At 70.8% G+C, this 43,482-nt stretch carries 38 protein-coding genes; 20 read left to right on the top strand and 18 right to left on the bottom strand.

The window, feature by feature from the left end; genetic code table 11:
- Nucleotides 1-64: 64 nt before the first annotated feature.
- Nucleotides 65-1,033 (bottom strand): threonine/serine dehydratase, encoded by a 969-nt coding sequence (locus tag G5B46_RS17925; RefSeq protein ID WP_165260963.1) that lies wholly within the window; start codon nucleotides 1,031-1,033, stop codon nucleotides 65-67.
- A 112-nt stretch (nucleotides 1,034-1,145) separates the two neighbouring features.
- On the opposite strand from G5B46_RS17925, the gene G5B46_RS17920 reads away from it, so the two are divergent.
- The 4 genes from G5B46_RS17920 (at nucleotide 1,146) to G5B46_RS17905 (ending at nucleotide 5,486) form a co-directional block, all read left to right on the top strand.
- Nucleotides 1,146-1,754: an acyloxyacyl hydrolase gene (locus G5B46_RS17920; RefSeq protein WP_165260961.1), complete on the top strand. Its 609-nt coding sequence runs from the start codon at nucleotides 1,146-1,148 to the stop codon at nucleotides 1,752-1,754.
- Between the two features lie 120 nt (nucleotides 1,755-1,874).
- On the top strand, nucleotides 1,875-3,161 hold the full coding sequence (locus tag G5B46_RS17915; protein WP_165260959.1) for an adenylosuccinate synthase: 1,287 nt from the start codon (nucleotides 1,875-1,877) through the stop codon (nucleotides 3,159-3,161).
- A 277-nt stretch (nucleotides 3,162-3,438) separates the two neighbouring features.
- Complete coding sequence (locus G5B46_RS17910) at nucleotides 3,439-4,584, top strand: hypothetical protein (protein WP_165260997.1); 1,146 nt, start codon at nucleotides 3,439-3,441, stop codon at nucleotides 4,582-4,584.
- 98 nt (nucleotides 4,585-4,682) lie between these two features.
- Complete coding sequence (locus tag G5B46_RS17905) at nucleotides 4,683-5,486, top strand: response regulator (protein WP_165260957.1); 804 nt, start codon at nucleotides 4,683-4,685, stop codon at nucleotides 5,484-5,486.
- A 185-nt stretch (nucleotides 5,487-5,671) separates the two neighbouring features.
- Here the strand turns inward: G5B46_RS17905 and G5B46_RS17900 are convergent, their stop codons facing one another.
- The 7 genes from G5B46_RS17900 to G5B46_RS17870 form a co-directional block, all read right to left on the bottom strand.
- Complete coding sequence (locus G5B46_RS17900) at nucleotides 5,672-7,963, bottom strand: TonB-dependent receptor (protein WP_165260955.1); 2,292 nt, start codon at nucleotides 7,961-7,963, stop codon at nucleotides 5,672-5,674.
- A gap of 163 nt (nucleotides 7,964-8,126) precedes the next feature.
- Nucleotides 8,127-8,303, bottom strand: a complete 177-nt coding sequence (locus G5B46_RS17895; RefSeq protein WP_165260953.1) for a hypothetical protein — start codon at nucleotides 8,301-8,303, stop codon at nucleotides 8,127-8,129.
- Between the two features lie 91 nt (nucleotides 8,304-8,394).
- Nucleotides 8,395-9,045 (bottom strand): ribosome biogenesis GTP-binding protein YihA/YsxC, encoded by a 651-nt coding sequence (yihA, locus tag G5B46_RS17890; RefSeq protein WP_165260951.1) that lies wholly within the window; start codon nucleotides 9,043-9,045, stop codon nucleotides 8,395-8,397.
- Nucleotides 9,045-10,892, bottom strand: coding sequence for a membrane protein insertase YidC (gene yidC, locus G5B46_RS17885; protein WP_165260949.1), 1,848 nt, complete (start codon nucleotides 10,890-10,892; stop codon nucleotides 9,045-9,047). The genes yihA and yidC overlap by 1 nt, the downstream gene beginning before the upstream one ends.
- Nucleotides 10,893-10,898: 6 nt before the next feature.
- Nucleotides 10,899-11,372, bottom strand: a complete 474-nt coding sequence (rnpA, locus tag G5B46_RS17880; protein WP_165260947.1) for a ribonuclease P protein component — start codon at nucleotides 11,370-11,372, stop codon at nucleotides 10,899-10,901.
- Nucleotides 11,373-11,485: 113 nt separating this feature from the next.
- A complete protein-coding gene (gene rpmH / locus G5B46_RS17875) occupies nucleotides 11,486-11,620 on the bottom strand; it encodes a 50S ribosomal protein L34 (RefSeq protein WP_012284717.1) in 135 nt (44 codons plus the stop codon).
- A gap of 140 nt (nucleotides 11,621-11,760) precedes the next feature.
- Nucleotides 11,761-12,492: a CPBP family intramembrane glutamic endopeptidase gene (locus G5B46_RS17870; protein WP_165260945.1), complete on the bottom strand. Its 732-nt coding sequence runs from the start codon at nucleotides 12,490-12,492 to the stop codon at nucleotides 11,761-11,763.
- Nucleotides 12,493-12,623: 131 nt separating this feature from the next.
- Between G5B46_RS17870 and G5B46_RS17865 the strand changes: the two genes are divergently transcribed.
- Nucleotides 12,624-13,292: a hypothetical protein gene (locus G5B46_RS17865; protein WP_165260943.1), complete on the top strand. Its 669-nt coding sequence runs from the start codon at nucleotides 12,624-12,626 to the stop codon at nucleotides 13,290-13,292.
- 4 nt (nucleotides 13,293-13,296) lie between these two features.
- Here G5B46_RS17865 and G5B46_RS17860 read toward each other — a convergent pair whose 3' ends face one another.
- On the bottom strand, nucleotides 13,297-14,043 hold the full coding sequence (locus G5B46_RS17860) for a hypothetical protein (protein WP_165260598.1): 747 nt from the start codon (nucleotides 14,041-14,043) through the stop codon (nucleotides 13,297-13,299).
- Between the two features lie 207 nt (nucleotides 14,044-14,250).
- Between G5B46_RS17860 and G5B46_RS17855 the strand changes: the two genes are divergently transcribed.
- Nucleotides 14,251-15,861, top strand: a complete 1,611-nt coding sequence (locus tag G5B46_RS17855; RefSeq protein WP_165260941.1) for an ATP-binding protein — start codon at nucleotides 14,251-14,253, stop codon at nucleotides 15,859-15,861.
- An 84-nt stretch (nucleotides 15,862-15,945) separates the two neighbouring features.
- Here the strand turns inward: G5B46_RS17855 and G5B46_RS17850 are convergent, their stop codons facing one another.
- Nucleotides 15,946-16,704, bottom strand: a complete 759-nt coding sequence (locus G5B46_RS17850; protein WP_165260939.1) for a DeoR/GlpR family DNA-binding transcription regulator — start codon at nucleotides 16,702-16,704, stop codon at nucleotides 15,946-15,948.
- 76 nt (nucleotides 16,705-16,780) lie between these two features.
- Here G5B46_RS17850 and G5B46_RS17845 point away from each other — a divergent pair, with 76 nt between their 5' ends.
- Nucleotides 16,781-17,368: an NUDIX domain-containing protein gene (locus G5B46_RS17845; protein ID WP_165260937.1), complete on the top strand. Its 588-nt coding sequence runs from the start codon at nucleotides 16,781-16,783 to the stop codon at nucleotides 17,366-17,368.
- A 222-nt stretch (nucleotides 17,369-17,590) separates the two neighbouring features.
- On the opposite strand, the gene G5B46_RS17840 is transcribed toward G5B46_RS17845, so the two are convergent.
- Together G5B46_RS17840 and G5B46_RS17835 are read right to left on the bottom strand one after the other, a co-directional pair.
- Nucleotides 17,591-19,687 carry a hypothetical protein gene (locus G5B46_RS17840; RefSeq protein WP_165260935.1) on the bottom strand — a complete coding sequence of 699 codons (2,097 nt, stop codon included), beginning with the start codon at nucleotides 19,685-19,687 and terminating at the stop codon, nucleotides 17,591-17,593.
- Nucleotides 19,688-19,823: 136 nt separating this feature from the next.
- Complete coding sequence (locus tag G5B46_RS17835) at nucleotides 19,824-20,657, bottom strand: tetratricopeptide repeat protein (RefSeq protein WP_165260933.1); 834 nt, start codon at nucleotides 20,655-20,657, stop codon at nucleotides 19,824-19,826.
- Between the two features lie 86 nt (nucleotides 20,658-20,743).
- Between G5B46_RS17835 and G5B46_RS17830 the strand changes: the two genes are divergently transcribed.
- The 7 genes from G5B46_RS17830 to G5B46_RS17800 all read left to right on the top strand — a co-directional run bounded on the left by G5B46_RS17830 (nucleotide 20,744) and on the right by G5B46_RS17800 (nucleotide 28,763).
- The gene (locus G5B46_RS17830; RefSeq protein ID WP_165260931.1) at nucleotides 20,744-22,162 is read left to right on the top strand and encodes a leucyl aminopeptidase family protein; all 1,419 of its coding nucleotides are present in this window, start codon (nucleotides 20,744-20,746) and stop codon (nucleotides 22,160-22,162) included.
- Nucleotides 22,162-22,998, top strand: coding sequence for an NlpC/P60 family protein (locus G5B46_RS17825; protein ID WP_165260929.1), 837 nt, complete (start codon nucleotides 22,162-22,164; stop codon nucleotides 22,996-22,998). Before G5B46_RS17830 ends, G5B46_RS17825 begins: the two co-directional genes overlap by 1 nt.
- A gap of 226 nt (nucleotides 22,999-23,224) precedes the next feature.
- The gene (locus G5B46_RS17820; RefSeq protein ID WP_165260927.1) at nucleotides 23,225-25,390 is read left to right on the top strand and encodes a TonB-dependent receptor; all 2,166 of its coding nucleotides are present in this window, start codon (nucleotides 23,225-23,227) and stop codon (nucleotides 25,388-25,390) included.
- A 7-nt stretch (nucleotides 25,391-25,397) separates the two neighbouring features.
- Nucleotides 25,398-26,480 carry a PepSY domain-containing protein gene (locus G5B46_RS17815; protein WP_165260925.1) on the top strand — a complete coding sequence of 361 codons (1,083 nt, stop codon included), beginning with the start codon at nucleotides 25,398-25,400 and terminating at the stop codon, nucleotides 26,478-26,480.
- Nucleotides 26,477-26,659, top strand: a complete 183-nt coding sequence (locus G5B46_RS17810; RefSeq protein ID WP_205691742.1) for a hypothetical protein — start codon at nucleotides 26,477-26,479, stop codon at nucleotides 26,657-26,659. The genes G5B46_RS17815 and G5B46_RS17810 overlap by 4 nt, the downstream gene beginning before the upstream one ends.
- A gap of 245 nt (nucleotides 26,660-26,904) precedes the next feature.
- Entirely contained in the window at nucleotides 26,905-27,849 is a 945-nt protein-coding gene (locus G5B46_RS17805; RefSeq protein ID WP_165260921.1) for a hypothetical protein, read from the top strand.
- 113 nt (nucleotides 27,850-27,962) lie between these two features.
- Nucleotides 27,963-28,763, top strand: a complete 801-nt coding sequence (locus G5B46_RS17800) for an energy transducer TonB (RefSeq protein WP_165260919.1) — start codon at nucleotides 27,963-27,965, stop codon at nucleotides 28,761-28,763.
- A gap of 4 nt (nucleotides 28,764-28,767) precedes the next feature.
- On the opposite strand, the gene G5B46_RS17795 is transcribed toward G5B46_RS17800, so the two are convergent.
- Nucleotides 28,768-29,394 carry a ribonuclease HII gene (locus tag G5B46_RS17795; RefSeq protein ID WP_165260917.1) on the bottom strand — a complete coding sequence of 209 codons (627 nt, stop codon included), beginning with the start codon at nucleotides 29,392-29,394 and terminating at the stop codon, nucleotides 28,768-28,770.
- 126 nt (nucleotides 29,395-29,520) lie between these two features.
- Here G5B46_RS17795 and G5B46_RS17790 point away from each other — a divergent pair, with 126 nt between their 5' ends.
- Nucleotides 29,521-30,951, top strand: a complete 1,431-nt coding sequence (locus tag G5B46_RS17790) for a serine hydrolase domain-containing protein (protein WP_165260915.1) — start codon at nucleotides 29,521-29,523, stop codon at nucleotides 30,949-30,951.
- An 11-nt stretch (nucleotides 30,952-30,962) separates the two neighbouring features.
- Here G5B46_RS17790 and G5B46_RS17785 read toward each other — a convergent pair whose 3' ends face one another.
- Both G5B46_RS17785 and G5B46_RS17780 read right to left on the bottom strand, forming a co-directional pair.
- On the bottom strand, nucleotides 30,963-33,989 hold the full coding sequence (locus G5B46_RS17785; protein ID WP_165260913.1) for a DUF2339 domain-containing protein: 3,027 nt from the start codon (nucleotides 33,987-33,989) through the stop codon (nucleotides 30,963-30,965).
- Between the two features lie 266 nt (nucleotides 33,990-34,255).
- Nucleotides 34,256-34,849, bottom strand: a complete 594-nt coding sequence (locus tag G5B46_RS17780) for a DNA-3-methyladenine glycosylase I (RefSeq protein WP_165260911.1) — start codon at nucleotides 34,847-34,849, stop codon at nucleotides 34,256-34,258.
- Between the two features lie 129 nt (nucleotides 34,850-34,978).
- Between G5B46_RS17780 and G5B46_RS17775 the strand changes: the two genes are divergently transcribed.
- Entirely contained in the window at nucleotides 34,979-35,401 is a 423-nt protein-coding gene (locus G5B46_RS17775; protein ID WP_165260909.1) for a hypothetical protein, read from the top strand.
- A gap of 93 nt (nucleotides 35,402-35,494) precedes the next feature.
- Nucleotides 35,495-37,216 carry a hypothetical protein gene (locus G5B46_RS17770; protein WP_165260907.1) on the top strand — a complete coding sequence of 574 codons (1,722 nt, stop codon included), beginning with the start codon at nucleotides 35,495-35,497 and terminating at the stop codon, nucleotides 37,214-37,216.
- On the opposite strand, the gene G5B46_RS17765 is transcribed toward G5B46_RS17770, so the two are convergent.
- Complete coding sequence (locus tag G5B46_RS17765; RefSeq protein ID WP_165260905.1) at nucleotides 37,208-38,035, bottom strand: folate-binding protein YgfZ; 828 nt, start codon at nucleotides 38,033-38,035, stop codon at nucleotides 37,208-37,210. The two genes, G5B46_RS17770 and G5B46_RS17765, sit on opposite strands and share 9 nt — an antisense overlap.
- A 109-nt stretch (nucleotides 38,036-38,144) precedes the next feature.
- On the opposite strand from G5B46_RS17765, the gene G5B46_RS17760 reads away from it, so the two are divergent.
- Together G5B46_RS17760 and G5B46_RS17755 are read left to right on the top strand one after the other, a co-directional pair.
- Nucleotides 38,145-39,326, top strand: a complete 1,182-nt coding sequence (locus tag G5B46_RS17760) for a glycosyltransferase family 9 protein (protein WP_165260903.1) — start codon at nucleotides 38,145-38,147, stop codon at nucleotides 39,324-39,326.
- A 3-nt stretch (nucleotides 39,327-39,329) separates the two neighbouring features.
- Nucleotides 39,330-39,890, top strand: coding sequence for a hypothetical protein (locus G5B46_RS17755; RefSeq protein ID WP_165260901.1), 561 nt, complete (start codon nucleotides 39,330-39,332; stop codon nucleotides 39,888-39,890).
- A gap of 15 nt (nucleotides 39,891-39,905) precedes the next feature.
- On the opposite strand, the gene G5B46_RS17750 is transcribed toward G5B46_RS17755, so the two are convergent.
- Nucleotides 39,906-40,400, bottom strand: a complete 495-nt coding sequence (locus G5B46_RS17750) for a hypothetical protein (RefSeq protein WP_165260899.1) — start codon at nucleotides 40,398-40,400, stop codon at nucleotides 39,906-39,908.
- 106 nt (nucleotides 40,401-40,506) lie between these two features.
- Here G5B46_RS17750 and G5B46_RS17745 point away from each other — a divergent pair, with 106 nt between their 5' ends.
- Nucleotides 40,507-41,841 carry a dihydroorotase gene (locus tag G5B46_RS17745; protein ID WP_165260897.1) on the top strand — a complete coding sequence of 445 codons (1,335 nt, stop codon included), beginning with the start codon at nucleotides 40,507-40,509 and terminating at the stop codon, nucleotides 41,839-41,841.
- On the opposite strand, the gene G5B46_RS17740 is transcribed toward G5B46_RS17745, so the two are convergent.
- Nucleotides 41,838-43,382: a DUF2235 domain-containing protein gene (locus G5B46_RS17740; protein ID WP_165260895.1), complete on the bottom strand. Its 1,545-nt coding sequence runs from the start codon at nucleotides 43,380-43,382 to the stop codon at nucleotides 41,838-41,840. The genes G5B46_RS17745 and G5B46_RS17740 overlap by 4 nt on opposite strands.
- Between the last annotated feature and the right edge of the window lie 100 nt (nucleotides 43,383-43,482).

The following is a 43,482-nucleotide window of genomic DNA, read 5'->3' as shown; positions in this document are numbered from 1 at the left end:
CACGGGGGGAGGTTCCTCATCCGACGGCCTACGGCCGCCACCTTCTCCCGCAAGGGGAGAAGGATCAGGAAAGCACCCCCGCGAACACCGCCGGATCCACATTCCCGCCCGACAGCACGATCACCGTCGCCTGGTCCCTGACGTCGATCTTGCCGGCCAGCGCGGCGGCGAGGGCCACGCAGCCGCCGGGTTCGACGACGAGCTTGAGGTGCATGAACGCCCAGCGCATGGCCGCGGCCACTTCCTCGTCGGTGACGGCGGCGACGCCGGTCAGGGTGCGGCTGTTGATCGGCCAGGTCAGGGCGCCCGGCGTCGGCGCCAGCAGGGCGTCGCAGAACGAGCGGGCTTCCGGATCGATCACCTCGCGATGGCCGCTGCCCAGCGAGCGGCGGGTGTCGTCGAAGCCGGCCGGCTCGGCGCCCCAGACCTGAGTGGCGGGCGAAAGCGCCTTCACCGCCGTCGAGGTCCCGGCGATCAGGCCGCCGCCGCCGATCGGGCACAGCACCTTGTCCAGCGCAGCGCCAGCGGCCTCGGCCTGGGCGATGATCTCCAGCCCGACCGTGCCCTGGCCGGCGATGATGTGCGGATCATCGTAGGACGGCACGACGATCATGCCGCGCTCGGCGGCGATCTCCGCGGCGATGGCCTCGCGGTCTTCCTTGAAGCGGTCGAAGAAGCGGATCTCGGCCCCGAAGCCGCGCGTGGCCTCGACCTTCACCGACGGCGCGTCGGCCGGCATGACGATCAGGGCCGGCATGCCCAGCTTGTCGGCCGCCAGGGCCACGCCCTGGGCATGATTGCCGGACGAGAAGGCCACGACGCCGCGCGCCCGCTCTTCCTCCGTGAACTGCGAGAGGCGGTTGTAGGCGCCGCGGAACTTGAAGGCGCCGGCCAGTTGCAGGGTCTCGGGCTTGACGAAAACCCTGCCGCCCAGGCGGTCCGACAAGGCCGCGCTCTCCAGCAGGGGCGTGACCACGGCCTGGCCCTTCAGGCGTTCGGCGGCGGCCTGGATGTCGGCGAGCGAAACGGTCATGAGCCCTCGGTTGCAAGGCGGCCACGGCCGCACCTTTCGTTCCGACCTGCTCTAGCTCGCACCGGCGGTTCGCGCCATAAGGGAGCCGGATACTGCTGAGGGGTCAGACATCATGAAAATCGCACTGTTGACCGCCGTGGCCGGCGCCGCGCTCGCCTGCGCGACCGCCGCTTCGGCCGGCGAACTGATCGTCGGCGCCTACAAGCACGACGTCACCTTCATCGGCGAGGCCGTCGGCCTGGGCGCCGCCGGCCGCGAGGACGGCGTCGACCTGCACCTGGGCTACCGCACCGACCGCCTGGAGAACCTGACCTGGCTGGGCAAGCCGCAGGTCCACGCCTTCGTGTCGCTGAACAGCGAGAACACCTCCAACTTCGTGGCCGCCGGCTTCTCCTGGCCGATCGACTTCGGCGACGAGGGCGGCTTCTATTTCCGTCCGGGCATGGGCCTGGCCTATACCGACGGCGAGACCGGCCTGCCGCCGGTCAACGAGCCGGGCATCAGCCAGGAAGAGATCCAGCGCCGCCTGAAGCTCTACAACACCCGCATCGATTTCGGCTCCAAGGTGCTGTTCCAGCCGGAGCTGGCCCTGGGCTACCGCTTCAACGACAAGTGGGCGGCCGAACTGTCCTACGTGCACCTGTCGAACGGCCAGATCTTCCACCAAGGCAAGAACCAGGGGCTTGACGATCTGGGCGTGCGCCTGCTTTACGCCTTCTGACTTCAACGGGGGTCGCCCGCCGACCCCCGCCCGTCACCGACAATCTGACGAACGTCCGCCGCCGAGTCCTGTCGAAGGGCCGCGGGCGCTACCGGGCAGGTGACAAGGCATATCTCTATCATGGCCAACGTGACCGTCGTGGGCGCCCAGTGGGGCGACGAGGGCAAGGGCAAGATCGTCGACTGGCTCTCCAACCGGGCCGACGTCGTCGTGCGCTTCCAGGGCGGCCACAACGCCGGCCACACGCTGGTGGTCGACGGCAAGGTCTACAAGCTGGCCCTGCTGCCCTCGGGCGTGGTGCAGGGCAAGACCTCGGTCATCGGCAACGGCGTGGTCGTCGATCCCTGGCACCTGCTGGGCGAGATCGAGAAGATCGCCGCCCAGGGCGTGGCCATCACCCCCGACCTGCTGGTGCTGGCCGACAACGCCACCCTGATCCTGCCGCTGCACCGCGACCTGGACCAGGCGCGTGAAGCCGCCTCCAGCCAGAAGATCGGCACCACCGGCCGCGGCATCGGCCCGGCCTACGAGGACAAGGTGGGCCGCCGCGCCATCCGCGTCGCCGACCTGGCCGACCCCGAAGCCCTGAAGCCGAAGATCGAGCGCCTGCTCAGCCACCACGGCGCCCTGCGCCGCGGCCTTGGCCTGCCGGACGCCGACGCCGGCCAGCTGTTCGACCAGCTGATGGAGATCGCACCGCAGATCCTGGCCTTCGCCCAGCCGGCCTGGCGCGTGCTCGACCAGGCCCACAAGGCCGGCAAGCGCATCCTGTTCGAAGGCGCGCAAGGCGCCCTGCTGGACGTCGACCACGGCACCTATCCGTTCGTCACCTCGTCCAACACCGTCGCCGGCCAGGCCGCCGCCGGTTCGGGCATGGGCCCCAAGGGCCCGGGCTACGTGCTCGGCATCGTCAAGGCCTACACCACCCGCGTCGGCGAGGGCCCGTTCGCCTGCGAACTCGATGACGAGGTCGGGACCCACCTGTCGACCGTCGGCCGCGAGGTCGGCGTCAACACCGGCCGTCCGCGCCGCTGCGGCTGGTTCGACGCGGTGCTGGTGCGCCAGTCGGTGGCCATCAACGGCATCGACGGCATCGCCCTGACCAAGCTGGACGTGCTGGACGGCCTGAAGACCCTGAAGATCTGCGTCGGCTACAAGATCGGCGACAAGATCGTCGACTACCTGCCGGCCGGCATGCGCGACCAGGCGGCCGCCGAGCCGGTCTACGAGGAGATCGAAGGCTGGAGCGAAAGCACCGCCGGCGCCCGCTCGTTCAAGGACCTCAACGCCAACGCCATCAAGTATGTGCGCCGCGTCGAGGAACTGATCGGCGCCCCGGTGGCCCTGCTGTCGACCAGCCCCGAGCGCGACGACACCATCCTGATGCGCGACCCGTTCGCGGGGTAAACACGCGTCCCTCTCCCCTTGCGGGAGAGGGTGGCCTCCCGAAGGGAGGTCGGGTGAGGGGTCGCAGGACCTTGGACGCCGCGACGGCCGATCCGCCGTCGCGGCGTTTTGCGTTTGAGAGACCCCTCATCCGTCGGCTTCGCCGACACCTTCTCCCGCAAGGGGAGAAGGAAACTCCCGCTCTCCGCTAATCCCCATTCCGGGGACTACCCAAGGTGACGGTTAGCGTTTGCTTAGGTCGCGGCCGGTAGGGTTCCCTTCGTAACCGAGGGGGTTCCTGACCTTGTCCGCGCGCCGAAAGCTCGCTCCCGTCCGCAAGCCGGACCGCCTGACGCGCAGCCTGCGCGCGCTGGAGCGCACGGCGTCGACCAGCCGCGTGCTGAACCTGCTGGCCATCGCCGCCGACAGCAGCCAGCGCCCCGAATATTCCCAGCATCCGTTGTTCCGGAACCGGATCCTGAACAACGCCCTGATCGTCAAGCATCGCCTGCGCAGCGACGACCTGTTCCTGTTCGACGAAGCGCGACCGACGGCGACCAAGATCATCATTCCGTTCGAGCGCAGCGACCTGTCCCTGGGCGGCCAGTCGTTCTTCGTCGGCCAGCGCGGCTGGATCGACCTGCTGCGCGAGGCCTGCAACGACCCGTCCGACATGACGCGAGACCTGGCGACGCTGCGCATGATCGACATGCTGCCCTCGCTGGACCCGTTCCTGCTGCGCGAGCACCTGCGCCGCCACGGCATGATCGTGGCCCCCTGCTACTTCGCCCTGTCGCCGGGCGACCTGGAGCAGATGCAGGGTTTCGTCGCCGTCGAGATCTCGCGACTGATCGACCTGGCCTACCGCGACAGCGGCCGGGTCAACGGCGCGGCGGCCGCCCGCCTGGTCGAGGCCCTCTTGTCCACCGACGTCGACGAGCGGCTGGAGCCGCTGCGCGAGACCCTGGTGCTGGAGGGCGAGAGCTTCAAGGAAGGCGTCTTCAGCTGGAAAGGCTTCCTCTACTACAAGTGGATGCTCACCCGCCTGTGGCCGCAGCTGACCGCCACGGCCGGCGAAATCGGCCAGATGATCATCACCGGCGCCCGCGAGGCCGAGACCGCCCGCTATGTCGACGACGCCCGCAAGCGCCTGCAGCAGGGCGTGGTGCTGGAGCGCGCCGCGGTGCTGCGCACGATCAAGGTCTATGACGACGCCTTCGAGGACCTGATCGACAACGGCAAGCCCCAGGCCTTCCGCGAGTTCCTGCTGCGCGCGCCCGACATGTTCCTGTCGCTCGGCGAAAAGGTGGGCGTGATCTCGCACATCGCCAGCTTCTGGCGCTACCGCTTCCCCGAGGGCCAGCCGGCCATCGTCGACGTGGAAGAAGCCGTCGACATCCTGCAGGATTTCGACTCCGGGCTGTCGGCCTCGCTGGCCATCTAGGCCGTCGATCCGTCGCACAGGTCGGCGCCTGTTCATCAAGCGGTTTTTTACCCTCCTGAGCGTAAGAGTCGGGTTCGATCCTCTGGAGACCCCGCCCCGTGTTCGACGGCAACCCCCGCACCCTGCAGCGCATCGCCGCCAAGATGCAGCGCGTGCTGGTCGTCGACCCGAGCACGGCCGCCGTCCGCCTGCTGGGCGACCAGCTGCGCCACGTGGGCAACGTGCAGGTCTTCGCCGCCCCGACCATCGAGCAGGGCTGGGGCATGGTGCGCACCGTCGACCCGCAGATGATCTTCGTCGAGCATTCCAGCGCTGGCGTCGACGGCCTGGCCCTGGCCAAGAAGATCCGCCGCAGCGACCTGGCCTGCCGCCAGGCCCCGATCATCATGTGCACCGCCGAGGCCACCGCCGAGGCGATCTTCGGCGCCCGCGACGCCGGCATCCACGAGTTCATGCGCAAGCCGTTCACGATCAAGGATCTGGAACGACGCCTAGAGGCGGTGACGATGAAGCCGCGCGACTGGGTGGAGGCCGTGCAGTACGTCGGCCCCGACCGCCGTCGCTTCAACTCGGCCGAATACAAGGGCCCGCGTAAGCGCAAGGCCGACCAGGCCGGCACGCCCGCCGCGCGCCTCTCGCAGGCCCTGCGCATCGTCAAGTCGGCCGCCCAGTCGCTGGACAGCGACCCGGCCCAGGCCCGCCGCGCCCTGGCCGCCCAGGCCGCCGAACTGCGCGCCGTCGGCGAGGCGGTGAAGGAGCCGCGCCTGATCGAGGCCGCCAACGCCCTGGGCGCCATGACCCAGGTCGAGGTCACCGGCGCCATGGCCCGCGCCGAACTGGTCAAGCGCATCGACGTGCTGATGGGCTTCATGACCGACGACAGCAACGGCCGCGCGGCCTGAGGATGTTCCTTCTCCCCTTGTGGGAGAAGGTGGCCCGCGCAGCGGGTCGGATGAGGGGTTGCACGTAAAGAAACGCCGCGAAAGCCGATCGGCTTTCGCGGCGTCTTGCGTCTGAGAGACCCCTCATCCGTCGGCTTTCGCCGACACCTTCTCCCGCAAGGGGAGAAGGGTCTCACATCGTCCGATCAGAACGCCATGCGGGCGATCAGCTGGAACACCGGGCCGGCCTGCTCGCGCTCGAGCTCGTACTCGTCGAAGTTCCGGTCGTTCTGGTCTTCGATGGTGGTGAACTTGTTGAAGCTCTCCTTCTTGGAGGCGTCCAGCAGGTTCGAGCCGGTCAGGCGGATGGTCAGGTCCTTGCCGATGCGCTTCTCGACGAAGATCTCCAGGTCGCCGCCGTAGGTGGTGGTGACCTCCTCGCCGACGACGCGGCTGTAGGCCTCGCCCTGCTTGCGGTAGGTGGCCCCGAACGAGGCGCCCCAGGTCGGCAGGTCCTGGATGAAGCCGACGTTCAGCACGTAGTCCGACTGGCTGTTGAACTTGCGCGAGCCGAACTCGTCGTCGATGTCGCTGTCCAGCCACGAGTAGTTCAGGAACACGCCGGTGTTGTCGAGGCCGACGAAGGTCAGCGGCGTCGACAGGTCGAACTCGATGCCCCAGACCTTGCCGTCGCCGGCGTTGCGGGCCGAGTAGACGAAGGTGCCGTCGCCCTCGCTGCCTTCCGCGCCGGTGTTGTACAGCTCCAGCAGGTCGTTGACCTTGCGGTAGAAGACGTTGACGCCAGCGACGCCCGAGCGGCCCAGGCGGCGCTCGTAGCCGACGTCCAGGCCCCAGGCCGTTTCAGGCTTCAGGGTCGGCACGCCGGTGAAGTCGTTGTCGCCCAGCTCGGCTTCCAGGGTCGCCGGCGACAGATACTCGAAGCTGGGGCGGCGCACGGTGCGGGCCGTGGCGGCGTACAGCTGGTCGCTGGCGGTCAGGTTGTAGCGCAGCGAGGCCGACGGCAGCAGGATCTTGTAGTCGTTGTCGTAGGTGTCGCCCGAGGTGCGGTCCTCGATCGAGACGTCGGTGGTCTCGTAGCGCAGGCCGGCTTCCCACTTCAGCGAACCCGACTTGCCCGACAGCATGACGTAGGGATCCAGGCGGGTCTGTTCGAAGGTGGCGTCGCCGCCGGCGATCGGGGCGTAGGCGCCGAAGGCCGGGACCGTCGAGGCCGGCAGGTTGTAGCGGTTGCGCGGAACCTCGGTGAAGAGGGTGTCGCGTTCCTTCTTCTCGTACTGCAGGCCGAACTCCAGCTCGGCGCCCATGGCCAGGTCGCGCTCGTGCTCGATCTTGGCCGAGAATTCGGTGTCGTCGATCTCGCGGCGCGACTTGTCGCGGGTGATGCGGTCGCCGTCCGGGAACGGGATCGCGTCGCGCAGGTACTCGATCTCGTCCTCGAACTCGGCTTCCTCGCCCTTGAAGCCGGCGTAGCCGAGCTTCACGGCGGTGCGGCCGCCCAGCATGTCGCGCTTGTACTTGCCGGTCAGCGACCAGCTGTCCTGGTCGATCTGGACGTCGTTGTTGTTGATCGTCTGGATGTTGGCGTTGGTGCGGATGTCCTTGGCGTACTCGATCGAGTCTTCGTCCTGGAAGCGATCGGTGCGCACGAAGAAGCCGGCCAGGTCCAGATCGCCGCCGGCCAGCGGAACCTGGTAGCTGGCGTTGACCGAATAGTCGGTGCCGTTGCGGACGTCGGTCTGCACTTCGCTGTTGTCGAGCGTGCCGTTCGGCTCGTCATAGCGCAGCGACAGCTTCTGCTTGGGATTGCGGCGGCCCTGGATGTTGGCGCCGACCAGCAGGCGACCGGGGCCGACCTGGCCGCCCCACACGCCGCCGACGGTCTCGCGGATGCGCTTGTCGTCGAACATCATCGCGCCGGCGCGGACGAAGCCGCCGTCCAGGGCGTAGGCGTCGCGCAGCACGATGTTGATGGCGCCGGCGACGGCGTCGCCGCTGCGGTTGGCGCTGGCGCTGCGGACGATCTCGATGCGCTCGATCAGTTCGGCCGGGATGCGGTCGACGAAGAACGAGCCGTCGGCGCCGGCGCCGAACGCGCCCGAGCCCGAACCGGCGCCCGGGACCTTCTCGCCGTTGATCAGGATCTGGGTGTAGGCCGGGTCGAGGCCGCGCAGGCGCACGCCGTCCGATTCCAGCACGTCCGACAGGAAGGCCACCGACGGCACGCGCTTGAGGGCGTCGCCGGCGGTCAGCGGCTCGAAGCGCTGGAAGTAGTCGAGGTCGTACTGCAGGACCGGCGCGGTCTCTTCGCTGCGGTTGCGGTAGGCGATCTGGGCCTGGACCACGACTTCCGAGGCCGTGACCGGCGCTTCGGCGGTGGCCATCGGCGCGTCGGCCGGAGCGACGTCGGCGGCCGCGGCCTGGGCGGCGATCGCCAGCGGAGCGATGGCGCACAGCGCCAGCAGAGCGGTCTTCTTCATCGGAACATCCCCACGGACACTCCGCGCCCTCGGCCCGACACCGGGGGACACGGGTGTTCTTGTCGGGGGAGGGCATAGTTTCGCCACAACTTCTGAGCCAGAGAAGTTTCGGCGACAGTTTTATTGCGGTTTTATGTAGGTGCGCGGATGATCCGTGCACGGATCACTTGAAACGACGCGCCCAGACCGAGAAGCCGCCGACGCAGCCGAGGAACAACACGACCGCCAGCTGGCCTAGCCGCGGCTCGCCCTGCAGCCCCCTGTTCAGCAGCAGGATGCTGGCCAGCACGCCCATGACCAGGGCGGCGAGGATGAGGCGACGGCGCAGGATGGACGACATGCCGCCAAGCTAGCAGGCCGGGGCCAGAACGAAAGACGCCGCGAAAGCGGCTGGCTTTCGCGGCGTCGTGTCTTCGAAGACTGGTCGAGCGTCAGGCCAGGCAGGTGCGCTGGATCTCGGCGCGCAGCTCGGGGATGCCCAGGCCCTTTTCCGACGAGGTGGCGATCACCCGCGGGAAGGCGGCCGGGCGCTTGGCGATGGCCTTGAGCGTATCGGCCACGACCTTGTCGACCTCGGCCGGCTTGATCTTGTCGGCCTTGGTCAGGACGATCTGGTAGGACACCGCCGAGATGTCGAGGGCGTCCATCGCCTCGGCGTCGACCTTCTTGAGGCCGTGGCGCGAGTCGATCAGCAGGTAGACCCGCTTGAGGTTGGGACGGCCGCGCAGGAACTGGCGGCCCAGGTCCTGGAACTTGCTGGCCGTCGAACGCGAGACGCGCGCGAAGCCGTAGCCCGGAAGGTCGACCAGGCGCAGCTGCTCGGCCAGCAGGAAGAAGTTCAGCTCGCGCGTGCGGCCCGGCTCGTTGGAGGCGCGGGCCAGGTACTTCTGGCCGACGAGACCGTTGATCAGGCTCGACTTGCCGACGTTGGAGCGGCCGGCGAAGGCCACTTCCGGCAGGTCGGCGGGCGGCAGGCCGTCCATGCGGACGGCCCCCATCATGAACGAGACCGGCTGGGCGAACAGCACCCGGGCCGCCTCGATCTCCTCGTCGGAGTACAGCGGTTCGATCGGATCGGTCATCAGGTCGCCGTCGCGGTCTTGCCGGTCAGCCGGCCGATGATCTTGTCGATCGGGTTGTCGACCTTGTAGCGGCGCATGATGATGTACTGCTGCACGATCGTCAGCACGTTGCTCCAGCACCAGTAGATCACCAGGCCGACGGCGAAGCCCGACAGCGTGAAGGTGAAGATGATCGGGAACAGCTGGAAGATCTTCTGCTGCATCGGATCGCCGGCCGGCGGGTTCATCGCCGTGGTCAGCCACATGGTGAAGCCGTACAGCAGCGGCCACACGCCCAGGTGGGCGATCATGGCGCCCAGGAAGGGCAGCGAACCCGGATCCCACGGGATCAGGCCGAACAGGTTGAAGATCGTCGTCGGATCCGGCGCCGACAGGTCCTGGATCCAGCCGAAGAACGGCGCGTGCCGCATTTCGATGGTCACCGTCAGCACCTTGTACAGCGAGTAGAACACCGGGATCTGGATCAGCATGGGCACGCAGCCCATGAACGGATTGATCTTCTCCTTGGCGTACAGCGCCATCATCTCCTGCTGCTGCTTGGCAGGGTCGTCCTTGTGCTTGGCGCGCAGCTTCTCGACCTCGGGGGCGACCTTCTTCATCTTCGCCATCGACTCATAGCTCTTGTCCGCCAGCGGATAGAGGATGAGCTTCAGGGCGACGGTCAGCAGCATGATGGCGATGCCGAAGTTGCCGACCAGCTTGTAGAAGATCTCCAGCACGTTGAAGATCGGACGGGTGATCAGGGCGAACATGCCCCAGTCCACGGCCCACTCGAAGCGCGGGATGGCCTGGGCCTTCTTGTCCCAGAACTGCCACCAGGCCGGGGCCTGGCCGTCGCCGTACTCGTACTTGCGCAGCAGCGGCACGGTCTTGGCGCCGGCGAACAGGCGGGTCGTCTCGGTGACGGTCTGGCCCGGGTTCACGGTCTTGGCGACGGCGGCGAAGTTGGCTTCGTAGACGTCGACGCCGGCGACGGGCGTGACGTTGTACTGGGCGTTGATGCGCTCGTTCTGGGTCGGGATCAGCGCGGTCAGCCAGTACTTGTCGGTGATGCCGGTCCAGCCGCCGACCGAGGTGATGGTCTGCTGCGGCTTGTCCTTCTTCCACTTCTGGTACTTGGACTGCTCGAGCTTGTAGTCCTTCTCGCCCAGCATGCCGATCGCCCCTTCATGGACGATGTGGTTCTTGCCGAGGTCGGCCGGGACGCCCCAGCGGCGCACCGAGGCGTAGGGCGTGATCGACACCGGCTGGCCGCCGTTGTTGCGGACGCTGTCGGTGACGGTGAACATCGCGTCGGCGTCGACGGCGATGGTGCGGTTGAACACCAGGCCAGCGCCGTTGTCATAGGTCAGGGTGACGGGCGAGCCCGGACGCAGGGTCTGGCCCGGCGCGGCGGTCCACACCGTGTTCTCGCCCGGCATGGCGCCGAGGTTCTGGCCGCTCCAGCCGAACAGCGTGAAGAAGGCGTTCTCCGCGCCGGCGGGGCGCAGCAGCTCGACCGGCGGCGAGGCCTTGTCGGTGGTCTGGCGATAGCGCTTGAGCAGCAGGTCGTCGACGCTGCCGCTCTTCAGCGACACCGAGCCCGACAGGGTCGGCGTGTCGATCGGGATGCGCGGGCTGGCGGCCTTGGCGGCATCGCGCGACAGCTTGATCGGCTGGGGACGGCCGTCCGGTCCGATGGCCATGCCCGGATTGGCGGCGGCGGCCTGGGCCTCGGCGGCCTTCTTGGCGCGCGCGGCCGCTTCCTGCTTCTTCTGGTTCGGCCCCATCACGAAGATTTGGTAGCCGATCAGGATCGCCAGCGCGCTGACGATGAAGACCAGCGTGTTCTTGTTGTCGTTCTGCATGGACACTTAACCGGGATCGGAGGGATCGGACGCAGGCGCGTGCGAATGGGGTGAGACGGGCGCGGGGGAGACTGGTCCAGACGGGGAACGCTTCCCCCCACGGTCGATTTCGGCCGCGAGGCTTACCAGCGCGGATTTTACATCGTCAAGCAAACGCCCCCAGGGCCGCGAGCGCGTGCCGCCGCGAGCGATGAACACATAGTCGCAACCGGGCCGTCCATGAAGGGGGAGAAGCAGTCTGGCGGCCTCGCGGAGGCGTCTTTTGGCGCGATTGCGCTCCACCGAGCCGCCGACCTTCTTGGAGGCGGTGAAACCGACCCGGATCAGGGCGTTCTCGTCGCCCCGCGGGCGCAGCTGCATGAAGACGGCGCCGCGCGACAGCGAGGGCGCCTTGGCGGCCTTCAGGAAATCGGCGCGCACCTTGAGGCGCTCGATCGCCGGACCGGCCTTAGCCGGGGCCGAGACTTGGGATTCGGTCATGAAAAAAGCCGCCCTTTCCGGCGCAGGCTGGAGGCCTGGTTCTGGGAAGGGGCGGCTTTTGTCATGTCGTACGATCCTGCCGGAGCAGGAAAGAAGAGCGGGAAACCCCGCTCTTAGGCCGTCAGGCGCTTGCGGCCCTTGGCGCGGCGACGAGCAACGATCTTTTGACCGTTCTTGGTGGCCATGCGGGCGCGGTAGCCATGACGGCGGGCTCGCACGAGCTTCGACGGCTGGAATGTCCGCTTCACGACGTGGCTCCGAAACTAATAGCGTTGACGCGGAAGCCGGTTGGCCGCCGCGAGTGAGGGGCGGTGGATAAGCGACGAGCAGGACGATGTCAACCGCGCAAAAGCGCCGGAAGCTGAGTCAGGCCAAGGGCTTGGACCGCCTAGCCCCGCGCCCCCTGCAATAGCACGAAGGCGAAGATCGACCAGTCCAGGCAGATATGGGCGGTGAACGAGGCCCACACGCTCCTGGTCAGCAGATAGGGAATCGTCAGCACCAGCCGGGCGACGCCGATCAGCAGCAGCACCTGGACGATGTTCCAGCCGTAGGTCGACAGGTGCAGCGCCCCGAAGATCATCGCCGAGATCACCCAGGCGATGGCGATCGCCGCGCCGCGCGGCAGGCCGAGCCGGCGATGGCAGAGGGTCAGGATCGCCAGGAACGGCAGGATGGTCACCAGCTCCTCGCCCAGCAGCTGCGGCGCCGTGCCGGCCAGGAAGACCGCCCGCTGCGCGGCCGGCAGCTGGACCACGATCTCGGTGGCGGGATTGGCATGGGCCGCCCCCGCCATGCCGTAGAAGAAGGCCGCCAGCCCCGACGCCAGCAGGGCCAGGGGCATGAAGGCCAGACCCAGCAGCAGGTCGCGCGCGGTTGGCCGCGGAAACAGCGCCGTCCATCCCCTGCCCGCCGCCAGCGCCAGCCCGACCAGTTGCAGGCCGACGAACAGCAGGGGTCCGGCCAGGCCCAACGGCTGGCCGACCTCGCCGCGCGGAACCTGGATCAGGGCCGCGAAGCCGGCGACGCAGCCGCCCAGGGCCAAGGCCCAGCCGAGACCGGACAGGGCGACCGGTTCGCCGCGATAGTAGGGAAAGTCCCGCACGGGGCGCGTGGCCATGCTCGAAGCTCCGCTTTCGGGAGATAGGAGCCAGCTTCGCCCGGCGTGTATAGCGCTCGCCGTGCTCGCGGCGGTCGAAAGTCCGGAACGCCGCTGCTATCACCGGCAGGTCGACGAAAGAGGCGCACGACGTGGACCTGCTGAAGATCCTGAGAAGCTTCGAGGAGCTGCTCTTCGAGGCCATGACCTGGCTCTACTTCTATCCGCGCACCATGGCGCGGATCGTGGCCCGCCCGCTGACCGCCATGGCCTATTCCGACCGCGAGGAGGGCCAGCCCGAGGAGCAGCGCTACGACGACTCGCTCAGCCCTCCCGTGCTGCTGATCATCACCCTCGTCATCGCCAACGTCATCGGCTGGGCGGCCCACGCGCCCCAGCCGGCGGCCGCCACGCCGCTGGCCAAGGTGATCTTCGGCTCGCAGCAGAACCTGCTGATGTTCCGCTGCCTGCTGTTCAGCCTGACGCCACTGGTCGTGACCCTGACCCTGCTGCGCAAGGAAGGCGTGGCGATCTCCCGCCAGACCTTGCGGCGGCCGTTCTACGCGCAGTGCTATCTCGCCGCGCCGACGGCGCTGGCCCTTTCGCTGGGCCTGACGGGCGTGCAGCGCGGGGGCGCCTGGGGCGCGGCCGGCGGCGGCGTCATACTGGTCGCGACCGCCTGGCTGGTCTGGACCGAGACGCGCTGGCTGTCCAAGCGCCTGGGGATCGGCCGCCTGGCCGGGGCGATCACGGCGCTGGGCGCGCTGATGCGAGCGGCCTGCTACATGCTGCTGATCCTGGCGCCAGCGGCCCTGCTGTGAGCGCTCAGTAGGGGTTCATCGCCCGCACCTGGCCGTCGGACGAGACCGTGCAGCGCGAGCGGTACGAACCGGTGGCCATCGTCAGCTCCCAGTCGCCGCGGCCAAGGTCGCGCACGCTGATCGGCACGCTGCTGCCGTAGGGACGGCTCTGGTACTCGTCGGCCCGGCGCGAGCAGGCGTCCTGGGCCGCGCGCGGGGCGCTGCGCACGTAGCGGGAATTGGAGAAGCGGCGATTGTCGCGCTCGGACTGCCCGGCCAGATAGCCCTCGTGATAGCCCTCGCTCTCGTGGCGGTCGTCATAGTCCGAGCCGTAGAGGGCGGCCTGGTAGCCACGCTCGTACTCGGCGTCGTGATCGCGGTCGGCGTTGTCGTGGTTCTTCTTGTGGGCCGCCAGGGCGGCGGCCAGGCCGACGATGGCCACGCCCGCCGCCACCGCCGAGGCGTCGGGACCCGAGCTCTTCTTGCGGCACATGCTGCGGGCCTCGACGATGGTCAGGTAGCGGCCGTCGCGCGTGGTGACCTGCACGCACTGGTCGCCCCGCCGCCAGTAGCCGAACTTGGCCGAGCCGCCTTCGTCCACGTGGTCCAGTTCGTAGCCGCGGGCCTGCAGCTCGCTTTCGCCGCCGGCGGCGCGGGCGCCCACCAGGTCGCGCAGATTCCCCGGGATCTGGGCCAGCGCCGGCGCGACGGCGCCCCCGGCGATCAACCCGGCCAGGGCGGCGGCGGCGACAAGCTGGCGACGAACGGACATGCGGCGGCTCCCTGCGAACGGGCCTAAGGCCAAGACCCACGGACAGTTGAACCATGTCGTCGCGACACGTCAAAGACGCAGGCCCCGACAATTCGCGACGGTTCGGCAAGAAATTTCGTCCGCTGTTAAACGGCGATCAAACATGACCGCATAGGGTCGCCGCTCCTCGCCATCCCCGTGGCCGCCAAGGCCTTTCAGGAGCGTCTCTTGCCGCAGCGCTTGTCCCGTCTTCTCGAACGCAGGGCCGCCTCTACGGCCGCGTCGAACGAGAACGACGCCGGCTGGCTGCGCTATGGCGACCTCAAGGTCGAGGCCGTCATCTTCCTGCTGGTGCTGGTCACCTTCGCCGCCGTGCTGGGCAAGAGCGCCCTCACCCGCCAGGCGCTGGAGCTGACCCCCGGATCGCCGCAGTTCGCCGGCTACGCCTTCGCCGACGGCGAGAGCGGCGGCCGCTCGACCGTGACCCCCGACCCCAGCCGGCCGATGGCCTGGTCGTGCGAGATCCGCGCCGGCGCGACCTACACCTATTGCGGTTACGGCCTGCAGCTGAACCTGGGCTCGCGCGCCCGCGGCCTGGACTTCTCGCGCTACCAGACCCTGACCGTGCGCCTGAACTGGAGCGGCCAGGCCGACCAGCTGAAGGTGCTGGTCAAGACCGCGCCGCCGGCCGCCCTGCGCGGCAAGGCCGAGGACCTGCCGCTGGCCGCCGAGGTCTCGGTGTCTCCCGGCGCCAACACCATCGTCCTGCCGCTCGACCGGCTGGAGCCCGAGCAATGGTGGCTGGCCAGCCACGGCGTGTCGCGGCGCGACATCACGCCCGAGTTCTCCGACGTCCGCTCGATCGCCGTCGCCGTCAGCGGCGCCCCGCCCGGCTCGCTGGCCGCGTCGATGGACCAGGTGCGCGTCGAGGGCGTCCAGCTGTCGGACGAGCAGTGGTACCTGATCATCCTGAGCGTCTGGCTGCTGATGATCGGCGCCTTCCTGGCGCACCGCCTTCTGCGCATGCGCCGCGAGTTCGAGACCCGCCAGCGCCAGCAGGCGGAGGAAGCCCGCGCCCTGTCGGACGCCCGCATCGCCGCCGAGACCGCCAACGCCGCCAAGTCGCAGTTCCTCAGCCACATGAGCCACGAGCTGCGCACGCCGCTGAACGCGGTGATCGGCTACAGCTACTGGCTCAGCCGGGGCAATCTGGATCCCAAGCAGCGTACGGCCGTCGACGCCATCCGCTCCAGCGGCGAGCACCTGCTGGCGGTGATCACCGACATCCTCGATCTGGCCAAGATCGAGGCCGGCAAGCTCGACCTGCAGCCGGTCGCCTTCGACCTCGCCGCCTGCCTGGCCGAGCTGGACCAGATGTTCCGACTGCGCGCCGAGGAGAAGGGCCTGGACTTCGCCGTCGCCCTGGCGCCGGAGGTCCCCACGCAGATCGTCGCCGACCCCAAGCGGCTGCGGCAGGTGCTGATCAACCTGCTGGGCAACGCGGTGAAGTTCACCGACGCGGGCCGCGTCGCCCTGCGGGTCGAGCGCCTGGAGGGCGGCCAAGGCCAGGCGGCGCGTCTTCGCTTCGCGGTCGAGGACACCGGTGTCGGCATCGCGGCCGACCAGCTGGACGCCATCTTCCGGCCGTTCGAGCAGGTGGGCGAGGCCGCGCGCCACGAGGGCGGCACCGGGCTTGGCCTCAGCATCACCCGCCAGATCGTCGAGACCATGGGCGGAACGATCCAGGTCGACAGCACGCCCGGCCGGGGCAGCCGCTTCGTCGTCGAGGCGCAGGCGGAACTGCCCGCCGAGCAGCCGGCGTCCCTGCGGCTGGCCTAGACGTCATCCCCCAGCGCCGCCAGATCCCCACTTCCCCGCCTGCGCGGGAGAAGCGCGGTGGAAATTGCTGAATCCCGATCCGGGTCAGCCGGCCTCGATCACGCGCACGCCCGCCGCCCGCAGCGGCGCCAGCGCCTCCTGCGGCAGGTCCGGCTCGACCACCACCGCGCCCACCTCGGCCAGCGGCAGGATCGCGTAGGGCGAGGCCGCGCCCAGCTTGTCGCGCGTGGCCAGGACCACGGTCTCGGCCGACTGGCGGGCGATCAGCCGCTTGATCGCCGCCTCCTCGGGGTCGCCGGTGGTGACGCCGGTCTCGGGGTGCAGGCCGGTGGCGCCCATGAAGAAGAGGTCGACCCGCACGCGCGCGATCGCCTCGGCCGCCGCCGCGCCGACCGCGACGATCGAGTGCTTGAACAGCCGCCCGCCGACCAGCTCGACCTCGACGCCGGGATGGCCGGCCAGTTCGACGGCGATGCTGGGGCTGTGGGTGACGATGGTCGCGCGCAGGTCGGCCGGCAGGCCGCGCGCCAGCTGCACATTGGTGGTGCCGCCGTCGAGAAAGACGATCTGGCCGGGCTGGATCAGGCGCGCCGCCACCCGCGCCAGCCGGACCTTCTGCGCCGTCGCCCGCCCCTCGCGCACGCCGAACGCGGCGGTGGCCGGCGAGGCCGGCAGCGCGCCGCCGTGCACCCGCTGCAGCAGCCCCTCGGCCGCCAGCTCGCGCAGGTCGCGGCGGATGGTGTCCTCCGAAACGCCCAGCTCCTGGCTGAACGGCTTGGCGACCAGCCGGCCGTCCCGGCCCAGCACCCGCAGGATCAGCGCCTTGCGCTCGGATGTCAGCATGACTGCACGAACCTTCTTGACTCCGCACGATATTGCACGAATTTAGGCGCCGATCCAGGCCTCCGGAGTTTCCGCCATGTCCATCGCCGACCGCGTCCGCGTCGAGGAGGTCACCGTCCTGTCCGACGACTGGTACACGCTGAAGAAGACCACCTTCTCGTACCTGCGCGCCGACGGGACCTGGCAGCGCCAGTCGCGCGAGACCTACGACCGGGGCAACGGCGCGACGATCCTGCTCTATGATCCGGCCCGGCGGACCGTCGTGCTGGTCAGCCAGTTCCGCTATCCGGCCTTCGTCAACGGCCACGACGACCTGCTGATCGAGGCGCCGGCCGGGCTGCTCGACGACGCCGAGCCCGAGGCCCGCATCCGCGCCGAGGTCGAGGAGGAGACCGGCTTTCGGGTGAAGGCCGTGCGCAAGATCTTCGACGCCTTCATGAGCCCCGGCTCGGTGACCGAGCGCCTGCACTTCTTCGTCGGCGAATACGGCCCGGGCGACCGGGTGTCGGCCGGCGGCGGCGAGGCCGACGAGGGCGAGGACATCGCCGTGCAGGAGGCGACGATCGAGGAGGCCCTGGCGATGATCGACTCCGGCGCCATCCGCGACGCCAAGACGATCATGCTGCTGCAGTACGCGGCCCTGCGGCTGTTTCCGGCGGGGTAGCGGCCGGTACTCAATTGGCCGAGGGCAATGGGTTATCTGTTTCAATAGCTTATAGCAGTTGTCATCCCGGCCGCAGCGCAGCGGAGCGCCGGGATCTCCCACAGTTTTCGAACCTGCCGACGTGGGAGATCCCGGCTCTACGGATCGCTGACGCGCTCCTCCGGCCGGGATGACACGTTTCTTTGCACGCCAATTGAGTCTCCAGACCCTAGGCTGGCGGCCTCAGGGCGCCAGGCCGGGCCTGCGCGGCGCGGGCTCGGCCAGGGCGCTCTCCATCTCGCGCGCGACCTTCAGGCCGATGATCACATGGGCCTGGGCGGTGGGGTGAAAGATCCCCGAGCTGGCGAAGAACGAGCGGTTGCCCAGGTTGACCATCAGCTTGGCGAACGGCTCGCTCGATCCGATCTGGGTGAGGACGACGTCGTTCGAGGTCCGAAACAGCCGCGTGCGCGGCTTGTAGGGGTCCCATTCCCCCGGATTGAACGGCGCCCAGCCCCACGTGCCCACGGCCTTGCCTTCGGTTTCCATCGCCATGGCCGGGAAGGCGAAGGTCCGCCGTTCGGCGTCGTCGCCCGCGCACCAGCCGCGCCCGGTGAAGGCCTCGCCGTACTGCACGGCCCGCCATCCCCCGTTCGAGGCGTTGGTCGCCACGGCCAGGTTCAGCGGCGTGAACAGCGACTCGTAGACCTCGCGCCCCTCGGTCTCGTCGATCCCGATGCGCCAGCGGTTCTCCGGCTTGATCTTGTGGTCGGGGAACATGCCGTTCATCGACGTGAACAGCTGGTTGTCCAGCAGTCCATGGCAGAAGCGTCGCTCGGCCCCGTCCCGATAGAGCGGGTTGGGATAGGGGGTCTGGATGACGATGGTTCCCTCGGGCGCGACCCCCGCCATCAGGCCCCGCATCACCGGATAGACCCGCGGCAGGTCGAACATGATCTTGCGATGGGCCACGTAGGTGGGGGTGACGCCGATACCCGAGCGCACCCGCGCCAGCACCAGCTGGCCGATGGGGTCGCTGGCCTGGGTCGGCAGCAGGGCGTTCTTGACCGCGCCGGCGAAACCGATGTCGTTGCCGCCGATCGACATCAGGACGATGTCGGGCTTGCGCAGCTGAAAGTCGGCCTTCGCGCACCTGGCCGCCTTGCGGGTCGCCGTCCTGGCGTAGGCGGCCCGCTGGTCGGGCTCCAGCTTCAGCGCCGCGGCCAGGCCGCTCACCTCGATGACGGCCGTTTCGGCATCCTTGTGCAGGGGGCCGTCGCAGATCAGCTCCAGCACCTGGTCGATCTGCGCCTTCAGCTTGAAGGACGGCTTGGTTTCGGGCGCCCCGAAGTCGGCCACCCCCGGAGGGTTCTGCTGGCTGGCGATCACGCCGTCCAGCACCTCGGCGCCGCTGCAGGCGAACGAGGCGAAGGTCACCGCCTCTTTGGGATGCTCGGCCGCATAGATGAAGGCGGCGGCCGCCTGCTGCGAATAGAGCGAGCGGTGGCAGATCGGATCCCACCACCGCGCCGGGCGGATGGTGCGCAGCACCGCCCCGACCCGCCACCAGCGATCATAGGGGTCCGAGCTGGCGGTCCAGTAGTCGTGGATCGAGGTCTGGAAATCGGCGGGAAACGCCTGCGGCTGATCGGGATTGCCCTCGCCCGACGCGTAGGAGTCGCCCAGGCCGATGACCAGCCGATCGCGGATCTGGATCGACGCCTCGCCGCCGCCCGCCGCCGCCCCGTTCCGGGTCATCGCGACCGTCACCCGGGCCACCCCGCCCTGATGGTCCGGGGCCGCCGCGACGGGCGCCAGCACTGCGCGGTCGCAAGGCAGCGAGAGCGTCGAGCCGGTTCCGGCCAGCGTCCAGTCGCAGGTGTCGGCACCGGATCCGCCGACCACCCACACCCGCGCCGCATAGGCCTTGGGATAGAGATAGCCCGGCTCGTAGCCCCGCTCGGCGGCGGGACGCTGCAGCGTCAGGCCGTCGGCCCGGCGGCCAGGCCCCGCGCCCTGCCACCGCGTGGCCTCGAAGGGCTGCAGCCCGTTCATCGGACCGCCGTCCTCGACCTTGCGGCCCAGGAAAGCGACGATCCGTTCGTAGGACGCGCTTTCCGGAAAGGGTCCGTCCGCCTTGTCCCGCGTCCCTCGCAGCCCTTCGAGGAAGGCGTCGGCGGCGCTCAGTCCGGGGTCGGCGCTCAGGGTCGTCGGCGGCGCGGCGGCGCGGAACACCCGGAAGCGGTCGGCGACGGTCCAGTCCAGGGTCACGGTCTGCGCGCGAGCCGCCCCGGCGCCAAGGCTCACAAGACCCAGAACGGCGACAAGGATCGCACGCATACCCACTCCCCCCCGGCAGCAAAGCAGTCGCCCGGACAATAGAGAGCAGCGTTCGAATATCAACGATCGATGGATTGGCGCGCGGCGTTCTTTTTCCGGTTGCACGCCCCGGGGGCAGGCCCCGTGGGACCGATCCTCAGCCTCCGGCCTTGACCGCGCCCCAGGTGCGGGTGGCCTGGCCCTGGCCAAGGGCCGCTCGCAGCCAGGCCAGGTTGTTGTCGACCATCTGCGGCGGCAGGTCCTGGCGGGCCAGCTTTTCGGCCTCGTCGACGCGGCCCTGCAGGCCGACCACCAGGGCCAGGTTCTGGCGGACCTGGATGGTCGAGGACGGCATGGCGGCGGCCTTGCGCAGCAGGACCTCGGCTCCGGCCAGGTCGCCGTGACCGGCCAGGTACATGGCCAGGTTGGTGGCCGGCGCGGCCTCGTTGGGGGCCAGGGCCACGGCCTGGCGGTGGGCGGCCAGCGCCTCGTCGTCGCGCTTGGACTGCTCCAGCGCCACGCCCAGCAGGGATTGCGGGCGCCAGTCGCGCGGCGCGGCGGCCGCGGCGGTCTTGGCCGGCTCGATGGCGAAGAAGCCCTCGCCGCGCGCCAGCTGCACCCGGGCCGACTCCAGCAGGGCCTCGACGTCGCTGGGATGCGAGACCAGCACCCGGCTCGAAGCGGCGGCGGCGTCGTCATAGCGGCCCAGCCCTCGCAGGGCCTGGGACAGGGCCACGCCCGCCTCGGCGTCGCGCGGGTCGGACTCGAACTCGTTGCTCCAGAAGGCGGCGCGGGCCAGGGGGTCGAAGCGGCGCGCCTCGGCCCGCTCGGCCGCGCTGGCCTTGCGCGGACCGGGCGGCTGGGCGGGCGCCTGGACGCTGGCCTGGGCCTTGCCCGCCGCCTTGTCGCCCTTGTCGGCGGCCAGGGCCGGAACGCTCAGCAGAAGAATGGGCGTCAGGACGGTTGCGAGCAGGGCGGGCTTGCGACACATGGAAGGCATGTCTCCGAAAGGTCGGCCGAGCATCGCGCGGCCCCCTCAAGGAATCGTTAAGCATAAATTCGCGAAGGCCCCGGCCCATGACCGAACCCCTGATCACCTCGTCCTCGCGCGGCGCGACCGATGGTCCCGTGATCCCGGTGCACGCCCTGTGGGAGGACGAGCTGGCGGCCTTCCTCGACGCCCGGCCAAGCTTCGTGCGCGGCTTCGCCCAGCTGTCGGACTTCTCGGCCAAGGCCGGCCAGACGGTGGTCGTGCCCACCCCCGAGGGCGCCCTGGACCGCGTGCTTTTCGGCCTGGGACAACGCCTTAAGGGCGGCAAGGCCGACGCCATGGCCTTCCGCGCCCTGCCGGCCAGACTGCCGGCCGGCGACTATCGCCTGCACGCCGCGCCCGAGGGGCTGGACCCCGCCCAGATCGCCCTGGCCTTCGCGCTCGGCACCTATCGCTTCGACCGCTTCAAGGCCCGCGGCGCCGACGGAGCGCGACGCCTTGTCGCGCCCGAAGGCGTCGACATCGCCGAGATCCAGGCCATCGCCCACGCCTGCGCCCTGGCCCGCGACATGGTCAACAGCCCGGCCAACGCCATGGGTCCGCGCCAGATCGAGACCATCGCCCGCGAGATCGCCGAACAGTTCGGCGCCAGCTTCTCGGCGATCGTCGGCGACGACCTGCTCGAGCAGAACTATCCGGCAGTCCACGCCGTGGGCCGCGCCGCCGTGCCCGAGCGCGCCCCGCGCATGCTGGAGATCCAGTGGGGCGACGAGGCCCATCCGGTGGTCGCCGTCGTCGGCAAGGGCGTGGTGTTCGACACCGGCGGCCTGGACATCAAGCCCTCGGCCGGCATGCGCCTGATGAAGAAGGACATGGGCGGCGCCGCCCACGCCCTGGCCCTGGCCCGCATGGTGATGGCCGCCCGCCTGCCGGTGCGGCTGGTCGTGCTGGTTCCGGTGGTCGAGAACGCCATCGCCGGCGACGCCATGCGCCCAGGCGACGTGCTCGACAGCCGGGCGGGTCTTTCCATCGAGGTCGGCAACACCGACGCCGAGGGTCGCCTGATCCTGGCCGACGCCCTGACCCGCGCGGCCGAGCTGTCGCCGGCCCTGACCATCGATCTGGCCACGCTGACGGGCGCGGCCCGCGTCGCCCTGGGGCCGCAGGTGATCCCCTTCTACACCCCCGACGACGCCCTGGCCGGACAGATCGAGGCGTCCGCCCGCAAGGCCGCCGACCCGGTCTGGCGCATGCCGCTGTGGGACGGCTATCGCGAGGCGCTGGAAAGCGATGTCGCCGACCTGAAGAACGATCCCGACGGCTGGGCCCAGGCCGGTTCGGTGACGGCCGCCCTGTTCCTGCAGCGCTTCGCCCCCACCACCGGCTCGTGGGTGCACCTGGACATCTTCGCCTGGAACCCCAAGGGCGCCCCGGGCCGTCCCAGCGGCGGCGAGGCCCAGGCCATCCGCGGCCTCTATGCGATGCTGAAGGGCCGGTTCGCCTGATGGCCGATGATCGCCGCCTGACCCTGGCCCGCCCGGACCTAGCCGACATCGCGCTGGAGGGCCGGGTGGCCGCCGAGCGCTACGACGCGCCCAAGGCCCGCCAGGTCGCCGTCCCGACCGCCGCCCTGCGCAAGGCCCCCGCCCCCGACGCCGAACAGGAAAGCCAGCTTTTGTTCGGCGAGCGGTTCGCCGTGCTGGACATGAAGGACGGCTTCGCCTGGGGCCAGGCCGCCCGCGACGGCTATGTGGGCTGGGTCGCCGAGGCCGAGCTTGGCCCTCTTGGCGAGAGCGCCACCCATCAGGTGGCGGTGCTGCGGACCTATGCGTTCGACGCGCCGGACATCAAGTCGCGGCCGGCCGGGCTCTATTCCCTCGGCGCGCTGGTGAGCGTGGAGGCCCGCGAGGGCCGCTTCGCCAAGGGCGCGGGCACGGGCTGGTTCATCGAGGCCCACCTGGCGCCGATCGGCCTGCCCGCCGCCGTCGACCCGGCCAAGGTCGCCCTCGGCTTCCTGGGCGCGCCCTACCAGTGGGGCGGGCGCGAGAGCCTGGGCCTGGACTGTTCGGGCCTGGTGCAGCAGGCCCTGGCCGCCACCGGCAAGGCCGTCCCGCGCGACACCGACATGCAGTTCGGCTTCTTCGCTCCGATCGACGAGGCCGATCGCCGGCGCGGCGACCTAGTGTTCTGGAAGGGCCACGTGGCGATCCTGCTGGACCGCGACACCATCGTCCACGCCAACGCCCACCACATGGCCGTGGCGATCGAGCCCCTGGACGAAGCCATCGCCCGCATCGACGCCGCCGGCGTGGGCCAGCCGACCGGGTGGCGGCGGCCCTAGGGAGGGTCAGCCTGAACACCCCGTCCTCCGTCCTTCCCCGCGAAGGCGGGGAGGCTCGGCCTGGAGGAGGCCGGAGCCCGAAAGTGTCGCCTAGCCGACACTGACACAGCCGAAACGCGAGTTGCGGCAACGGGTTACCGACAAACTCGCCCGTCGAGCGCCGCGTTGTTGTCATGACAGCGCTTTACCTCTATCGCGACGCATTCTCACCTGTCGGAGAAATGCCGTGTCGTCCCGCCTCGCCCTGCTGCTGTCCACCGCCCTGCTCGCCCCCCTGGCCGCGAGCCCCGTCCTGGCCCAGGACGCCGCCCCGACGGCGGTCGAGGAAGTGATCGTCACCGGCTCGCAGGTGCGCCTGCCGCCCGCCTATGCCGGCGGCCAGGTCGCCAAGGGCGCGCGCGTCGGCCTTCTGGGCGCGCTCGACACCATGGACACCCCCTTCGCGGTGACCAGCTACACCGAGGAGCTGATCCGCAACCAGCAGGCGCTGAGCGTCGGCGACGTGCTGCAGAACGACCCCACGGTGCGGGTCAGCAAGGGCTTCGGCAACTTCCAGGAACTGTACGTCGTGCGCGGCTTCCCCGTGTACTCCGACGACATGACCTATAACGGCCTCTACGGCGTGCTGCCCCGGCAGTTCGTGGCCGCCGAACTGGTCGAGCGCGTGGACGTGTTCCGCGGCGCCAACTCGTTCCTGAACGGCGCGGCCCCGGGCGGCAGCGGCGTCGGCGGCGCCTTCAACCTGGTGCCCAAGCGCGCGGGCGCAGCGCCGCTCACCCGCTTCACCGCCGGCTGGGACGGCGGCGAGCAGCTGTACGCCAAGGCCGACGTCGCCCGACGCTTCGGCCAGGACGACGCCTATGGCGCGCGCCTGAACCTTGGCCTGCACGGCGGCGAGACGGCCGTCGACGGCGAGAAGCGCGACCTCAAGGTGATCGGCCTGGGCCTGGACCGTCGCGGCGAGCGCGCCCGCTTCTCGGCCGACCTGGGCTGGCAGGACCACCACATCGACGCCCCGCGCCCGACCGTCACCCCGGCGAGCGCCATCCCCAAGGCCCCGTCGGCCGACAAGAACTTCGCCCAGGACTGGACCTATACCGACGAGCGCCAGCTGTTCGGCGCGGCGCGCGGCGAGTTCGACCTCAGCGACAACGTCAGCGCCTGGGCCGCCGTCGGCGGCCGCAAGGGCAAGGAAGACAACGTCCTGGCCAACCCGACCGCCCAGCCGGACGGCACGATCAGCGCCTATCGCTTCGACAACGTCCGCAAGGACACCATCCTGTCGGCGGACGTCGGCCTGCGCGCCAAGTTCGCCACCGGCCCGGTCGGCCACAGCGTCGTGGCCTCGATCGCCCAGGTCGACCTGAAGTCGCGCAACGCCTACGCGTTCTCGAACTTCGCCGGCTTCGCCAGCAATCTCTACACGCCCGTGCAGGTCGCCAAGCCGGCGGCCGACTTCTTCATCGGCGGCTCGCTGTCGGACCCCAACGTCACCGAACGCGCCAAGAACCGCAGCGTCGCCGTCGCCGACACCCTGTCGTTCCTGGACGAGGCCCTGCTGGTCACGGTCGGCGTGCGCTACCAGGAGATCTGGACTCGCACCTACGACTACAACACCGGCGTCGGCGGCGTGGCCTACGACAGCGACGCCACCACCCCGGCGGTGGCCGTGGTCTACAAGCCCAGCGACAAGATCTCGCTCTACGCCAACTACGCCGAGGCCCTGGTCCCCGGGAAGATCGCGCCCACCGTGGTCAACGGCGTGACCGTGGCCAACGGCAACGAGATCCTCTCGCCGTTCCGCGCCGAGCAGGCCGAGGCGGGCGTGAAGTACGACGGCGGCGCGTTCGGCGGCGCCCTGAGCGTCTTCCGCACCACCAAGCCCAGCGAGTACTTCAACGCCACCACCCGCATCTACAGCGCCGACGGCGAGCAGGAGAACAAGGGCGTCGAACTGACGGCCTATGGCGAACTGACGCCCGGCCTGCGCCTGATCGGCGGCGCCACCTGGATGGACACCAAGATCAACCGCGCCCAGACCGCCGCGCTGGAAGGCAAGTCGGCGATCGGCGTGCCGGAGTTCCAGGCCAACCTGAACCTCGAATACGACGTCGCCGCGCTCGACGGCCTGACGCTGGAGGGCCGCGCGGTCTACACCGGCTCGCAGGCCGCCAACGAGGCCAACACGGTGGAGCTGGGCTCGTGGACCCGCTTCGACATCGGCGCGCGCTACGCCTTCGAGGCCGGCGATCGTCCGGTGACCCTGCGCGCCCGCATCGAGAACCTGGCCGACAAGAACCAGTGGGTGGCCGTCGGCGGCTATCCGGGCGCCAACTACCTGACGCTGGGCGCCCCGCGCACCCTGCGCCTGTCGGTCACCACGGACTTCTAAGGCCCCGATGAAGCCGTCGACGCTCCGCGCCTGGTCGTGGGTCCACAAGTGGTCGAGCCTGGTCTCGACCCTGTTCCTGCTGATGCTGTGCGTCACCGGCCTGCCGCTCGTGTTCACCCACGAGATCGAGGAGGTCGCGATGCACCAGGCCTGGGCGCCGGCCCATCCGGACGGCCCCAAGCTGAGCCTCGACCAGGTGCTGGAGACGGCGCTCGCCCGCAAGCCGGGCGAGGTGGCCGCCTTCATGAGCTTCGACGTCGAGCGGCCGGTGGTGAACGTCACCACCGTCAAGCCCGGCCAGGCGGGCTACAGCTTCCAGCCGATCGACCAGACCAGCGGCGATCCCGCCCCCTCGGTGGCGGGTCATCCGGTGATGGAGTTCCTGCTCCAGCTGCACACCGACATGTTCCTGGGCCTGGCGGGCATGCTGTTCCTAGGCGCCATGGGGCTGCTGCTGGTGATCGCGCTGGTCTCGGGCGTCGTCCTCTACGCCCCGTTCATGCGCAAGCTGCCGTTCGGCACGGTGCGGGCCCGCAAGGCCGCCCGCACCCGCTGGCTCGACTATCACAACCTGCTGGGCGCGGTGACCCTGGCCTGGGTGCTGGTCGTGGGCGTCACCGGGGTGGTCAACACCCTGGCCACGCCGATCATCGGCTACTGGAAGAACACGGCGCTGAAGGAGCTGACCCAGGCCTACGACAAGCCCGCGCCGTCGAACGCGCGCAGCTCGCTGGCCGCCGCGGTCGAGCGCGCCAAGCTGGCCCTGCCGGGCAAGCAGCTGCAGTTCGTGGCCTTCCCGGGCAGCAGCTATTCGACCGACCACCACTATGCGGTGTTCTTCCACGGCGACACGCCGCTGACCGCGCACCTGACCACTCCGGCCCTGATCGACGCCCGCACCGGCCAGCTGTCGGCCGTGGCCCCCACGCCCTGGTACGTGAAGACCCTGTCGCTGTCGCAGCCGCTGCACTTCGGCGACTATGGCGGCCTGCCGCTGAAGATCCTGTGGGCGCTGCTCGACATCGCCACCATCGTGATCCTGGGCTCTGGCGTCTATCTGTGGCTGGTCAAGCACCGGAGCGCGCGATGAGCCGCCCGCACCTTTCCCTCTGGCAGGTGTTCCGCATCCCGGTGGTGGTGGCCGCGCTCAGCCTGTTCGGCCTGGTGGCCGCCCTGCTCGACGACGGCGCGTGGGACTGGATCGGCGCGGCGGCGCTGGGCGCCTCGGTCGTGGTGACCGTCTGGGCGCTGGCGGCGCGGCGGCGCTGATCGATTTTCCGGAGCGGTCCCAGGAGCGGGAGGCGCGCCCCCGCACGCTTCCCGCTCCCCCCGTTCGCCTTCCGGCCCCCCAGCCGGATCACTCACGGTCGCGGCGTCGCCCTCCCCCGAGAACGCCCGCAATCGGACGGCGCGGACTGTAAGCGGGGGTCACGGGATAAAAATACTCGTCTCGCTACTCATTCTGAGCGACGGTCGCCCTTGCGCCCGATCCGGACGCTTGCTCTGTTCCACCGATGCTTGACCAGCCGGCGACATCCACTCCCACCGCACCCGCGCCGGCGCGCCGCCTCGCCGAGGAAGTCCGCGCCTCGCTGGCCTATGTGCGCGACACCATCGAGATCACCCGCGGCGAGCACGACCTGCTCGACGCCTGGATTCTGACCGCCGCCCTCGACGCCAACATGGCCACGGTGATGCGCGATCCGGCCCTGCTGGCCGTCTATGGCGGGGCTGACCAGTCGGCGCCGGACGAGCTGCGCCGGCCGGTCAGCGTCAACGCCATCGCCCAGTCGCTGGTGCTGCCGTTCGAGACCGTCCGCCGGCGGGTGCTGCGGCTGGCCCGCCAGGGCCTGTGCGTGGTCGGCCCGCAAGGCGTGGTCGTGCCCAACGGCGCAGTGACCACCGAGGCCTATCGCGATCAGATGCTGGGCCGCTACCAGCGCGCGCGCCGCCTCCACCACGACCTGAAGGCCATCGGCGCCCTGCCCGACGACCTAGCCGCGCCGCCCGCGCCCGTACAGGAGCCGCCGCTGCGGGCGGTGAACTGGGCGCTGTCGGAGTACGTCCTGCGGACCTGCCACGACCTGATCCTGCTGACCGGGGCCCTGATCGCCAGCCGGGTGCTGCTGGAACTGGTGGTGAGCAACATCGAGGCGCTGCCGGGCGAGGCCCTGCCGGACTGGGCGGCCGATCCGGCCCGCATCGGCCGCGCGACGCGGACGGCGGCCCTGGCGCGCTCGCTGCGCGTGCCGCCCGAGACCGTGCGCCGCCACCTCAACGGCCTGGAAGGCCAGGGCTTCTGCCTGCGCCGCGACGACGGCTGGGTCGCCACCGCCCCGCCACAGGCCCTGCCGCGCCTGCTCGCCATGGGCGAGGCCAACCACGCCAACATCAAGCGATTGTTCGCCCGCCTGCGTCCGCTGGGCGCGCTGGCGGCGTGGGAAGCCGAGCCCGCCTGACGCCGATGCGTTTCCGATCCGCCGGCGCGATCTTTCCGGTCCTGGCTCGCCCTTCGATTGTCCATTGGACATCCGGCTGCTAGGGCGGGCGCTGGTATCGAGGGGGAATTCGGATGATCCAGCGGATCGCCACGGCGCTGGCCGTGATGGCTCTGGCATGTGCGAGCGGCGCGGCGGCGCAGCCGACGGCGCCGGCCAAGGACCTGTCGGGCCGGTGGGCCAAGACTCCGTCCGGCGGCGACATGGCCGCCGCCTATCCCGACCGGGCCATGCGCGAGGGTGTCGGCGGCAAGGCGACGCTGAGCTGCAAGGTCACGACCGACGGGCTGTTGGCCGAGTGCGTCGTCGCCTCGTCCACCCCGGACGGATACGGCTTCGACCAGGCCGCCATGCTGCTCAGCCAGGGCTTCCAGATGCAGACGCCCGTCCCGGCCCGCTATGCCGAGCCCGACGCGCGGGCGACCATCCCGATCGTCTTCCAGGCGCCCCCGGGCCAGAGCATGAGGCGCGGCGTGCTGAAGGGCTTCGGCGACGGTACGATCGTGCTGACGCGGCTGAAGGACGGCGAGACCCCCGAGGGCCCGGTCGCGCGCTGCGGCGAGGCTCGTTGCAGCGTCGGCATGGTGGTCTGGGCCGAGCGTCCGGCCGGCCCAGACGCCGTGGCCATTCTCGACCGCGCCGGACGCACGGACGGCCTGACCCTCGCCGACTGCGATATCGCCAAGGACGGACGCCTGACGACCTGCGACTATCGCGGCGTCGATGACCCCAAGGCCAAGGCGGCCGCCGCCGAAGCCGTGTCGCGCATGCGGGCGGCGCCGCAGACCAGGGAAGGCTCCCCCACGGCGGGCGCCCACGTGCAGATCCCGTTCCAGTGGGACTGGCTGATCGCCGGCATGAAGCCCGCGGACTGAGGCCTCAGGCCTCTTCCGCCGCGCCTTCCTGCAGCGCCAGCTTGACCGGCGCCCAGCTCAGGCGGTGGATCGGCGAGGGCCCCAGCTTCTTCAGCCCCGCCACGTGGATCGGCGCGTGATAGCCCTTGTGGCCGGCGAAGCCATAGCCGGGATAGAGGGCGTCGGCCTCGACCATGATGCGGTCGCGGGCTTCCTTGGCCAGGATCGAGGCCGCCGCGATCGAGCACGACAGGGCGTCGCCCTTGACCACGGTCTTGACCTCGCACGGCAGCACGAAGCGGTAGTTGCCGTCGACCAGGGCGAAGCTCGGCGTCACCGCCAACCCCTCGACCGCCCGGCGCATGGCCAGGCCCGCGGCGTGCAGGATGTTGAGCTCCTCGATCTCCTCGACGCTGGCCATGCCCACGCACCAGGCCACGGCCATGGCCTTGATCTCTTCCTCCAGGGCCGCGCGGGCCTTGGCCGAGAGCTTCTTGGAGTCGTTGAGGCCCTTGGGCACCCGCGCCGGATCCAGGATCACGGCGGCGGCGCTGACGGGCCCGGCCCAGGGCCCGCGACCGGCCTCGTCGACGCCGCAGACCGGTCCCGGTCCGCAGGCGGCTTCCAGCATCATGTCGGGTCCGGTCGGCATGGGGCCTGTCTAGGCGGGTTCGCGGGCGAAGGAAACCGGCGCATGACCGAAGATTAACTGGCCCGCCCCGCCCCGGGCTGGTCCCTTGCGCCCGGGGCGGGGACGGCTCCAGGGGTACTGATCATCATGAACCGTCGCGCCTTGCTGGCGGCCGGACTGGCGTGTCCGGCGCTCGCCGCCTTTTCCACCTTGGCCTGGGGCGCGACCCCGGCCGATCGCACCGAGGCCATCGTGCGGCGGTTCATGGCCGATCGCCGCGTGCCGGGCGCGCAGGTGGTGGTGGTCAAGGACGGGGCGATCGTGTTCTCGCGCGCCTACGGCCTGGCCGACCTGGCCGGCAAGATCCCGGCCACGCCGACGACCACCTTCCCCATCAACTCGATCACCAAGGCCTTCACCGGCGTGGCGGCCATGCGCGAGGTGCAGGCCGGGCGGCTGGACCTCGACAAGCCGATCGGCGCCTATGTGGAGGGCCTGCCGGAAACCTGGCGCGACATCCAGGTGCGCCGTCTGCTCAGCCACACCTCGGGCCTGCCCGACTTCGTGCCGCGCCAGAAGGACGGCGCCGTCGACGAGGCCACGGCCTGGAAGGAGGCCCTGGCCGCGCCGGTGCTGTTTCCGCCCGGCCAGCGCTTCCACTACTGCCAGACCAACTACGCCCTGGTGCAGATGGCTATCGACCGCCTGCACGGCCTGCCGGTCAGCACGCCGCTGGGCGGCGAGCAGTTCGCCATCGCCGGCATGACGAGCTCGCGCTACGGCGACAGCCGCGATCCTGGGCCTTCGCGGGCGACCTCCTACGGCTATCGCCGCGAGACCCCCGACCAGCCCGCGCCTCGCCAGGAGGTGTTCTCGCCCCTGGCCCGCGCCGCCGCCGGCCTCGACAGCACCGGCGATGACATGGGCCGCTGGATGATCGCCCTGATGGACGGACGCCTGCTGGACGCGGGCGCCCGCAAGACCATGTGGACCCAGGTTCCCTATACCGACGGCCAGCTGGGCCAGTGGGGGCTGGGCTGGCTGGTGCTTGAGCGGCCCGACCGCCTGGTGGTCGGCATGACCGGCGGCAGCCGCAACGCCGTCTATCTCTATCCCGACGACGGCGTGGGGGTGGCGATCCTCAGCAACCTGGCCGGCGGCACGCCCGAGGACGTCATCGACGAGATCGCCCGGGCCTATGTTCCCGGCATGCGGCTGACCGGCGTGGCGGCCCTGCGCGCGGCGCTGTCCGACCAGCCGAAAGCCGCCTTCGCCGGCGTCATCGCCGCCCAGCGCAAGGACCCGGCCTTCAAGCCGTCGGAGCACGAACTGAACGACTGGGGCTATCGCCTGCTGGCCTTCGGCGACAACGCCAAGGCCCTGGCGGTGCTGTCGCTGACCGCCGACCTGTTCCCCAAGAGCGGCAACGCCCAGGACAGCCTGGCCGAGGCCTACGCCGCCAATGGCGACAAGGCCGCCGCCATCGCCCACTACCGCCGCTCGCTGGCGCTGGACCCGGGCAACACCAACGCGGTCAACCGGCTCAAGCGCCTGGAGGCGCCGACGCCCGGAAGCTGAGCCTTCCGGGGTCAGCCAGCGTCCGTCGGGGTCGGCGGCTCCGCCCGCGTCCGGGCGTTGAGGCGGCGCACCAGCACCGCCCCGCCCAGCAGCAGGGCGCCGACGGCCAGGAACGAGGCGGCGCGGACCACGCCCTCCAGCCGGGCCAGGTCGACCAGCAGCACCTTGCCCGCCGTCAGCAGCAGCACCGCAAGGCCGGCCCAGCGCAGCACCGCGTCCCGGCGGGTCGAGCCCAGGCTCAGCACCACCAGGCCGAAAGCCGCCCAGACGGCCGAGAAGGTCCAGGTCTCGAGCCCGCCCGCGGACATCGAGGCGCCCATGGCCGGGCCGTGGAAACCGCAGCGGACCACCAGGCTGACCAGCACGAACAGCACGCCGACGGCGCTGGCCCGGGCGGCGATCGCCAGGCGGCCGTCGCGGCGGCCAAGCTCCAGCAGCAGGGCCGCGCCCGCGACATGGGCCAGGGCCAGCAGCGCCGCGCCGATGGGCGGCAGCCGCGCCTGGTCGGGTCCCCACCAGGGATTGGCCAGGAAGCCGAACACCAGGACCGCCAGCACCAGGGCGATCCAGCCCACGGTCGGGGCGGCGCGGGCCAGCCAGCTGGCGGCCGGCCGCGCGGTCAGGCGCGGGTCGAAGAAGCCTCGGGCGGCCAGGAGCAGCAGCACCGTGTAGCCGGCCAGCTCGCCCCGGCCGATCCCGGCCTCGGCCATCGCCCGGCCATGGATCCCGTGGCGCAGGGCCAGCACTGCCCACAGCAGGCCGAACACCGCCGAGCCGACCACCCAGCCGCGCCCGGCGGCGTCGACCGGCCGTCGCCAGGCCGCGACCGCCAGCAGCACGGCCGGCGCCAGGTAGGACAAGAGCAGGGTGTTGAACAGCGGCGGTCCGGCCGGAACCTCGCCCATGCCCCACCAGGGGTTGGCGACCAGGCCCTGCAGCAGCAGGCCATGGGCCAGGCCCGCGCCGACCACCAGCAGCGTGCGCCAGCGGGCCAGCGGGCCGTCGTCCGGCCGCTGGCGCAGCACCAGCACCAGGCCGGCGGTCAGCAGGATCAGGGTGCGCAGCGAAGATTCCAGCAGCGGCGCCGAGGCGTGGCCCGGCTTGCCGACCACGACCAGGTGCACGCCGATGAACAGGCCCAGCAGCAGGATCATCAGGACGCTGGCGCCTTGGGCCTCGGCCTCGTTGCGGCGACCGGCGGCCTTCAGCAGCCAGGCGGCGGCGAAGGCTGTCAGGGTCGCCGCCCCGCACACCGCCGCCAGGATCGGCAGGGGCAGGCGGCCTTCCAGCGCCGGCCCGATGAAGGCCGGGCGCAGCATCACCACCAGGGCCAGCAGGCCGCCGACCACGCTGGCCTGGGCCAGGCCGTGCCAGGGCAGGCGCCGGGCGGCGATCGCCAGGGCCAGGGCCGCCAAGGCGAAGGCGGCGGGCTCGAACCTGGGCTGGGTCGCGCCGTGGATCGCCAGGAAGACCATCTCGGCGGCGGCGGCCAGCCAGATCGCCAGGCCGGGATCGCCGGCCGGCGCCTCGCTGCGGCGGGCGATCAGCACGGCCAGGCCGAACATGCCCGCGCCCAGCAGGGCCGCCGGCGTCCAGGCGTGGTCGAAGCCGGCCTCGCCCAGCAGCGGCCAGGCCAGGCTGGCGGCGAGCGCGGCGGCGACGCCGGCGATCGCCAGCAGTTGCGGGCGCTGGCCCGCGTGCAGCCGCTGCGCCGCGGGCAGGGCCGTCAGCGGAATGAAGGCCAGCAGCAGGTGGAGCCAGGGCGGCGTGACGGCCACCCCGGCCTTGTCGCCCTCGAACAGCAGGCAGCAGAGGATCGCAAACACCGTGACCCCGGCCGGGGCGGCGAACAGGGCCGGCGGAGCCTGGCGCGTCGCGATCGCCAGCGCGGTCAGGCCCAGCAGGACGCCGCTCAGCACCCCGGCGGCGGCCGAGGCCTGGCTGGGCGACCAGAACCACACCGCCATCGCGCCCAGGCTGGCCAGGAACAGGGCGGCCATGGCGCTCTGGCGCAGGCGCAGCACCTGGGCCTGCGTCTCGCCCGTCCGCCGGCGCCGCCAGAGCGCGGCCAGCGGCCCGGCGGCGGCCAGGGCGACCAGGACCGCGCCGGCCGCGTACTGCCGGTCGGCCAGCGGCGGCAGGCTCAGCAGCAGCGCGCCGACGGCCGTGGCCAGGCTGGTCCAGCCCCACCGGCGGCTCGCCGCCAGCACGAAGCCGGTAGCGGCGACCAGGATGGCGTAGGCCTCGAAGACCACGGGTGACCAGGACGAGATGTCGGTGACGATCGGGGTGGCGGCCGCGCCGACCATGGCCACCAGGGCCAGCGGCTCGCCATGGCGCAGCGACAGCGCCAGAAGCCCCAGCGACACCGCCGCCGCCAGCACCGCCGCCAGCCAGAACGTGATCAGGTGATAAAGGCCGTGGGCGGCGCAGACCGCGCCGTACAGCGTGACCGCCCCGGCCCCGGCCGCGATGGCGGCGGCCAGCAGGTGGCGGCTCGTCTCGGCCTTGCGGCGCAGGATCCATTCGCTGGCCAGCACCATCAGGGCGCCCAGCGCCACCGCCGCGGCGATGCGCAGCGGCGGGGTGAAGATCCCCTTCTGGGCGGCGTAGGCCACCAGCAGCAGGCCGCCCAGCGCCAGCCCCCCGCCGCCGATCCAGGCTAGGCCGTTCTCGGCCAGCCAGGTCGAGGCGGCCTCGCGGGTGATCATCGGCCGGGCGACCCGCGGCGCGGGCGCGGGGATGGTCATGGGTTCGGGATGAGGCTCGGACGCGGCCGGCTCGACCGTCCAGGGCGAGGGCGGCGTCGGCGCGGCAGGCTCGCGAACGGCAGGCTCCGGAGGAAGCGGCTCCTCGGAAATCACGCTCCGGGAAACCGACACGGTCTCGGGCGCCTCAGGCGGCTCGCGCCGCTCCAGGGCCGCCTTCAGGCGCTCCAGCTCGGCCAGGGTCTGGTCCAGCCGCCGCCGCACGATGTCGAGCGACTGATGCTGCAGCGCGACCCACACCGTCAGGCCGACGATGAAAACCCATTCCATGCCGCGACACGCCCCCGAACGCTACGCCCCAGGCTCTAGCACGGAACGGTTGAGCCCGCCCAGGCTCGACGCCGAGCGCGCCGCCTGGAGCGAGCCGGCGCTCAGCCAATCCAGCCCTTGCCCACCGTACTCCCCCGCGAAGGCCGGGGCCCAAGCCGCCTTCGCGGGCGAGCGGGGCCGTGGACGACCCACGGACGCCGCTTGGGTCCCCGCCTTCGCGGGGAAGAACGGGGTGTGGGGGACGCCTGTCGGGCGAATGTCGCCGCCTAGTGGCGATGCCCCAGGGCCTTGCACTCGTCGTGGCGGAAGCAGGTGACGAAGTGGTCGTTGACCATGCCGACCGCCTGCATGAAGGCGTAGACGATCACCGGACCGCAGAACTTGTAGCCCCTGGCCTTCAGGGCCTTGGCCATGTCGACCGCCAGCGGCGTCTGGGCCGGGACGTCGCCCATGCCGGTGAAGGCGTTCTGGATCGGGGCGTCGCCGACGATGTTCCACAGGAACGCCGAGAAGTCCTCGCCGCGCTCGCGCATGTCGAGATAGATCCGCGCGCCGGCGATGGCCGCGTCGATCTTGGCGTTGGAGCGGATGATGCCGGCGTCGGCCATCAGGCGCGCGCGGTCGGCCTCGCCGAAGCGGGCCACCGCCTCGGGGTCGAAATCGGCGAAGGCGGCGCGGAAGGCCTCGCGCTTCCTCAGGATGGTGATCCACGACAGCCCGGCCTGGAAACCGTCGAGCACCAGCTTTTCCCACAGGGCGCGGCTGTCCCACTCGGGCACGCCCCACTCGGTGTCGTGATAGGCCTCGTACAGCGGGTCGCCGTTCATGCCCCGCCAGGTGCAGCGATGGATCTCTGTCATCCGGCGACGCTAGCAGACCGCACGGCGAAAACCAGAACTTTTGCGGAACATTCATGCACCAACGACGGAAACGCCGATCTCGCGCGTTTGGCTGGTCAGAGGGACGCCAACGACAAGGAGACGCCGCAGATGCGAGCTTTCCGAACTCTCGCCGTGCTCGCCCTGGCGACCGCGACCATGACCGCCACCCCCGTCCTGGCCCAGCACCGCGACCGCGACAACAATCCGCCCGGTCCGCGCGGCGGCCCGGGCACCAACTGGGAGAACCCGCCCGGCTGGCGCGGCGGCCCCGGCGCCTCGCCCGATCGCCGCTACTATCGCTGGCAGGGCCAGAAGGTGCGCTTCGACTACCGCCGCGGCTATTACTACAATCCGCGCTTCGGCTACTGGCACCCCAACTACGGCTGGTGGAACCAGGCCCGCCGCTGCTGGCTCGACCGCGACGACAACCCGCCCGGCCCGCGCGGCGGCCCCGGCACCAACTGGGAGAACCCGCCCGGCTGGCGCGGCGGTCCCGGCGCCTCGCCCGACCGCTACGGCCGCTGCCGCTAGGACGTATCGCGCCCGGCCCCCATGGGGGCCGGGCGTGACCACCGATCGGTAATCAATTCCCGGTAGAGCGCCTCTGTGATTGCGGGGGCGCCAATGAGCACGTGGATCGAGAGGCTGTTTGGGACGCGCAAGCCGGCGCAGAGGCCGGACATTCGTCCGGCCAGGCCGGTCTGGCCGCTGATCGTGACGCTGATGGGGCCGGCGTTCCTGCTGCAGCTGATCCCGGTGCTGAACCTGCTGCTGGTGTTCCTGCTCTCGCCGCTCTGGATCGCCGCGCTGCTCAACGTCGCGCTCGTGACCATGGTGCTGGACGTTCGCCGAGGCGCAGCGCCGCGCTGGCTGCTGGCGGTTCCCATCGCGGTCTATGGCGGCAGCCTGGCCTACAGCGCCATCAGCTACGTGCAGTATCGCCTGCTCGACGCCCGCCTGCACCGCGAGAACGCGGCCCAGCGGCTGGCCTTCGATCCGGCCCGCATGGACCTGGTCGCGCCGGGAAGACTGGCCCAGGGCGTGCTCTACGGTCACGCGATCCCGACCGCCTACACCGACGCGCGAGGTCTGCGCGGCGACGGCGTTCCGGTTTCCCTGCGCATCCTGCCGCCCGCGGTCTGCGACACCATTCCCCGCTCGCCGGATTTCCGGATGAGCGTCTCGACGGTCGGCTTCGAGCTGCCCGATCTCGCCAACGCCTGCATGCTCAGCCTTCCGGGCGATCCCGAGCGCCCCGCCGTCCTGGTCAAGCGCGACCCCCAGTTCCCCAAGGACACGCCCCGCACGCGCCTGACCCTGACGGCGCCGGACGGCGCGGCGGTGACGCTGGTCCATGGCCGTCACGGCGTGGCCCTGCCCCTTCCGCTGCCGTTCGTCGCCTGCCTGACCTGGAACAGACTCGACTGCAAGGCCGAGTGGATCCGCCTGCCGCTGGCGGTGGGCGGCCGCGACGAGGACGAGGCCGCGATGATCGCCGCCGCGCTCGGGCTGAAGCCACGGATTTCGCAACTCGTGAAGGGCAGGAATCCCCTCGACGCCTCGCTGGTGCTGGACGAGGCCCAGACCCAGGCCCTGGCGGCCGGCTCCGAACCGGCCGTGGCCGAGGCCCGCGCCTACGGCGGCAAGGTCGTCGACACGGCGCTGGCGCGGTTTCGCAGTTTGCTGGCCGGACAGGCGCTGGCCCGGGGCGAAATCTTCGACAGCTGGATCGTGGCCAGCAACGCCGACAAGCTGGATGGCGAGGCCGGCGCCCTGCTGGCCGCCATCGAGCGCGACCTCGCCGACCCTGACCGCACCGCCAGCATGCGGGTCTATGGCGAGGTCGCGGCCGCCCTGCCGCCGGAGACGTTCGACAGGATCGGTCCGGGCCTCGCGGAGATGGTCGGGGCCGACGAGACGCTGAGAACATCGAGAGGGCTGGTGATCCGGCTCGGCGACCTGGGAGAACCGGCGGTTCCCGTGCTGATCGGCATGCTCGAGGCCGATCGCTCGCGGGAGGTCCGCATCGACGCAGCGCTGGGCCTTTGCCGGGCCGGCCGAAAAGCTCGCGACGTCGCCGACCGGGTCGCCCGCAGCGGCCGCGCCAACATGGATTCGGATGCGACCGAGGCGCTCGTCCTGGCGCTGATGCGGATGGACCGGCCCGACCTGGCGCGGGCTCTCGCCGCGCCGACCAGCGAAGGCCGCGACGGCAAGGGCCGGGCGCGCCCCGCGCCCAGCAGGGTCCAGACCGCGCTCGCCGAGGTCGACGCGGCCTCGCCGCCGTCGGCCTGCCTGCGCGGCGGCTTCGCCAACCGGCTGCCCGACCTGCCCTGGCTAGACTGAGGCCGCCGTCGGCGTGGGCGGAACCCACTCGGGGCGATCCACCCGCACCGGCCGGCCGTCGACGGTCAGCTCGGCGCCTTCGATGCGGTCGAGGCGCAGCAGGGCCATGGCCCGACCGTCGGTCCCGCTGAGCACCTCGCCGGCGCGCAAGGTCCCGGCCAGCACCTCGGCGCCGAAGGCCGGGGCCGGGCCGTCGAAGACGATCGGCAGCATGCGGTTCTTGATCGTGCCGCGCCGCTTCATGCGGCTGGTGGTTTCCTGGCCGACGAAGCAGCCCTTCTTGAAGTCGATGCCGGCCAGCAGGTCGAAATCGGCCTCGATCGGATAGTTCCTGTCGCTCAGCCAGTCGGCGGGGCCGGGCACGCCCAGGGCCAGGCGATGGGCCTCGAAGGCCGCCTCGTCGGCGTCGGGCTCGTCGACCGGGCCGTAGACCCGCGCGCCCAGGGCCGCCAGGCGCGGATCGGCGTACAGCCCCTCGCCGGTCACCGTCGCGCCGGAGGGATCGAACACGGCGGCGACCACCAGGTCGAGCGGGCCGATCTCCACCTTGGCCCGCAGGCGGTACATGGAAAGACGCGCCACGATGGTGTCGCGATGCTCGGCGGCGACGTCCAGCAGCGCGCCGTCCGGCAGGCCGGCTGCGAACAGGTCGTAGAGCAGTCGCCCCTGCGGCGTCAGCAGGCCCGAAAAGCGCAGCTCGCCCGGCGCCAGGGTCTCGACGTCCTGGGTCAGCAGGCCCTGCAGGAAGCTCCGCCAGTCGGGACCGGAGACGCCGATCACGGCGCGGGACGAGAGGCGGGCGATACGCTGGCTGGTCATGGTCGCACATGTGGCGCCGAGGCGACGCCGGCGCCAGTCCTGAAGCTCTGGAAAGCTTAAGCGGGATAACGGGATGCGTTGACAGCCGGTTCACCCTATACATGGACCGATGACACAGCGGGCCTTCCCGATTCTCTTCATCACCGCCACGCGGATCGGCGACGCCGTGCTGTCGTCCGGCCTGATCAAGCTGCTGTCCGACCAGATCCCCAACGCCCGCTTCACCATCGTCGCCGGCCCGCTGGCCGCGCCGCTGTTCGCCCACGTGCCTGGCCTGGACCGGGTGATCGTGATGGAGAAGGGCAAGGGCAAGGGCCACTGGTTCAAGCTGTGGAACCAGGTGCGCCACAAGAAGTGGGGCCTGGTGGTCGACCTGCGGGGCAGCGCCACCGCCCTCTTCCTGCGCCGCGAGAAGCGGGCGATCTGGAAGAAGATCCCCGGCGAGATCGCCCACAAGGTGGTCGAGACCGCCCGCGTGCTGAAGATCGACGGCGAGCCGCCGGCCCCGCATCTCTACATCACGCCGGAAGTCCAGGCCCTGGCCGACCAGATGCTGGCCCCGCGGGGCGGCGAGCCGGCCGGTCCGATCCTGGCCATGGGCCCGGCCGCCAACTGGATCGGCAAGGTCTGGCCGATCGAGCGCTTCACCCAGACCGCCGCCCAGCTGCTGGGCCCCGGCGGCAAGCTGGAGGGCGGGCGCCTGCTGATCCTGGGCGGTCCCGAGGACGGCCGCATGGTCGAGGAGCTGCGCATGGCCTCGGCCCGGGGCCGATGCATCGACCTGACCGGCAAGGTCGACCTGCTGACCGCCTATGCCTGCCTGAAGCGCGCCGACCTGTTCATCGGCAACGACAGCGGCCTGATGCACATCGCCGCCGCCGCCGGCACGCCCACCGTCGGCCTGTTCGGCCCGTCGGACGAGCGCCGCTACGGCCCCTGGGGCCCGCTGACCCGCGCGGTGCGCGGCCCGCGCGACTTCGACCAGTTCAAGGCCGTCGATCCGGACCTGTCGCAGGCCATCCGCCACATGAGCGACCTGCCGGTGGCCAAGGTGGTCAGGGCGGCGATCGAACTGCTGGACGAGGCCCGCGCCGCGGCCGCGCCGTCCCCCGAGATGCCGCCCGAAACGCCGGCCGAGGCGCAAGCAGAAGCGCCCCAGGCCACCGCCGGCGCGCCGGAGCTGCCGCTCGACCCGCCCGCCTCGCCGCCCGGTCCGGAAGCCGAACCCAAGCTCAAGGTCTCGCCCCGCCGCCGCAAGCGTCCGGACGGCGAAGCCAGCCCACAGGCCTGACCCGTGAAGGCCGTTGTCACCCTCCTCGCGCTGCTTGGCCTTTCGGCGGCCACCTCGGCGACCGCCGCCGACCAGACGCCGGGCGACCAGTTCTTCGCCCGCCTGACCGCCCTGTGCGGCAAGACCCTGACCGGCCAGGTCGTCGCCGGCGACGCCGCCGACGAGCCGTTCCGCAAGTCCGCGCTGGTCATGACCGTGGCCCGGTGCGACGCCCGCGAGATACGCATCCCGTTCAGCGTCGGCGAGGACCGCTCGCGCACCTGGATCGTCACCCGCCTCGACGACGGCCGCCTGCGCCTCAAGCACGACCACCGCCATGCCGACGGCGTCGAGGACCAGCTTTCCCGCTACGGCGGCGACACGGTCGAGGCCGGAACGGCCCAGTTGCAGCGCTTCCCGGTCGACGCGGAGTCGCAGGCCCTGTTCACCCGACTGGACCGCGCGGTGTCGAACACCAACGTCTGGTCGCTGGGCCTGACCGACCAGGCCTTCAGCTACGAGCTTTCCCGCCCCGGCCGCCTGTTCCGGGTGTCGTTCGATCTGGACGGGGCAAAGCAGCCCTGAGCGGGCGATCCGGCCTCAGCCGGCCGCGCGGCGGATGGCGCCGTCGGGATCGCCGGGGTCGAAGACCTCGAGGTCCGGCCGCAAGGCCTTGATCTTGGACGCGGCCGCTTCGACGAAGCCGACATGCAGCGTGCGCGCGCCTTCGTCGTGAAGCTCGAAGACCAGATAGCCATTGCCCAGCACGATCCGCCGGACGTCATCGAGGGCGAAGTCCGGCTGGCCGTCGAACAGCTGCACCCGACCCGCCCTCACGGTCATCAAGGCGCCGCCGCGCCGGATAAGCCTGATGCTGGCGATGATGATCCCGATCGCGGCGACCGGGCTCAGCACGAAGACCGTCGCGTACCACATCAGGAGCCGGCGCTCCTTGGTGAGGCTGCCCTGGGTGTCGAAGCCACTGCCGATCGACCAGGCCGCAAAGGCCGCCAGCACGGCGATGATCGCCGCCGCCAGCGCCAGCTGGACCCAGGCCGGCCTGCGGACGACGACGGTCTCTTCCGAACTGGTCATCGCGCGAAGCTAGACCGCACGCTCGAAGCCGTCAGCAGAAAATCACCCATTGCCACCGCCCCCCAGCGGACCTAGACCGCCCCAAACCACCGCAGGAGCACGCCCCATGTCCCAGACCTTCGACCTGATCGTCCGCGGGGGCGAGGTGGTGAACCACGCCGGGCGTGGGATCACCGACATCGGCGTGCGGGACGGCAAGATCGTCGCCATCGGCGACCTCTCCCAAGCCTCGGCCGGCGAGGTGTTCGACGCCGCGGGCCTGACCGTGCTGCCGGGCGTGATCGACAGCCAGGTGCACTTCCGCGAGCCGGGCCTGGAGTGGAAGGAAGACCTGGAAAGCGGCAGCCGCGGCGCGGCGCTCGGCGGCGTCGTGGCCGTGTTCGAGATGCCCAACACCGAGCCGACCACCACCGATCCGGACGCCCTGGCCGACAAGCTGTCGCGCGCCAAGAACCGGATGCACACCGACCACGCCTTCTATGTCGGCGGCACCCACGAGAACGCCAACTTCCTGGGCGAGCTGGAGCGCCTGCCGGGCTGCTGCGGCATCAAGGTGTTCATGGGCGCTTCGACGGGCTCGCTGCTGGTGCAGGACGACGAAGGCGTCGAGAACGTGCTGCGGCACGTCAACCGCCGGGCGGCCTTCCACTCGGAAGACGAATACCGCCTGGCCGAGCGCCGCTCGCTCGCCCGTCCCGGCGACTGGACCAGCCACCCCGAGGTGCGCGACGCCCAGGCCGCCCTGCAGTCGACCCACCGCCTGGTGCGCATCGCCAAGAACCTGGGCAAGCGCATCCACGTGCTGCACGTCACCACCAAGGAAGAGATCGACTTCCTGGCGCTGAACAAGGACGTCGCCTCCGTCGAGGTCACGCCCCAGCACCTGACCCTGGTCGCGCCCGAGGCCTATGAGCGCCTGAAGGGCTTCGCCCAGATGAACCCGCCGATCCGCGACGCCTATCACGTGGCCGGCGTCTGGCGCGGCATCGAGGCCGGCATCGCCGACGTGCTGGGCTCCGACCACGCCCCCCACACCCGCGAGGAGAAGGCCCGCCCCTACCCGGCCTCGCCCTCGGGCATGCCGGGCGTGCAGACCCTGGTGCCGGTGATGCTGACGCATGTGGTGGACGGCAAGCTTTCCCTCGAGCGCTTCGTCGACCTTACCAGCCACGGCGTCAACCGCGTGTTCGGCCTGGCCGACAAGGGCCGCCTGGCCGAAGGCTTCGACGCCGATTTCACCATCGTCGACATGAAGGCCCGCAAGGTCATCACCCACGAGCAGATGGCCAACCGCGCCGGCTGGACCCCGTTCGACGGCTTCGAGGCCAAGGCCTGGCCGGTGGCCACCATCGTGCGCGGCATCGTGGTCATGCGCGACGACGAGATCGTCGCCGAGGGCCGCGGCGAGCCGGTGCGCTTCCTCGAGACCCTGGCCCGCTAGCCTCCGAACAGGCCGCGCACCCAGGCGCCGGCGCCCGCCAGGGCGTCGGCCGCCGGCGCGCCGATCCCGAACGGCAGCAGGCGCAGGAGCTCGTGGGCGACCACGCCCAGCAGCCAGACCAGCAGCAGGGCGCCGGCGATCAGCGCCAGCACGAACAGCAGCCGGAACGGCGGTCCGGTCACCAGCTCGACATAGCGGTGCAGGCCAAGCCTGGTCTCGCCGGTGAACGGCGAGAACACCTTGGGCCGGTAGTGGGCCATGCGCATCCAGCGCAGGCGCGCGCCCGGATGCACCTCGTCGCGGCCGATCGACACGGCCCGCGAGCGATAGCCGCCGATCATCCCCAGAAGATCGGTCTTCCAGGCCGGCCGCAGCGATCCGGGCCGACGCCCGATGCGCCAGTCGACCAGCGGATTGGCCAGGTCGCCGGCCTGGGCCAGCTCGCCGTCGGGGCGGTCGTCGAAGACCAGGCCCGCCGCCTGCGCGCCCTGCGCGACCCACAGCAGGGCGGCGCTGGACAGGCCCGGCTCGAAATTGCCGCCGCCGACGGCGCCGTGGTCGCCCGGGAACCACTTCTGCTGATAGCGCCGCTGGTCATAGGGGATGTAGCCGGGACCCCTGCGGTCGACCACCTGGGCCAGGGGCTGGAGCGCGCGTCCGGCCTTGGCGGCCCGCGCGTTCTTCAGCTTGATATCGGCGTTGAGCTCGTCGGTGGCGGTGATGTTCAGGTCGCGGATGTTGGAGAACGGCGCGGCGCTGAAGGTGCGGCGGTCCTCGTCGGCGGCGATGGCGTGGCGCAGGCTCTCGATGAGCTTTGAGGCCTCGGTGTCGTGGAAGCGGAAGCGCTTGTTGAAGGCCGACAGCAGCACGAAGCGGTCGGGCACGCCCAGCGATCCCACCGTGTCCCACAGGCCCAGATAGCGGATGCCGACGGCGCGGTTGCGGCGCACCTCGTTGGTCAGCAGGCACTCGTCGCCGCCGGTCGCGCTGGCCGCCATGCGGGGCGCGGTCGTCTCGCCGACCTTGCGGCGCAGGTCCTCGCTGCCCACCACCTCGCGCCGCGAATAGCGGTCGCGGAACTCCTGGCACTCGGGGCCGGCGGGGTGGATCTTGCGGTTGCGATAGAGCTGCATGGCCTCGGGCACGCGCTGCAGGTGCTCGGGCCGCAGGATGCCGCACTTGCGGATCAGGCCGCACAGGCTGCGGGCGGTATAGGCGCCGCGGCTGAAGCCGAAGATGAAGATCTCGTCTTCCGGCTCCTTGTAGTTCAGGACGATGAAGCGGTAGGCCTGCTCGATCTTGCGGTCGAGGCCCGCCCCGAAGGCGCCGCCGAGGATGGCCTCCAGCCGGTCGCTGGTGCGGCTGACGCCGGTCGCGGTGCCCACGCCCTCGTCGTAATAGACCACCTGCGGCACGCCGGGCTTGCCGTTCTGGCCCGGCGGATCGCGCACGATCGAGCGGGCCAGCCGCGCCACGTTGGTCAGGTTCTGCATCTGGAGCCCGTTCCAGGTGCCGTCGCAGAATACCGCTAGCCGGATCATGATCGCCTCCCCCAAGGCACAATCTCTGCGCGAAAAGCTATCCGCATTGAAGCCTCAGGTAAACATGGCGACATCGCGCGCGCGGGCTCGACTTTTTTCG

Source organism: Caulobacter sp. 602-2, assembly GCF_011043625.1.
GTDB lineage: Bacteria > Pseudomonadota > Alphaproteobacteria > Caulobacterales > Caulobacteraceae > Caulobacter.
This window is presented reverse-complemented; position numbering and strand designations above follow the sequence as displayed.

What these genes read in the sequence shown, in the direction of transcription:
- G5B46_RS17925 (WP_165260963.1), bottom strand. Translation starts at nt 1,033, where the DNA reads ATGACCGTTTCGCTCGCCGACATCCAGGCCGCCGCCGAACGCCTGAAG.
- G5B46_RS17920 (WP_165260961.1), top strand. Translation starts at nt 1,146, where the DNA reads ATGAAAATCGCACTGTTGACCGCCGTGGCCGGCGCCGCGCTCGCCTGC.
- G5B46_RS17915 (WP_165260959.1), top strand. Translation starts at nt 1,875, where the DNA reads ATGGCCAACGTGACCGTCGTGGGCGCCCAGTGGGGCGACGAGGGCAAG.
- G5B46_RS17900 (WP_165260955.1), bottom strand. Translation starts at nt 7,963, where the DNA reads ATGAAGAAGACCGCTCTGCTGGCGCTGTGCGCCATCGCTCCGCTGGCG.
- G5B46_RS17895 (WP_165260953.1), bottom strand. Translation starts at nt 8,303, where the DNA reads ATGTCGTCCATCCTGCGCCGTCGCCTCATCCTCGCCGCCCTGGTCATG.
- yihA (WP_165260951.1), bottom strand. Translation starts at nt 9,045, where the DNA reads ATGACCGATCCGATCGAACCGCTGTACTCCGACGAGGAGATCGAGGCG.
- yidC (WP_165260949.1), bottom strand. Translation starts at nt 10,892, where the DNA reads ATGCAGAACGACAACAAGAACACGCTGGTCTTCATCGTCAGCGCGCTG.
- rnpA (WP_165260947.1), bottom strand. Translation starts at nt 11,372, where the DNA reads ATGACCGAATCCCAAGTCTCGGCCCCGGCTAAGGCCGGTCCGGCGATC.
- G5B46_RS17870 (WP_165260945.1), bottom strand. Translation starts at nt 12,492, where the DNA reads ATGGCCACGCGCCCCGTGCGGGACTTTCCCTACTATCGCGGCGAACCG.
- G5B46_RS17860 (WP_165260598.1), bottom strand. Translation starts at nt 14,043, where the DNA reads ATGTCCGTTCGTCGCCAGCTTGTCGCCGCCGCCGCCCTGGCCGGGTTG.
- G5B46_RS17850 (WP_165260939.1), bottom strand. Translation starts at nt 16,704, where the DNA reads ATGCTGACATCCGAGCGCAAGGCGCTGATCCTGCGGGTGCTGGGCCGG.
- G5B46_RS17845 (WP_165260937.1), top strand. Translation starts at nt 16,781, where the DNA reads ATGTCCATCGCCGACCGCGTCCGCGTCGAGGAGGTCACCGTCCTGTCC.
- G5B46_RS17840 (WP_165260935.1), bottom strand. Translation starts at nt 19,687, where the DNA reads ATGCGTGCGATCCTTGTCGCCGTTCTGGGTCTTGTGAGCCTTGGCGCC.
- G5B46_RS17835 (WP_165260933.1), bottom strand. Translation starts at nt 20,657, where the DNA reads ATGTGTCGCAAGCCCGCCCTGCTCGCAACCGTCCTGACGCCCATTCTT.
- G5B46_RS17830 (WP_165260931.1), top strand. Translation starts at nt 20,744, where the DNA reads ATGACCGAACCCCTGATCACCTCGTCCTCGCGCGGCGCGACCGATGGT.
- G5B46_RS17825 (WP_165260929.1), top strand. Translation starts at nt 22,162, where the DNA reads ATGGCCGATGATCGCCGCCTGACCCTGGCCCGCCCGGACCTAGCCGAC.
- G5B46_RS17815 (WP_165260925.1), top strand. Translation starts at nt 25,398, where the DNA reads ATGAAGCCGTCGACGCTCCGCGCCTGGTCGTGGGTCCACAAGTGGTCG.
- G5B46_RS17810 (WP_205691742.1), top strand. Translation starts at nt 26,477, where the DNA reads ATGAGCCGCCCGCACCTTTCCCTCTGGCAGGTGTTCCGCATCCCGGTG.
- G5B46_RS17805 (WP_165260921.1), top strand. Translation starts at nt 26,905, where the DNA reads ATGCTTGACCAGCCGGCGACATCCACTCCCACCGCACCCGCGCCGGCG.
- G5B46_RS17800 (WP_165260919.1), top strand. Translation starts at nt 27,963, where the DNA reads ATGATCCAGCGGATCGCCACGGCGCTGGCCGTGATGGCTCTGGCATGT.
- G5B46_RS17795 (WP_165260917.1), bottom strand. Translation starts at nt 29,394, where the DNA reads ATGCCGACCGGACCCGACATGATGCTGGAAGCCGCCTGCGGACCGGGA.
- G5B46_RS17790 (WP_165260915.1), top strand. Translation starts at nt 29,521, where the DNA reads ATGAACCGTCGCGCCTTGCTGGCGGCCGGACTGGCGTGTCCGGCGCTC.
- G5B46_RS17785 (WP_165260913.1), bottom strand. Translation starts at nt 33,989, where the DNA reads ATGGAATGGGTTTTCATCGTCGGCCTGACGGTGTGGGTCGCGCTGCAG.
- G5B46_RS17780 (WP_165260911.1), bottom strand. Translation starts at nt 34,849, where the DNA reads ATGACAGAGATCCATCGCTGCACCTGGCGGGGCATGAACGGCGACCCG.
- G5B46_RS17775 (WP_165260909.1), top strand. Translation starts at nt 34,979, where the DNA reads ATGCGAGCTTTCCGAACTCTCGCCGTGCTCGCCCTGGCGACCGCGACC.
- G5B46_RS17770 (WP_165260907.1), top strand. Translation starts at nt 35,495, where the DNA reads ATGAGCACGTGGATCGAGAGGCTGTTTGGGACGCGCAAGCCGGCGCAG.
- G5B46_RS17765 (WP_165260905.1), bottom strand. Translation starts at nt 38,035, where the DNA reads ATGACCAGCCAGCGTATCGCCCGCCTCTCGTCCCGCGCCGTGATCGGC.
- G5B46_RS17760 (WP_165260903.1), top strand. Translation starts at nt 38,145, where the DNA reads ATGACACAGCGGGCCTTCCCGATTCTCTTCATCACCGCCACGCGGATC.
- G5B46_RS17750 (WP_165260899.1), bottom strand. Translation starts at nt 40,400, where the DNA reads ATGACCAGTTCGGAAGAGACCGTCGTCGTCCGCAGGCCGGCCTGGGTC.
- G5B46_RS17745 (WP_165260897.1), top strand. Translation starts at nt 40,507, where the DNA reads ATGTCCCAGACCTTCGACCTGATCGTCCGCGGGGGCGAGGTGGTGAAC.
- G5B46_RS17740 (WP_165260895.1), bottom strand. Translation starts at nt 43,382, where the DNA reads ATGATCCGGCTAGCGGTATTCTGCGACGGCACCTGGAACGGGCTCCAG.